Source organism: Streptomyces atratus (assembly GCF_040655115.1).
In the GTDB taxonomy this organism is placed as follows: domain Bacteria; phylum Actinomycetota; class Actinomycetes; order Streptomycetales; family Streptomycetaceae; genus Streptomyces; species Streptomyces atratus_D.
The window spans coordinates 192,335-247,335 of record NZ_JBFAJH010000002.1 but is presented as its reverse complement, the minus strand read 5'-3'; the positions used below and the strand labels follow the sequence as shown (position 1 = coordinate 247,335).

64 protein-coding genes and 3 tRNA genes (2 of these 67 running past the window's edge) are annotated in these 55,001 nt (G+C 67.3%); 8 read left to right on the top strand and 59 right to left on the bottom strand.

Annotation, left to right across the window (positions count from 1 at the left end):
* From glmM to AB0I23_RS04200, 4 genes are all read right to left on the bottom strand, one after another.
* On the bottom strand, positions 1-1,085 hold the 5' portion of the coding sequence (gene glmM / locus AB0I23_RS04215; RefSeq protein ID WP_359106610.1) for a phosphoglucosamine mutase. 274 nt of this gene lie to the left of the window's left edge; only the first 1,085 of its 1,359 coding nucleotides appear in the window; it begins with the start codon at positions 1,083-1,085; its stop codon lies off the left edge, out of view.
* Positions 1,086-1,321: 236 nt separating this feature from the next.
* Complete coding sequence (gene rpsI / locus AB0I23_RS04210) at positions 1,322-1,849, bottom strand: 30S ribosomal protein S9 (RefSeq protein WP_037688031.1); 528 nt, start codon at positions 1,847-1,849, stop codon at positions 1,322-1,324.
* A gap of 44 nt (positions 1,850-1,893) precedes the next feature.
* The gene (rplM, locus tag AB0I23_RS04205; RefSeq protein ID WP_037688030.1) at positions 1,894-2,337 is read right to left on the bottom strand and encodes a 50S ribosomal protein L13; all 444 of its coding nucleotides are present in this window, start codon (positions 2,335-2,337) and stop codon (positions 1,894-1,896) included.
* A 227-nt stretch (positions 2,338-2,564) separates the two neighbouring features.
* Positions 2,565-4,193, bottom strand: coding sequence for an ABC-F family ATP-binding cassette domain-containing protein (locus AB0I23_RS04200; protein WP_359106940.1), 1,629 nt, complete (start codon positions 4,191-4,193; stop codon positions 2,565-2,567).
* Between the two features lie 58 nt (positions 4,194-4,251).
* On the opposite strand from AB0I23_RS04200, the gene AB0I23_RS04195 reads away from it, so the two are divergent.
* Complete coding sequence (locus AB0I23_RS04195; protein WP_359106608.1) at positions 4,252-5,106, top strand: hypothetical protein; 855 nt, start codon at positions 4,252-4,254, stop codon at positions 5,104-5,106.
* Between the two features lie 275 nt (positions 5,107-5,381).
* Here the strand turns inward: AB0I23_RS04195 and truA are convergent, their stop codons facing one another.
* From truA to rpsJ, 32 genes are all read right to left on the bottom strand, one after another.
* Positions 5,382-6,236 (bottom strand): tRNA pseudouridine(38-40) synthase TruA, encoded by an 855-nt coding sequence (gene truA, locus AB0I23_RS04190; RefSeq protein ID WP_359106606.1) that lies wholly within the window; start codon positions 6,234-6,236, stop codon positions 5,382-5,384.
* Between the two features lie 87 nt (positions 6,237-6,323).
* On the bottom strand, positions 6,324-6,848 hold the full coding sequence (rplQ, locus tag AB0I23_RS04185; protein WP_359106604.1) for a 50S ribosomal protein L17: 525 nt from the start codon (positions 6,846-6,848) through the stop codon (positions 6,324-6,326).
* Between the two features lie 218 nt (positions 6,849-7,066).
* Entirely contained in the window at positions 7,067-8,089 is a 1,023-nt protein-coding gene (locus AB0I23_RS04180; protein ID WP_024755423.1) for a DNA-directed RNA polymerase subunit alpha, read from the bottom strand.
* A 109-nt stretch (positions 8,090-8,198) separates the two neighbouring features.
* Entirely contained in the window at positions 8,199-8,825 is a 627-nt protein-coding gene (gene rpsD / locus AB0I23_RS04175; protein WP_359106602.1) for a 30S ribosomal protein S4, read from the bottom strand.
* Positions 8,826-8,854: 29 nt separating this feature from the next.
* Positions 8,855-9,259 carry a 30S ribosomal protein S11 gene (rpsK, locus tag AB0I23_RS04170; RefSeq protein WP_003956432.1) on the bottom strand — a complete coding sequence of 135 codons (405 nt, stop codon included), beginning with the start codon at positions 9,257-9,259 and terminating at the stop codon, positions 8,855-8,857.
* A 105-nt stretch (positions 9,260-9,364) separates the two neighbouring features.
* Positions 9,365-9,745 (bottom strand): 30S ribosomal protein S13, encoded by a 381-nt coding sequence (gene rpsM, locus AB0I23_RS04165; protein WP_018519286.1) that lies wholly within the window; start codon positions 9,743-9,745, stop codon positions 9,365-9,367.
* A gap of 198 nt (positions 9,746-9,943) precedes the next feature.
* The gene (gene rpmJ / locus AB0I23_RS04160) at positions 9,944-10,057 is read right to left on the bottom strand and encodes a 50S ribosomal protein L36 (protein ID WP_003956441.1); all 114 of its coding nucleotides are present in this window, start codon (positions 10,055-10,057) and stop codon (positions 9,944-9,946) included.
* A gap of 60 nt (positions 10,058-10,117) precedes the next feature.
* Positions 10,118-10,339: a translation initiation factor IF-1 gene (gene infA / locus AB0I23_RS04155; protein WP_003956442.1), complete on the bottom strand. Its 222-nt coding sequence runs from the start codon at positions 10,337-10,339 to the stop codon at positions 10,118-10,120.
* A 180-nt stretch (positions 10,340-10,519) separates the two neighbouring features.
* Positions 10,520-11,356, bottom strand: coding sequence for a type I methionyl aminopeptidase (gene map / locus AB0I23_RS04150; RefSeq protein WP_359106600.1), 837 nt, complete (start codon positions 11,354-11,356; stop codon positions 10,520-10,522).
* A 122-nt stretch (positions 11,357-11,478) separates the two neighbouring features.
* Positions 11,479-12,138, bottom strand: a complete 660-nt coding sequence (locus AB0I23_RS04145; protein WP_359106598.1) for an adenylate kinase — start codon at positions 12,136-12,138, stop codon at positions 11,479-11,481.
* Positions 12,138-13,457: a preprotein translocase subunit SecY gene (gene secY / locus AB0I23_RS04140; protein WP_327244840.1), complete on the bottom strand. Its 1,320-nt coding sequence runs from the start codon at positions 13,455-13,457 to the stop codon at positions 12,138-12,140. Before secY ends, AB0I23_RS04145 begins: the two co-directional genes overlap by 1 nt.
* Positions 13,458-13,680: 223 nt before the next feature.
* A complete protein-coding gene (rplO, locus tag AB0I23_RS04135) occupies positions 13,681-14,136 on the bottom strand; it encodes a 50S ribosomal protein L15 (protein WP_037688017.1) in 456 nt (151 codons plus the stop codon).
* A 1-nt stretch (position 14,137) separates the two neighbouring features.
* Positions 14,138-14,320: a 50S ribosomal protein L30 gene (gene rpmD, locus AB0I23_RS04130; RefSeq protein ID WP_030914154.1), complete on the bottom strand. Its 183-nt coding sequence runs from the start codon at positions 14,318-14,320 to the stop codon at positions 14,138-14,140.
* Entirely contained in the window at positions 14,320-14,925 is a 606-nt protein-coding gene (gene rpsE / locus AB0I23_RS04125) for a 30S ribosomal protein S5 (protein WP_030914151.1), read from the bottom strand. The genes rpmD and rpsE overlap by 1 nt, the downstream gene beginning before the upstream one ends.
* A 47-nt stretch (positions 14,926-14,972) precedes the next feature.
* The gene (gene rplR, locus AB0I23_RS04120) at positions 14,973-15,356 is read right to left on the bottom strand and encodes a 50S ribosomal protein L18 (RefSeq protein ID WP_030914149.1); all 384 of its coding nucleotides are present in this window, start codon (positions 15,354-15,356) and stop codon (positions 14,973-14,975) included.
* 2 nt (positions 15,357-15,358) lie between these two features.
* Positions 15,359-15,898, bottom strand: coding sequence for a 50S ribosomal protein L6 (gene rplF / locus AB0I23_RS04115; protein ID WP_037688015.1), 540 nt, complete (start codon positions 15,896-15,898; stop codon positions 15,359-15,361).
* A 21-nt stretch (positions 15,899-15,919) separates the two neighbouring features.
* Positions 15,920-16,318, bottom strand: a complete 399-nt coding sequence (gene rpsH / locus AB0I23_RS04110) for a 30S ribosomal protein S8 (RefSeq protein WP_037688013.1) — start codon at positions 16,316-16,318, stop codon at positions 15,920-15,922.
* 224 nt (positions 16,319-16,542) lie between these two features.
* The gene (locus AB0I23_RS04105; protein WP_003948630.1) at positions 16,543-16,728 is read right to left on the bottom strand and encodes a type Z 30S ribosomal protein S14; all 186 of its coding nucleotides are present in this window, start codon (positions 16,726-16,728) and stop codon (positions 16,543-16,545) included.
* Positions 16,729-16,730: 2 nt separating this feature from the next.
* On the bottom strand, positions 16,731-17,288 hold the full coding sequence (gene rplE, locus AB0I23_RS04100) for a 50S ribosomal protein L5 (protein ID WP_037688009.1): 558 nt from the start codon (positions 17,286-17,288) through the stop codon (positions 16,731-16,733).
* Positions 17,288-17,611: a 50S ribosomal protein L24 gene (rplX, locus tag AB0I23_RS04095; protein ID WP_003966949.1), complete on the bottom strand. Its 324-nt coding sequence runs from the start codon at positions 17,609-17,611 to the stop codon at positions 17,288-17,290. Before rplX ends, rplE begins: the two co-directional genes overlap by 1 nt.
* A 2-nt stretch (positions 17,612-17,613) precedes the next feature.
* A complete protein-coding gene (rplN, locus tag AB0I23_RS04090; protein ID WP_003966950.1) occupies positions 17,614-17,982 on the bottom strand; it encodes a 50S ribosomal protein L14 in 369 nt (122 codons plus the stop codon).
* Between the two features lie 106 nt (positions 17,983-18,088).
* Positions 18,089-18,373, bottom strand: coding sequence for a 30S ribosomal protein S17 (gene rpsQ, locus AB0I23_RS04085; RefSeq protein ID WP_030977953.1), 285 nt, complete (start codon positions 18,371-18,373; stop codon positions 18,089-18,091).
* On the bottom strand, positions 18,373-18,597 hold the full coding sequence (rpmC, locus tag AB0I23_RS04080) for a 50S ribosomal protein L29 (protein ID WP_015035581.1): 225 nt from the start codon (positions 18,595-18,597) through the stop codon (positions 18,373-18,375). The genes rpsQ and rpmC overlap by 1 nt, the downstream gene beginning before the upstream one ends.
* Positions 18,597-19,016 carry a 50S ribosomal protein L16 gene (gene rplP / locus AB0I23_RS04075; protein ID WP_014047785.1) on the bottom strand — a complete coding sequence of 140 codons (420 nt, stop codon included), beginning with the start codon at positions 19,014-19,016 and terminating at the stop codon, positions 18,597-18,599. The genes rpmC and rplP overlap by 1 nt, the downstream gene beginning before the upstream one ends.
* 5 nt (positions 19,017-19,021) lie before the next feature.
* Positions 19,022-19,858, bottom strand: a complete 837-nt coding sequence (gene rpsC, locus AB0I23_RS04070; protein WP_037688007.1) for a 30S ribosomal protein S3 — start codon at positions 19,856-19,858, stop codon at positions 19,022-19,024.
* A complete protein-coding gene (gene rplV / locus AB0I23_RS04065) occupies positions 19,858-20,205 on the bottom strand; it encodes a 50S ribosomal protein L22 (protein ID WP_004571827.1) in 348 nt (115 codons plus the stop codon). The genes rpsC and rplV overlap by 1 nt, the downstream gene beginning before the upstream one ends.
* A gap of 42 nt (positions 20,206-20,247) precedes the next feature.
* Entirely contained in the window at positions 20,248-20,529 is a 282-nt protein-coding gene (rpsS, locus tag AB0I23_RS04060) for a 30S ribosomal protein S19 (RefSeq protein WP_003966956.1), read from the bottom strand.
* Positions 20,530-20,541: 12 nt separating this feature from the next.
* Entirely contained in the window at positions 20,542-21,378 is an 837-nt protein-coding gene (gene rplB / locus AB0I23_RS04055) for a 50S ribosomal protein L2 (RefSeq protein WP_093773282.1), read from the bottom strand.
* 39 nt (positions 21,379-21,417) lie between these two features.
* Positions 21,418-21,741 carry a 50S ribosomal protein L23 gene (rplW, locus tag AB0I23_RS04050; RefSeq protein ID WP_037688005.1) on the bottom strand — a complete coding sequence of 108 codons (324 nt, stop codon included), beginning with the start codon at positions 21,739-21,741 and terminating at the stop codon, positions 21,418-21,420.
* Positions 21,741-22,391, bottom strand: coding sequence for a 50S ribosomal protein L4 (gene rplD, locus AB0I23_RS04045; RefSeq protein ID WP_359106592.1), 651 nt, complete (start codon positions 22,389-22,391; stop codon positions 21,741-21,743). The genes rplW and rplD overlap by 1 nt, the downstream gene beginning before the upstream one ends.
* A gap of 4 nt (positions 22,392-22,395) precedes the next feature.
* Positions 22,396-23,040 carry a 50S ribosomal protein L3 gene (rplC, locus tag AB0I23_RS04040; RefSeq protein WP_030914132.1) on the bottom strand — a complete coding sequence of 215 codons (645 nt, stop codon included), beginning with the start codon at positions 23,038-23,040 and terminating at the stop codon, positions 22,396-22,398.
* Positions 23,041-23,053: 13 nt separating this feature from the next.
* A complete protein-coding gene (gene rpsJ / locus AB0I23_RS04035; protein WP_003948644.1) occupies positions 23,054-23,362 on the bottom strand; it encodes a 30S ribosomal protein S10 in 309 nt (102 codons plus the stop codon).
* A gap of 621 nt (positions 23,363-23,983) precedes the next feature.
* Between rpsJ and AB0I23_RS04030 the strand changes: the two genes are divergently transcribed.
* From AB0I23_RS04030 to AB0I23_RS04020, 3 genes are all read left to right on the top strand, one after another.
* Positions 23,984-24,379 (top strand): GNAT family N-acetyltransferase, encoded by a 396-nt coding sequence (locus AB0I23_RS04030; RefSeq protein ID WP_359106938.1) that lies wholly within the window; start codon positions 23,984-23,986, stop codon positions 24,377-24,379.
* 184 nt (positions 24,380-24,563) lie between these two features.
* Complete coding sequence (locus AB0I23_RS04025) at positions 24,564-26,591, top strand: PIG-L family deacetylase (RefSeq protein ID WP_359106936.1); 2,028 nt, start codon at positions 24,564-24,566, stop codon at positions 26,589-26,591.
* A 49-nt stretch (positions 26,592-26,640) separates the two neighbouring features.
* Positions 26,641-27,009 (top strand): response regulator, encoded by a 369-nt coding sequence (locus AB0I23_RS04020; RefSeq protein ID WP_359106589.1) that lies wholly within the window; start codon positions 26,641-26,643, stop codon positions 27,007-27,009.
* Positions 27,010-27,072: 63 nt separating this feature from the next.
* Here AB0I23_RS04020 and tuf read toward each other — a convergent pair whose 3' ends face one another.
* From tuf to AB0I23_RS03950, 14 genes are all read right to left on the bottom strand, one after another.
* A complete protein-coding gene (gene tuf / locus AB0I23_RS04015) occupies positions 27,073-28,266 on the bottom strand; it encodes an elongation factor Tu (RefSeq protein WP_037688003.1) in 1,194 nt (397 codons plus the stop codon).
* Positions 28,267-28,426: 160 nt separating this feature from the next.
* Positions 28,427-30,556 carry an elongation factor G gene (gene fusA, locus AB0I23_RS04010; protein WP_359106587.1) on the bottom strand — a complete coding sequence of 710 codons (2,130 nt, stop codon included), beginning with the start codon at positions 30,554-30,556 and terminating at the stop codon, positions 28,427-28,429.
* A gap of 38 nt (positions 30,557-30,594) precedes the next feature.
* Entirely contained in the window at positions 30,595-31,065 is a 471-nt protein-coding gene (rpsG, locus tag AB0I23_RS04005; protein ID WP_030977935.1) for a 30S ribosomal protein S7, read from the bottom strand.
* Between the two features lie 2 nt (positions 31,066-31,067).
* Positions 31,068-31,439 carry a 30S ribosomal protein S12 gene (rpsL, locus tag AB0I23_RS04000; protein WP_003948652.1) on the bottom strand — a complete coding sequence of 124 codons (372 nt, stop codon included), beginning with the start codon at positions 31,437-31,439 and terminating at the stop codon, positions 31,068-31,070.
* Positions 31,440-32,323: 884 nt separating this feature from the next.
* Positions 32,324-36,223, bottom strand: coding sequence for a DNA-directed RNA polymerase subunit beta' (locus tag AB0I23_RS03995; protein WP_266982612.1), 3,900 nt, complete (start codon positions 36,221-36,223; stop codon positions 32,324-32,326).
* A 98-nt stretch (positions 36,224-36,321) separates the two neighbouring features.
* A complete protein-coding gene (rpoB, locus tag AB0I23_RS03990) occupies positions 36,322-39,807 on the bottom strand; it encodes a DNA-directed RNA polymerase subunit beta (RefSeq protein ID WP_359106584.1) in 3,486 nt (1,161 codons plus the stop codon).
* A gap of 240 nt (positions 39,808-40,047) precedes the next feature.
* On the bottom strand, positions 40,048-40,266 hold the full coding sequence (locus AB0I23_RS03985; RefSeq protein WP_359106582.1) for a hypothetical protein: 219 nt from the start codon (positions 40,264-40,266) through the stop codon (positions 40,048-40,050).
* 134 nt (positions 40,267-40,400) lie between these two features.
* Positions 40,401-40,784, bottom strand: a complete 384-nt coding sequence (gene rplL, locus AB0I23_RS03980; RefSeq protein WP_267003023.1) for a 50S ribosomal protein L7/L12 — start codon at positions 40,782-40,784, stop codon at positions 40,401-40,403.
* Between the two features lie 85 nt (positions 40,785-40,869).
* Positions 40,870-41,430: a 50S ribosomal protein L10 gene (rplJ, locus tag AB0I23_RS03975; protein WP_037687992.1), complete on the bottom strand. Its 561-nt coding sequence runs from the start codon at positions 41,428-41,430 to the stop codon at positions 40,870-40,872.
* 545 nt (positions 41,431-41,975) lie between these two features.
* Positions 41,976-42,698 (bottom strand): 50S ribosomal protein L1, encoded by a 723-nt coding sequence (rplA, locus tag AB0I23_RS03970; RefSeq protein ID WP_359106580.1) that lies wholly within the window; start codon positions 42,696-42,698, stop codon positions 41,976-41,978.
* Positions 42,699-42,777: 79 nt separating this feature from the next.
* A complete protein-coding gene (gene rplK, locus AB0I23_RS03965) occupies positions 42,778-43,212 on the bottom strand; it encodes a 50S ribosomal protein L11 (protein WP_030914099.1) in 435 nt (144 codons plus the stop codon).
* 175 nt (positions 43,213-43,387) lie between these two features.
* Positions 43,388-44,269 carry a transcription termination/antitermination protein NusG gene (nusG, locus tag AB0I23_RS03960; protein ID WP_359106577.1) on the bottom strand — a complete coding sequence of 294 codons (882 nt, stop codon included), beginning with the start codon at positions 44,267-44,269 and terminating at the stop codon, positions 43,388-43,390.
* 73 nt (positions 44,270-44,342) lie between these two features.
* Entirely contained in the window at positions 44,343-44,630 is a 288-nt protein-coding gene (gene secE, locus AB0I23_RS03955; RefSeq protein ID WP_037687986.1) for a preprotein translocase subunit SecE, read from the bottom strand.
* A 106-nt stretch (positions 44,631-44,736) separates the two neighbouring features.
* Positions 44,737-44,809, bottom strand: a tRNA-Trp gene (locus tag AB0I23_RS03950).
* A gap of 225 nt (positions 44,810-45,034) precedes the next feature.
* Here AB0I23_RS03950 and AB0I23_RS03945 point away from each other — a divergent pair.
* Entirely contained in the window at positions 45,035-46,261 is a 1,227-nt protein-coding gene (locus tag AB0I23_RS03945; protein WP_359106575.1) for a pyridoxal phosphate-dependent aminotransferase, read from the top strand.
* A gap of 240 nt (positions 46,262-46,501) precedes the next feature.
* On the top strand, positions 46,502-47,527 hold the full coding sequence (locus tag AB0I23_RS03940) for an adenosine deaminase (protein WP_359106573.1): 1,026 nt from the start codon (positions 46,502-46,504) through the stop codon (positions 47,525-47,527).
* Positions 47,528-47,575: 48 nt separating this feature from the next.
* Here the strand turns inward: AB0I23_RS03940 and AB0I23_RS03935 are convergent, their stop codons facing one another.
* Positions 47,576-48,181, bottom strand: coding sequence for a TetR/AcrR family transcriptional regulator (locus AB0I23_RS03935; protein ID WP_359106572.1), 606 nt, complete (start codon positions 48,179-48,181; stop codon positions 47,576-47,578).
* A gap of 87 nt (positions 48,182-48,268) precedes the next feature.
* Here AB0I23_RS03935 and AB0I23_RS03930 point away from each other — a divergent pair, with 87 nt between their 5' ends.
* Positions 48,269-48,904, top strand: a complete 636-nt coding sequence (locus tag AB0I23_RS03930) for an NAD(P)-dependent oxidoreductase (protein ID WP_359106569.1) — start codon at positions 48,269-48,271, stop codon at positions 48,902-48,904.
* Positions 48,905-48,916: 12 nt separating this feature from the next.
* On the opposite strand, the gene AB0I23_RS03925 is transcribed toward AB0I23_RS03930, so the two are convergent.
* From AB0I23_RS03925 to AB0I23_RS03890, 8 genes are all read right to left on the bottom strand, one after another.
* A complete protein-coding gene (locus AB0I23_RS03925; protein WP_359106567.1) occupies positions 48,917-49,972 on the bottom strand; it encodes a UDP-N-acetylmuramate dehydrogenase in 1,056 nt (351 codons plus the stop codon).
* Between the two features lie 70 nt (positions 49,973-50,042).
* Positions 50,043-51,464, bottom strand: coding sequence for an MFS transporter (locus tag AB0I23_RS03920; protein WP_359106566.1), 1,422 nt, complete (start codon positions 51,462-51,464; stop codon positions 50,043-50,045).
* 74 nt (positions 51,465-51,538) lie between these two features.
* A complete protein-coding gene (locus AB0I23_RS03915) occupies positions 51,539-52,087 on the bottom strand; it encodes a TetR/AcrR family transcriptional regulator (protein WP_359106934.1) in 549 nt (182 codons plus the stop codon).
* A gap of 119 nt (positions 52,088-52,206) precedes the next feature.
* The gene (locus tag AB0I23_RS03910) at positions 52,207-52,635 is read right to left on the bottom strand and encodes a MaoC family dehydratase (RefSeq protein ID WP_359106564.1); all 429 of its coding nucleotides are present in this window, start codon (positions 52,633-52,635) and stop codon (positions 52,207-52,209) included.
* Positions 52,635-53,087 carry a MaoC family dehydratase N-terminal domain-containing protein gene (locus AB0I23_RS03905; protein WP_359106562.1) on the bottom strand — a complete coding sequence of 151 codons (453 nt, stop codon included), beginning with the start codon at positions 53,085-53,087 and terminating at the stop codon, positions 52,635-52,637. The genes AB0I23_RS03910 and AB0I23_RS03905 overlap by 1 nt, the downstream gene beginning before the upstream one ends.
* Before the next feature lie 117 nt (positions 53,088-53,204).
* Positions 53,205-53,369, bottom strand: a complete 165-nt coding sequence (gene rpmG, locus AB0I23_RS03900; RefSeq protein WP_003956487.1) for a 50S ribosomal protein L33 — start codon at positions 53,367-53,369, stop codon at positions 53,205-53,207.
* A gap of 89 nt (positions 53,370-53,458) precedes the next feature.
* A tRNA-Met gene (locus AB0I23_RS03895) sits at positions 53,459-53,531 on the bottom strand.
* Positions 53,532-53,578: 47 nt separating this feature from the next.
* Positions 53,579-53,651, bottom strand: a tRNA-Thr gene (locus AB0I23_RS03890).
* Positions 53,652-54,010: 359 nt separating this feature from the next.
* Between AB0I23_RS03890 and AB0I23_RS03885 the strand changes: the two genes are divergently transcribed.
* A protein-coding gene (locus tag AB0I23_RS03885; protein WP_359106561.1) for an amidohydrolase family protein crosses the window boundary here: on the top strand, positions 54,011-55,001 show its 5' portion. Its footprint extends 278 nt past the window's final position; only the first 991 of its 1,269 coding nucleotides appear in the window; its start codon is at positions 54,011-54,013; the stop codon falls past the right edge of the window.

The window sequence follows — 55,001 nt, the reverse complement described above, 5'->3', positions numbered from 1 at the left end:
CCGGTGGCGACGACCCTGGCCGCCAGCAGCAGGCCGGTCAGCGTGCCGTCACCGGTCGTGGCGTGGTCGAGGACGATGACATGGCCGGACTGCTCGCCGCCCAGCGCGTAGCCCTCCGCCTTCATCGACTCCAGTACGTAACGGTCGCCGACGGCGGTCTGGACGAGATGGATGCCCTCCCGCTCCATGGCGACCTTGAAGCCGAGGTTGGACATGACCGTGCCGACCACGGTGTCCTTGCGCAGCTGCCCGGCCTCGCGCATGGCGAGAGCCAGCACGGCGAGGATCTGGTCGCCGTCGACCTCCTCGCCCGACGCGTCCACGGCGAGGCAGCGGTCGGCGTCGCCGTCGTGCGCGATGCCGAAGTCGGCGCCGTGCTCGACGACGGCGGCCTTCAGCGGCTCCAGGTGGGTGGAGCCGCAGCCGGCGTTGATGTTCAGGCCGTCCGGATCGGCACCGATCGTGATCACCTCGGCGCCGGCCCGCGCGAAGGCCTCGGGCGAGACCCGGGCGGCCGCGCCGTGCGCCTCGTCGAGGACGACCTTCAGTCCGTCGAGCCGGTTCGGCAGGACCGCGACGAGGTGGGCCACGTACCGGTCGAAGCCCTCGGCGTACTCCGTGACCCTTCCCACGCCGGCGCCGGTCGGACGCGCCCACGGCTCACCGGTGCGGTGCTGCTCGTAGAGCGTCTCGATCCGGTCCTCCAGCTCGTCGGAGAGCTTGTGACCACCGCGGGCGATGAACTTGACCCCGTTGTCCGGCATGGCGTTGTGACTGGCCGAGAGCATCACGCCGAGGTCGGCGCCCAGCGCGCCGGTGAGGTACGCCACCGCGGGGGTGGGCAGCACACCGACGCGCAGGACGTCCACGCCCGCACTCGCCAGACCGGCCACCACGGCGGCCTCCAGGAACTCTCCGGACGCGCGGGGGTCACGGCCCACCACTGCGGTCGGCCGATGTCCCTCATGGGTGCCCGCCTCGGCGAGCACATGCGCCGCAGCGACCGACAGACCGAGCGCGAGCTCGGCCGTCAGATCCGCATTGGCGACGCCGCGCACACCGTCCGTGCCGAAGAGTCGTCCCACTGGTGTCCTCCGAAGATGCTCCGAAACCGAACTGCACAAACAAAGCAAGTCATGACAGACATGACCCGGAACGACGCAAGGCAACATAAAGAGCCATGCCGGATAAAGAGCCATGCCAGCACGGCGGGCCTATGAACGTCTGATGCTGTTATACGCCCGAGGGTGTCAATAGACGAACGCCCCGGGGCACAAGGAGTGCCGCCGGGGCGAACGTGTAAAGCAGGCGAGCAGGCGGATTAGCGCTTGCTGTACTGCGGGGCCTTACGGGCCTTCTTGAGACCGGCCTTCTTGCGCTCGACCGCACGGTCGTCGCGGGAGAGGAAGCCGGCCTTCTTCAGCGGGGCGCGGTTGTTGTCCACGTCCGCCTCGTTCAGCGCACGGGCGACACCGAGGCGCAGCGCACCGGCCTGACCCGAGACGCCGCCACCCGAGATGCGGGCGATGACGTCGTAGCGGTTGTCGAGCTCGAGCACCTTGAAGGGCTCGTTGACTTCCTGCTGGTGCACCTTGTTGGGGAAGTAGTCCTCAAGGGTGCGACCGTTGATCTTCCACTTGCCGGTGCCCGGAACGATCCGGACGCGGGCAATGGCGTTCTTGCGACGGCCAAGGCCGGCGGCAGGCTGCGGCTCGCCGAAGCGGGACGCCAGCGACTCGCTGGTGTACTCGCCCTCGACGGGAACCTCGGACTCGAAGGTGGTCACCTCGGCGAAGACCTCTTCGCCCTCGGTGCCCTCGATGGGGTTCTCAACAGTGGTCTCGGCCACGATTCTCCTCAGATCTTTCTTTACGTCTTAGGGGGAGGCCGGAACTACTGCGCGACCTGGGTGATCTCGAACGGGACCGGCTGCTGCGCAGCGTGCGGGTGCTGGTCGCCCGCGTAGACCTTGAGCTTCGAGAGCATCTGACGGCCCAGGGTGTTCTTGGGGATCATGCCCTTGATGGCCTTCTCGACAGCCTTCTCCGGGTTCTTGGAGAGGAGCTCGTCGTAACGCACGGAGCGCAGACCACCCGGGAACCCGGAGTGGCGGTACGCCATCTTCTGGGTCTTCTTGTTGCCGGAGAGGTGAACCTTCTCGGCGTTGATGATGATGACGAAGTCGCCCATGTCCATGTGGGGGGCGTAAATCGCCTTGTGCTTGCCTCGGAGGAGGTTCGCAGCCGTGGTGGCCAGACGACCCAGGACGATGTCCTGCGCGTCAATGATGTGCCACTGGCGCGTCACATCGCCGGGCTTGGGGCTGTACGTACGCACTTCGTAGCCTTCGCTTCTTCAGTGGATGAGGTCCAGACACATGGCACCCCTGAAGCGATCATGCAGCTGGGGCCCACAATGCCGGGAACGCTGTCCGTATGCGAGCCACTGGTAACTGCTCCAGAGAACCTACGTAAGGGCTCTTCGCGTGAGAACGACGAAGCCGATACGTATAACAACCCCCGACAGTACCCGCCCCGCCCGGGACGGGTCAAAACGCGCCGGCCCTACCGCTCCCGCTCGACCCTGCGCTCGTCCCAGACCGGCTCCACGGTCTCCCGCACCACCCCGTCGGACCCGAACACCAGATAGCGGTCGAACGACTTTGCGAACCACCGGTCGTGCGTGACCGCCATCACGGTCCCGTCGTACGCCTCAAGACCGTCCTGCAGCGCCTCCGCCGACTCCAGGTCCAGGTTGTCCGTCGGCTCGTCCAGCAGCAGCGCCGTGGTTCCCGCCAGCTCCAGCAGCAGGATCTGGAACCGTGCCTGCTGCCCGCCGGACAACTTCTCGAAGGGCAGGTCGCCCTGCCGCTCGAGTTCGTACCGGCGCAGTACGGACATGGCCCCGCCCCGGTCCTTCGCGTGCTCCGTCCACAGGATCTCGACGAGCGTGTGCCCCATCAGCTCCGGATGGGCGTGCGTCTGCGCGAAGTGCCCGGGCACGACCCGTGCGCCGAGCTTCCACTCCCCCGTGTGCGCGACCGGTTCACCGGCCAGCAGCCGCAGGAAGTGCGACTTGCCCGACCCGTTCGAGCCGAGGACGGCGACCCGTTCCCCGTAGAAGATCTCCAGGTCGAACGGTTTCATCAGCCCGGTCAGTTCGAGCCCCTTGCAGGTCACGGCCCGCACCCCGGTCCGGCCGCCGCGCAGCCGCATCCTGATGTCCTGCTCGCGCGGCGGCTCCGGTGGCGGCCCCGCGTCCTCGAACTTCTTGAAGCGGGTCTGCATGGCCCGGTAGCGCGACGCCATGTCGGGGCTGATCGCCGCCTGCTGCCGCAGCCGGTGGACCAGCGCCTTCAGCCGGGCGTGCTCCTCCTCCCAGCGCCGCAGCAGCTCCTCGAACCGGGCGAACCGGTCCTTCCGGGCCTGGTGGTACGTATCGAAGCCGGCGCCGTGCACCCACACGTCGCTGCCCGCCGGGCTGGGCTCCACGCTCACGATCTTCTCGGCGGCCCGGGACAACAGCTCCCGGTCGTGCGAGACGAACAGCACCGTCTTCCGCGTCTCCTTGAGCTTCCCCTCCAGCCACCGCTTGCCGGGGACATCGAGATAGTTGTCCGGCTCGTCGAGCAGCAGCACCTCGTCGGGACCGCGCAGCAGCGCTTCGAGCACGAGCCGCTTCTGCTCACCGCCACTGAGCGTGCGGACCTCGCGCCACTGCGCCTTCTCGTACGGGACACCGAGCGCGGCCATGGTGCACATGTCCCAGACGGTCTCGGCCTCGTACCCGCGGGCCTCCGCCCAGTCGCTGAGGGCCTGCGCGTACGTCATCTGCGCGGCCTCGTCGTCGACGGTGAGGATCAGCTCCTCGGCCTTGTCGACGGCCTGCGCCGCCTCCCGGATCCGCGGCTGGGCGACGGAGACGAGCAGGTCCCGGACCGTACGGTCGTCCCGCACCGAGCCCACGAACTGCGGCATCACCCCGAGTCCGCCGCTCACCGACACCGTGCCGCCGTGCGGCTGGAGCTCCCCGGACAGCAGCCTCAGCAGCGTCGTCTTCCCGGCGCCGTTCGCCCCCACGAGGGCGACGACGGCACCGTCCGCGACCCGGAACGAAGCATCGCCGAGCAGCACCCGCCCGTCCGGTAGGTAGTACTCCAGGTGGCCCGCTTCAAGATGTCCCATGCACAGCATTGTCACGGCCCGCGAAGCCCTGGCCCAACCGGTTTATGCCTCCTCTAGGATTCGCCGCATGAGCTTTGGGCAAGGGGGGCCCTCCTGGGGGCCCGGAGGCAATCACACTCCGGACTGGGCAGCGCTGGCCGATCAATCCGCCGCGCGGAGTCGTCGCAGGAAATGGCTGATGATCGGCGGCGGCGTGCTCGCCACCGCCACGATCGCGGCGATCGTCGCCACAGCCGTCATCTCGGCCAACAACAACGGCGGCTCCACCGGCTCGGACAGGAACGCGAGCCAGTTGCCGGGACCCGCCGATCTGCCGACCGACTCGGCGGAGCCCGAGCCGTCCTTCTCCACGGTGGCTCCTCCGCCCCCGCCGGACCCGAAGGACTACATCTCCGACGTGAAGAAGGACAGGGCGCCGATCTCCATCGACTCCTTCTACCCCGGCAAGAAGCTGGCGGTCGGCGACCGCGTCTACGCCAAGGGCGCCACGCACCGCACGACGAACTGCGCCGCGACCACACAGGGCGCGCTCGGCTCGATCCTCACGAACAACGGCTGCGACCAGGTCATCCGCGCCACGTACAGCAAGGCGGCGGTCGCCGTCACCGTCGGCGTCGCGGTCTTCGAGACGGAGGCGCAGGCCAAGAAGGCGGCGCAGCAGGCGTCCGGCGGTCTGGCGTCGCTGAGCGGCGCGGGCGTGCCGACGTTCTGCCGCGGCGGCTCGATCTGCCGACGCACCGCCAACTCGTACGGCCGCTACGCCTACTTCACCATCGGAGGCTTCACGAACGGCACGAACGTCACCAAGGCCGACAAGGACGTCTTCACGGTCGGCGACGACCTGACGAACTTCACGTTCCGCCAGATCCGCCACCGCGGTGAGGTCCAGGCCTCGGCGGCGGCGACCGCGCCCACCGGCTGACGCGGCCCCGGAGGGTGTCGCACACCTGCCACGACGACAGTGATCGACGGCGTCGCGCTCCCCGACCGGCAGCCGTCCGGTGACCGACGTCACACGCGTCGACATCGACGACCCCGAGGCCGACATGGATGGCGAGCAGTGCCTGCCGTACCGGGGCGCGCCCTTCACCGGCGAGGCCGAAGAACGCCTGGGGGGCTCGTTGTCAGCCTTGACTGCTACGTCGACGGGGCACAGCACGGTCGCTTGCCCAGCAGCTGTGAACCCCTCGCCGCGCCTCAGCAGCAGCCGCCCCCCGGCAGCGTCCGCATGTTGCGTGCCTGCTTGTTGCGCGCGGCGAGCAACTCGTCGGCCGGATAGGCAACCTCCTCCAGCGTCAGTCCGTGCGGCCGCACCACGTGCACCCCCGGGTCCCGCACCCCCGCCGCCAGCACCTGGGCAGGCCACGGATCGGGGCGGCGTCCGTCCCCCACGAACAGCATGGCGCCGACCAGCGCGCGCACCATGTTGTGGCAGAAGGCATCGGCCTGCACGGTCCCCGTGATGACTCCGGACGCCTCGTCCCGTACCCACCTCAGCTTCTGCAGCGTACGGATGGTCGTCGCGCCGTCACGCTTCTTGCAGTACGCGGCAAAGTCGTGCTCCCCGAGCATCCTGGCCGCGGCTGCGTTCATCGCGTCCACGTCCAACGGCCGGTCGTGCCAGAGCACATGCCCGCGGGTCAGGGGATCGGCACCGCCGGGCCGGTCCGAGATCCGGTACGCGTACCGACGCCACAGCGCCGAGAAGCGCGCGTTGAACCCCGCCGGAGCCTCGGCCACCCGCCAGATCCGTACGTCGGGGGCCATACGGCCGGCCATCCGACGCAGCAGCAGCGCGCCGTGCTCGGCCCACACCTCGTCCGGCAGATCGACATGCGCGACCTGGCCGCGGGCGTGCACCCCGGCGTCGGTGCGCCCGGCGACCGTCAGGTCGTACGTCCGGTCGGACCGGGTCACGGTACGCAGCGCGTCCTCGATCTCCCCCTGCACCGTGCGCCGCGCCGTCTGCTTCGCCCAGCCGGAAAAGTCCTTGCCGTCGTACGCCAGGTCCAGTCGCACCCGCACGAAACCGGGCTCTACTTCGTCACTCACCCAACGATCCTCTCAGGCCCGAACGTACGGAACGGGCCCACACCGCCCCGAAGGGTGATGCGGGCCCGTCCAGTGGTCTCAGAACGCTCAGGCGTCCTTGGCTTCCACATCAGCCGCTTCCGCGGCGGGCGCGTCGGCCTCGGCCGGCTTGGCGTCCTCGACGACCTCGGCGGACTCGTCCTTCTTGAGGGAGTCCTCCTTGACCGCACGCTTCGTCGCGGCCTCGGCCTCACCGGTGGCCTGCTGCGCCACGGTCAGCGCCTCGACCAGCTCGATGACGGCCATCGGGGCGTTGTCGCCACGACGGTTGCCGATCTTGGTGATGCGCGTGTAACCACCGGGGCGGTTCTCGTAGCGCGGCGCGATCTCGGTGAAGAGCGTGTGCACGATGCTCTTGTCCGTGATCGTCTGCAGAACGAGGCGACGGTTGTGGATGTCACCCTTCTTCGCCTTGGTGATCAGACGCTCGGCGACCGGACGCAGGCGGCGGGCCTTGGCCTCGGTCGTCGTGATGCGGCCGTGCTCGAACAGCGACTTCGCGAGGTTCGCGAGAAGCAGACGCTCGTGCGCGGCGCTGCCGCCCAGACGGGCACCCTTGGCGGGACGCGGCATGGTGTTTCTCCTTGTGTGCTGCACCGGCCGTATCAGGTACCGGTGTCAGTTCCCGTGAAGCGGCCGCTCCACGGAAGTCCATGGGCCATCCGGACACCATCTCGGCCGATGAGATCAGTCATCGGCCGGGATCAAGCCCGTCCGGCGGTTGAGGCAAAGCCCCCACCCGGTCCGGTCCGGGGCGCCCGGAAACCCCGGGCGCCCCAGCCGGAGGCGTACTAGTACTGCTCGGTCTCGACGAAGCCCGCGTCCGCGTCGTCGTCGGCGCCGAAGGCGTCGGCGGCAGCGGTCGGGTCGAATCCGGGCGGGCTGTCCTTGAGCGCCAGGCCCATACCGGCCAGCTTCGCCTTGACCTCGTCGATCGACTTCGCACCGAAGTTGCGGATGTCGAGCAGGTCGGCCTCGGAACGCGCCACGAGCTCACCCACGGAGTGGATGCCCTCACGCTTGAGGCAGTTGTACGAGCGGACCGTGAGCTCCAGCTCCTCGATCGGCAGCGCCAGGTCGGCAGCGAGCGCGGCGTCCGTCGGCGACGGGCCCATGTCGATGCCCTCGGCGTCGATGTTGAGCTCGCGGGCCAGACCGAACAGCTCGACCAGAGTCTTACCGGCCGACGCCATGGCGTCACGCGGGCGCATGGCCTGCTTGGTCTCGACGTCGACGATCAGCTTGTCGAAGTCGGTGCGCTGCTCGACACGGGTCGCCTCGACCTTGTACGTGACCTTGAGCACCGGCGAGTAGATGGAGTCGACCGGGATACGGCCGATCTCCTGGCCCGCCTGCTTGTTCTGGACGGCGGAGACGTAGCCGCGACCGCGCTCGACGGTCAGCTCCATCTCCAGCTTGCCCTTGCCGTTCAGCGTGGCGAGGACCAGGTCCGGGTTGTGGACCTCGACACCGGCCGGCGGGGCGATGTCAGCAGCGGTGACCAGGCCGGGACCCTGCTTGCGCAGGTACATCACGACCGGCTCGTCGTGCTCCGAGGAGACGACCAGCTGCTTGATGTTGAGGATGAGATCGGTGACGTCCTCCTTGACGCCCGGCACGGTGGTGAACTCGTGCAGGACACCGTCGATCCGGATGCTGGTGACAGCAGCGCCGGGGATCGAGGAGAGGAGCGTGCGGCGGAGAGAGTTACCGAGGGTGTAGCCGAAGCCCGGCTCCAGCGGCTCGATCACGAACCGGGAGCGGAACTCGTCGACGACCTCTTCGGTCAGCGACGGACGCTGAGCGATAAGCATGCTGTGGTCCTTCAGTCGTGGGCGCCCACTATTTGACGCCCCCAGATACTGACAAGGGTACGGGCGGCACGACCCGAAAGAGCCGTACCGCCCGGACCCGCGAGCTCTGCTACTTGGAGTAGAGCTCGACGATCAGCTGCTCCTGCACCTGGGTGTCGATCACCTGGCGCTCGGGCAGGGAGTGCACGAGGATCCGCAGCGTCGACGGCACGGCTTCGAGCCATGCCGGGACAGTGCGTTCGCCGGCCTCGGCCTGAGCCACCTGGAAGGGGGTCAGGGTCTTGGACTTCTGGCGGACCTCGATGACGTCGTTCACGGCGACGCGGGCCGACGGAATGTCGGTCTTCGTGCCGTTCACGGCGATGTGTCCGTGACGCACCAGCTGACGGGCATGGTCGCGGGACTTGGCAAAGCCGGCCCGGTAGACCACGTTGTCGAGGCGGGTCTCAAGGATGCGCAGAAGGTTCTCACCGGTCTTGCCGGTCTTCTGGTTCGCTTCCTTGTAGTAGTTCACGAACTGCTTCTCAAGGACACCGTAGATCCGCGAGCACTTCTGCTTCTCACGAAGCTGAAGAAGGTACTCGCTGTCCTTGGTGCGCCCGCGTCCGTGCTCACCCGGGGGGTAAGGACGGATCTCGATCGGGCACTTCGCGCTCTCGCACTTGCTGCCCTTAAGGAACAGCTTCTGCTTCTCCCGACGGCAACGCTTGCAGTCGGCCCCGGTGTATCGCGCCATTTTCCAGTTGTCTCCGTTGCTTCAGTGCGTCAGACGCGACGGCGCTTGGGCGGCCGGCATCCGTTGTGCGGAGTGGGGGTGACGTCCTGGATCGAACCGACCTCGAGGCCCGTGGCCTGGAGGGAACGGATCGCGGTCTCGCGGCCGGAGCCCGGACCCTTGACGAAGACGTCAACCTTGCGCATGCCGTGCTCCTGCGCGCGGCGGGCGGCCGACTCGGCGGCCATCTGCGCGGCGAAGGGGGTGGACTTGCGCGAGCCCTTGAAGCCGACGTGGCCGGCGGAGGCCCAGGAGATCACGTTGCCCGAGGGGTCCGTGATCGAGACGATCGTGTTGTTGAACGTGCTCTTGATGTGCGCGTGGCCGTGAGCAACGTTCTTCTTTTCCTTGCGACGCACCTTCTTGGCTGCGCCCTGACGTCCCTTGGGGGGCATGTCTTTACTCCAGATGGAGAGGGGAGGTGATCGGTCCTACAGCGAAGACCGCTGGATGCTGCAACGGCCCGGGGATCCGGACTGCCGCAGTGCGTCCGCTGAGGACTACTTCTTGCCCGGCTTCTTCTTACCGGCGATCGCGCGACGCGGACCCTTGCGGGTACGAGCGTTCGTGCTGGTGCGCTGGCCGTGGACCGGCAGGCCGCGGCGGTGACGCAGACCCTGGTAGCAGCCGATCTCGACCTTGCGGCGGATGTCGGCCTGAATCTCGCGGCGGAGGTCACCCTCGGTGCGGAGGTTGGCGTCCACGTACTCGCGGATCTTGACCAGGTCCTCTTCGGCCAGGTCGCGAACGCGCGTGTTCGGGTTCACACCCGTGGTGGCGAGGATCTCCTTGGACCGGGTGCGCCCGATACCGAAGACGTAGGTGAGGGCAACCTCCACGCGCTTTTCGCGCGGGATGTCAACACCTGAAACGCGTGCCATTCAATGGCTCCAGTTGTCATTTCGGGGGTCTTCCGCAATACCACTCCCGGCCGCCGACCGTCCCCGAAAGGGAAGCGGTGGTACGTCCGGGTCCCCGGCCCCCGCCGGAGGTGTCGTCAGCCGAAGCGTGGACGGGCACTGCGTATGTACGTATTACGTGCGTCGCGCGAAGTGCTGCGAGATGCAGGGGGTCGTGCTTCAGCCCTGGCGCTGCTTGTGGCGCAGGTTGTCGCAGATGACCATGACCCGACCGTGACGGCGGATCACCTTGCACTTGTCGCAGATCTTCTTGACGCTCGGCTTGACCTTCATGGGATGTCAGGTTCTCCGGGTCAGTGCCACCACCCCGCCGTAGCAGGGCGTGGGCAAGATCTACTTGTATCGGTAGACGATCCGGCCACGCGTCAGGTCGTACGGAGAGAGCTCCACCACGACCCGGTCATCCGGAAGGATACGGATGTAGTGCATCCGCATCTTGCCGCTGATGTGCGCGAGGACCTTGTGACCGTTCTGGAGCTCCACCTTGAACATGGCGTTCGGGAGGGACTCGATCACGGTGCCCTCAATTTCGATGGCACCTTGCTTCTTGGCCACGCTTCGCCTTTCGAATCGGCTACCTTGATCGACTCTCCGCTCCGTATGCGGACACACGGATGCACGAGAGCCGACGAGTCAGTCTACGTCAGCGGACCCCAAAAGACGAATCCGTCAAGTTTGCCCATCGGAGTAGATCCTTAGACCTGCCCGGGGGCGCGTTCTCAGCCGGTGGGCCCCTCAGCCCAGCGGGTCCGGCGCGGCCTGGATCCCGTACTCCGCCAGCTTCGCGCGGCCGCAGTCGGGGGACGTCAGGACCAGGGGGCCCTGCTCGGTCAGGGCGATCGAGTGCTCCCAGTGGGAGGACCAGGTGCCGTCGGTCGTGATGACCGTCCAGTTGTCCTGCAGCACCTCGGTCTGCGGCGTACCGAGCGAGACCATCGGCTCGATGGCCAGGCAGACACCCGGGACCAGCTTGATGCCCTTGCCGCGCTTGCGCGCGACGTAGTTCAGCAGGTGCGGATCCATGTGCATCTCGGTGCCGATGCCGTGGCCGCCGTAGTCCTCGATGATCCCGTACTTGCCCGTGGCCGGACGCGGCTGGCGGCGGATGTAGGACTCGATCGCCTTCGAGATGTCGACGAGGCGGTTGTTCACCTTCATCGCCGCGATCCCGGCCCACATGGACTCCTCGGTCACCCGGGACAGCTCGACGAGCTCCGGAGCGTGACCGGTGCCGACGAACGCGGTGTACGCCGCGTCGCCGTGCCAGCCGTCCACGATCGCGCCGGCGTCGATGGAGATGATGTCGCCGTCCTTGAGGACGGTCTCCTCGTCCGGGATGCCGTGCACGACGACCTCGTTGACCGAGGTGCAGATGGTCGCGGGGAATCCGCCGTAGCCGAGGAAGTTCGACTTCGCACCGTGGTCGGCGATCACCTTGCGCGCGACCTGGTCCAGGTCGTGGGTGGTGGCGCCGGGCACCGCCGCCTCGCGGGTGGCCGCGTGAATGGCAGCGACCACCAGCCCCGCCTCACGCATCTTCGCGATCTGCTCGGGGGTCTTGATCTGCACCATTGCGCGGCGCCTCTCTGCATCGAACGGTCACGGGTGCGGCGTACTCCACGATACGGCGCAAACAGTCGGCCGCGGCGCCCAAGGACGCCGCGGCCGTCTGTACAGGTATTACGGGGTGTTCCTCAGCCCTCGCGGTCCTTCTTGAGGGCTTCCATCGACCGCTTGGTCACGTCCTCGACCTTGCCGAGCGCCGAGATCGTGACGACCAGGCCCTGGGCCCGGTAGTAGTCGATGATCGGCTCGGTCTGGGTGTGGTACACCTCGAGCCGGGTCCGGACCGTTTCCTCGCTGTCGTCGTCGCGCTGATACAGCTCGCCGCCGCAGGTGTCACAGACGCCCTCGGCCTTCGGCGGGTTGTACGTCACGTGGAAGACGTGCGCACTGTCGTTGCGGCAGATACGCCGCCCCGCGATGCGCTTGACGACCTCGTCCTCGGGGACCTCCAGGTCGAGAACCGCGTCCAGCGTCACGCCCTCGCTCTTGAGCATCTCGTCGAGCGCCTCGGCCTGCCCCACGTTGCGCGGGAAGCCGTCGAGCAGGAAGCCGTTCACGGCGTCCGGCTGGGACATGCGGTCCTTGGCCATCGCGATGGTGACCTCGTCCGGCACCAGCTGCCCCGCGTCCATGTAGGCGCGAGCCTGCTTGCCAAGGTCAGTGCCCTGGCTGATGTTGGCGCGGAAGAGATCGCCCGTGGAGATGTGCGGAATCGACAGGTTCTTGGCAAGGTACGCAGCCTGCGTTCCCTTGCCGGCACCGGGCGGCCCGACGAGGACGATTCGCATCAGCGGAGGAACCCTTCGTAATTGCGCTGCTGGAGCTGACTCTCAATCTGCTTCACGGTCTCCAGGCCCACACCCACGATGATGAGGATGCTCGTCCCGCCGAACGGGAAGTTCTGGTTAGCGCCACCGAAGCCTGCCAACGCCATCGTCGGCACCAGAGCGATCAGACCCAGGTACAGCGAGCCCGGCCAAGTAATCCTGTTGAGCACGTAGCTCAGGTACTCGGCAGTAGGTCGACCAGCCCGGATACCCGGGATGAAGCCACCATACTTCTTCATGTTGTCGGCGACTTCCTCGGGGTTGAACGAAATCGCCACATAGAAGAAGGCGAAGAAGACGATCAACAAGAAGTACGCCGTGATGTAGTACGGGTGGTCACCCTTGACGAAGTGGTCCTTGATCCATGTGGCCCAGCCCGCAGTGGAGTTGGAGAACTGGACGACCAGGGCCGGGATGTAGAGCAGCGAAGAAGCGAAGATGACGGGAATCACACCCGCCTGATTCACCTTCAGCGGGATGTACGTGGACGTACCGCCGTACGACCTGCGGCCGATCATGCGCTTCGCGTACTGCACCGGGATACGGCGCTGGGCCTGCTCGACGAAGACCACGAGGCCCACCATCACGAAGCCGACCAGGATGACGGTGCCGAACTCGATCCAGCCGTCGGCCAGCTTGCCGCTCTGCTTGATGGCCCACAGGGCGCCGGGGAAGCTGGCGGCGATCGAGATGAACATCAGGATCGACATGCCGTTGCCGATGCCGCGGTCGGTGATGAGCTCACCGAGCCACATGACGGCTGCGGTGCCCGCGGTCATGGTGATCACCATGACGATGGTCGTGAAGATCGAGTGGTTCGGAACGATCTGGTCGGCGACCGGACAGCCGCTGAACAGCGCGCCGCTGGTGGCCGTGGCCACCAGGCCGGTGCCCTGGAGGATGGCGAGCGCGACGGTCAGATAACGCGTGTACTGCGTGATCTTGGCCTGGCCGGACTGCCCCTCCTTCTTGAGCGCCTCGAGTCGGGGAATGACCACGGTCAGCAGCTGAAGGATGATGCTGGCCGTGATGTACGGCATGATGCCGAGCGCGAAGATCGTGATCTGCAGCAGTGCACCACCGCTGAACATGTTCACCAGGCCGAAGAGGCTGTTGTTGCCCTTGCTTGCCTGGTCAACACAGGTCTGGACGTTCTCGTAGCTCACTCCCGGTACCGGGATGTGCGCCCCGAGCCGGTAGAGCACGATGATGCCGAGCGTGAAGAGCAGCTTCTTGCGCAGGTCGGGCGTCTTGAACGCCCGGGCGAACGCGGTGAGCACGGTGCCTCCTGCGACCCCCGCGCAGAGCGAGAGGTGACGGTCTTGAGGATCGACGAATACGAAAGAGTCAAAGATTCCCGGGCATGCGCCCAGGGGTTACCACAGCAACAGTGCACGCCACCTTACCGGCGACCATGCCCCCCTAGGAACGACCAACCGGGGATGCCCCAAATAAGAGGCATCCCCGGTCGGATGTTCAGGCCATCGAGTTGTCCGAGTTGTCTCAGACGAGCTCAGTGACGGTGCCGCCGGCGGCGGCAATCTTCTCCTTGGCGGAGCCGGAGACGGCGTCAACCGAAACCTGCAGCGCCACGGAGATCTCGCCCTGTCCGAGGACCTTGACGAGGTGGTTGTTGCGCACCGCACCCTTGGCGACCAGGTCGGCCACGGTGACCTCTCCACCCTCGGGGTAGAGCGTCGCGAGCTTGTCCAGGTTCACCACCTGGTACTCGGTGCGGAACGGGTTCTTGAAGCCCTTGAGCTTCGGGAGACGCATGTGGAGGGGCATCTGGCCACCCTCGAAGCGCTCCGGAACCTGGTAACGGGCCTTCGTGCCCTTGGTACCACGACCAGCGGTCTTACCCTTGGACGCCTCACCACGACCCACACGGGTCTTGGCGGTCTTGGCGCCCGGGGCAGGCCGGAGGTCGTGGGCCTTCAGCGGGTTGTTCTCCGCCATGTCAGTCGACCTCCTCAACCGTCACGAGGTGGCGGACGGTGTGAGCCATGCCGCGGAACTCGGGACGGTCCTCCTTGACAACCACGTCGTTCAGGCGCTTGAGCCCGAGCGAACGCAGGGTGTCGCGGTGGTTCTGCTTGCTGCCGATGTACGACTTCGTCTGCGTGATCTTGAGGCGAGCCATTACGCACCCGCTCCCGCACGTGCACGAAGCAGAGCCGCGGGGGCGACGTCCTCGAGCGGCAGACCACGGCGAGCCGCGATCTCCTCGGGACGCTGCAGGCCCTTGAGGGCCGCCACGGTCGCGTGCACGATGTTGATCGCGTTGTCGGAGCCGAGCGACTTCGACAGGATGTCGTGAACGCCGGCGCACTCCAGAACGGCGCGCACCGGGCCACCGGCGATAACACCGGTACCGGGGGAAGCAGGCTTGAGCAGAACGACGCCCGCAGCCTTCTCGCCCTGGATCGGGTGAGGAATGGTGCCCTGGATACGCGGAACCTTGAAGAAGTTCTTCTTGGCTTCTTCCACGCCCTTGGCAATGGCCGCGGGAACTTCCTTGGCCTTGCCGTAACCGACACCGACGGTGCCGTCACCATCGCCCACCACGACCAGCGCGGTGAAGCTGAAGCGACGACCACCCTTCACAACCTTGGCGACGCGGTTGATCGCGACAACGCGCTCAACGTACGCGGTCTTCTCGGCGGCAGCTGCGCCGCCGTCACGGCCCTTCCGGTCCCGCCGCTCGCCGCCACCGGCACCGCTTCCGCGGCGCTGGGGTCCAGCCATTGGATTTACCTCTCTCTGTTACGTCCGCTGTGCGTAGGAACCGGGGCTTAGAACTTCAGCCCGGCTTCACGGGCGGCGTCAGCCAGAGCGGCAATCCGCCCGGCGTACTGGTTACCACCGCGGTCAAACACGACGGCCTCGACGCCTGCGGCCTTGGCACGCTCAGCGACCAGGGCGCCGACCTGCTTGGCCTGGGCGCTCTTGTCACCCTCGCCACCACGGATGGACACGTCCAGGGTCGACGCCGACGCGAGCGTGTGGCCCGCGATGTCGTCGATGACCTGAGCGACCATGTGGCGGTTGGACCGCGTCACGACCAAGCGCGGACGCTCCGGCGAACCGGAGATGTGCTTGCGGACGCGGATGTGGCGACGCTTGAGGGCGGCACGCTTGTAGGCGTCGCCCTTGGCGATCTTTACACCGTATGCCATGGCTACTTACCAGCCTTTCCGACCTTGCGGCGGATGACCTCGCCGGCGTACTTGACGCCCTTGGCCTTGTACGGGTCAGGCTTCCGCAGCTTGCGGATCTTGGCCGCGGTCTCGCCGACCTTCTGCTTGTCGATGCCCTCGACGGAGAACTTCGTGGGGGACTCCACCTTGAAGGTGATGCCCTCCGGGGCCTCGATCAGGATCGGGTGGCTGTAGCCCAGGGCGAACTCCAGGTTGGAGCCCTTCGCCTGGACGCGGTAACCGACACCACTGATCTCGAGCGCCTTGATGTATCCCTGGGTCACGCCGGTGATCATGTTCGCCACCAGCGTGCGGGACAGGCCGTGAAGGGCCTTGTTCTGACGCTCGTCGTTCGGGCGGACAACGTGCAGGACGCCGTCCTCACCCTTGGTGACCTCGATCGGCGCGGCAACGGTGTGCGTGAGGGTGCCCTTGGGGCCCTTCACTGCGACCGTGCGGCCATCGATGGTGACGTCCACACCGGCGGGAACCTGGATGGGGAGCTTGCCGATTCGCGACATGAGCTATTCCTCCGTTCCCGACTACCAGACGTAGGCGAGGACTTCCCCACCTACGCCCTTCTTGCTGGCCTGCTGGCCGGTCAGGAGACCGTGGGACGTGGAGATGATCGCCACGCCCAGGCCGCCGAGGACCTTCGGCAGGTTGGTGGACTTTGCGTATACACGCAGACCCGGCTTCGAGATTCGCTTGATGCCGGCGATCGATCGCTCGCGGTTCGGGCCGAACTTCAGCTCGAGGACGAGGTTCTTGCCGACCTCGGCGTCCTCGACCTTCCAGCCGGTGATGAAGCCCTCCTGCTGGAGGATCTCCGCGATGTGCGACTTGATCTTGCTGTGCGGCATCACGACGGAGTCGTGGTACGCCGAGTTCGCGTTACGCAGACGCGTGAGCATGTCTGCGATGGGATCAGTCATGGTCATGAATTGGCCTTCGGCCTCTCTCGCCGGGGTTTCCTGTATGCGCCATCCCTCTCCCCACTCACTGGCGGGACGGGTGCGGTGCGGGGACCTACGGCGTAGTAAGTCGGTCTAGGGCGGCAGGCGCCCAACCCTTCAAGCCTACGGCATGAAGAGCCGGACTCCTGCCGACCAGATGCTTACCGAGAGCTTCCGGGTAGTCCCAACGCCCAAAGGGCGAAGAAGATTTACCAGGAACTCTTGGTCACGCCCGGCAGCTCGCCACGGTGCGCCATCTCACGAAGGCACACGCGGCACAGGCCGAACTTGCGGTAGACGGAGTGGGGCCGGCCGCAGCGCTGGCAGCGGGTGTACCCGCGGACGCCGAACTTCGGCTTACGGGCGGCCTTAGCGATCAGAGCCTTCTTCGCCACGGTCAGTTCTCCTTGAACGGGAAGCCGAGGTGACGAAGGAGGGCACGACCCTCGTCGTCATTGGTCGCCGTGGTGACCACGGTGATGTCCATGCCCCGGACCCGGTCGATCTTGTCCTGGTCGATCTCGTGGAACATGACCTGCTCCGTGAGACCGAAGGTGTAGTTGCCACGGCCGTCGAACTGCTTCGGCGACAGGCCACGGAAGTCACGGATACGCGGCAGCGCGAGCGACAGCGTACGGTCCAGGAACTCCCACATCCGGTCACCGCGGAGGGTGACGTGGCAGCCGATCGGCTGACCCTCGCGCAGCTTGAACTGCGCGATGGACTTGCGGGCCTTGGTGACGGCCGGCTTCTGGCCCGTGATCGTGGTGAGGTCGCGCACGGCGCCATCGATCAGCTTGGAGTCGCGGGCGGCGTCGCCCACACCCATGTTGACCACGATCTTGACCAGACCGGGGATCTGCATGACGTTCTCGTACGAGAACTCCTCACGCAGCTTGCCGGCGATTTCCTCGCGGTAGCGCGTCTTGAGACGCGGCGCAGTGGTGGCAGTCATCAGATGTCCTCACCGGTCCGCTTGGCAACGCGGATCTTGTTGCCCTCGTCGTCAAAGCGGTAGCCGACGCGGGTGACGACCTTGTTGCCGTCCTTCTCCACAACCAGCTGAACGTTGCTGACGTGAATCGGGGCCTCAGTGGTGACAATGCCGCCGGTCTGCGAACCGCGAGCCGTCTGACCGGCCTTGGTGTGCTTCTTGACCCGGTTGACACCCTCGACGAGGACGCGGTCCTGAGCAGGGTAGGCAACGATGACCTTGCCCTGCTTGCCCTTGTCCTTACCGGTGATGACCTGAACCAGGTCGCCCTTCTTGATCTTCATGCTTACAGCACCTCCGGCGCGAGCGAGATGATCTTCATGAACTTCTTCTCGCGCAGCTCACGGCCCACCGGGCCGAAGATACGGGTGCCGCGGGGGTCGCCGTCGTTCTTCAGAATGACGGCGGCGTTCTCGTCGAAGCGGATGTACGAGCCATCCTGACGACGACGCTCCTTGACGGTGCGAACGATGACGGCCTTGACGACGTCACCCTTCTTCACGTTGCCACCGGGGATCGCGTCCTTGACGGTGGCGACGATGACGTCACCGATGCCCGCGTAGCGGCGACCCGAACCACCGAGAACACGGATGGTGAGGATTTCCTTCGCACCCGTGTTGTCGGCGACGCGAAGTCGCGACTCCTGCTGGATCACGTCTATCTCCTGATCGTCTGCCGGTTCCCGGCGGGGTTCGAACCCTGAACGGGTCGAACCCCACCGAGCCTGGCGGAACTTGCCTGAGGGGAATGCCCCTCAGGAATTACTTGGCCTTCTCGAGGATCTCGACGACGCGCCAGCGCTTCGTCGCAGACAGCGGCCGGGTCTCCATGAGGAGGACACGGTCGCCGACGCCCGCAGCGTTCTGCTCGTCGTGAGCCTTCAGCTTGTTCGTACGGCGGATGACCTTGCCGTACAGGGCGTGCTTGACACGGTCCTCGACAGCGACGACGACAGTCTTGTCCATCTTGTCGCTGACGACGAGACCCTCACGGGTCTTGCGGAAACCGCGGTCGGTGTTCGTCTCAGTCACAGTCTTCTCGCTCATCAGGCGCTCTCCACCGTCTCGATGCCCAGCTCGCGCTCGCGCATCAGGGTGTAGATCCGGGCGATGTCCTTACGGACGGACTTGAGCCGGCCGTGGTTTTCGAGCTGACCGGTCGCCGCCTGGAAGCGGAGATTGAACAGCTCTTCCTTGGCCTCGCGGAGCTTGTTGAGGAGCTCCTCGTTGCCCAGCTCGCGCAGCTCGGACGCCTTGGTACCGGCCGACATCACGACTCACCTGCCTCGCGCCGAACGATCCGGCACTTCATCGGAAGCTTGTGAGCAGCGCGGGTGAGCGCCTCACGAGCAATCTTCTCGTTCGGGTAGGACAGCTCGAACATCACCCGACCCGGCTTGACGTTCGCGATCCACCACTCGGGAGAACCCTTACCGGAACCCATGCGGGTCTCGGCCGGCTTCTTCGTCAGGGGACGGTCCGGGTAGATGTTGATCCAGACCTTGCCGCCACGCTTGATGTGGCGGGTCATCGCGATACGAGCTGCCTCGATCTGGCGGTTCGTCACGTAGGCCGGGGTCAGCGCCTGGATGCCGTACTCGCCGAACGCAACCTGCGTGCCACCCTTGGACATACCGCTGCGCTTCGGGTGGTGCTGCTTGCGGTGCTTGACCCTACGGGGGATCAGCATTTCGGTCAGGCCTCCGTTCCGGTGCTCTCAGCCGGAGCAGCGGCGGCGGGAGCGTCGGCCTTGGGGGCCTCGGCTGCCGGCGCGGACTGCTGCGGCTTGCGACCGCGACCGCCACGCTCGCCACCGCGGCCACCGCGACCGGCCGGGCGGTCAGCGCCGCCACGGGCCGGGCGGTTGCCTGCGCGGGCAGCAGCGTTCTCGGCGCGGACCTCGGCGATGTTCTTGACGTCGCCCTTGTAGATCCAGACCTTCACACCGATGCGGCCGAAGGTCGTCTTGGCCTCGAAGAAGCCGTAGTCGACGTTCGCACGGAGCGTGTGCAGGGGCACGCGGCCCTCGCGGTAGAACTCCGAGCGGGACATCTCGGCGCCGCCGAGGCGGCCACCGCACTGGATCTTGATGCCCTTGGCGCCGGCCTTCATCGAGCTCTGCATGCTCTTGCGCATCGCACGACGGAAGGAGACGCGGGAGGAGAGCTGCTCGGCGACGGCCTGGGCCACCAGCTGAGCGTCCACCTCGGGGTTCTTGACCTCGAGGATGTTCAGCTGGACCTGCTTGCCGGTCAGCTTCTCCAGCTCGCCACGGATGCGGTCGGCCTCGGCGCCACGGCGACCGATGACGATGCCCGGGCGGGCGGTGTGGATGTCAACGCGGACGCGGTCGCGGGTGCGCTCGATCTCAACCTTCGAGATGCCGGCCCGCTCCATGCCCTTCGTCATCATGCGACGAATGGCGACGTCTTCCTTGACGTAGTCCTTGTACAGCTTGTCGGCGTACCAACGGGACTTGAAGTCCGTGGTAATGCCGAGCCGGAACCCGTGCGGGTTTACCTTCTGGCCCATTACCGGGTTCCTTCCTTGCTGCTGACGACCACGGTGATGTGGCTGGTCCGCTTACGGATCCGGTAGGCACGACCCTGAGCACGCGGACGGAACCGCTTCAGGGTCGGGCCCTCGTCCACGTACGCCTCGCTGATGACCAGCGAAGAGGCGTCGGTGTGGTCGTAGTTGTGTGCAGCGTTGGCAATGGCGCTGTCCAGCACCTTGCCAACCGGCACGCTCGCGGCCTGCGGGGCGAAACGCAGGACCGCCTGAGCCTCCGTGGCATCCATGCCACGGATGAGGTCCACCACGCGGCGGGCCTTCATGGGCGTGACGCGGATGTACCGCGCCTGGGCCCTGGCTTCCATGGTTGTCCCTTCGGTGTAAGTCATAGTCGTTCCACCCCGCGGTTAGCGGCGCTTCGACTTCCGGTCGTCCTTGACGTGGCCGCGGAAGGTGCGAGTCGGCGAGAACTCGCCGAGCTTGTGGCCGACCATCGACTCGGTGACGAACACCGGGACGTGAATCTTGCCGTTGTGCACCGCGATGGTGTGACCCAGCATGGCCGGGACGATCATCGAGCGACGGGACCAGGTCTTGATGACGTTCTTGGTGCCTGCCTCGTTCTGTACGTCCACCTTCTTGATGAGGTGGCCGTCGACGAAGGGCCCCTTCTTGAGACTGCGCGGCATCTAAACCCGCTCCTAGCGCTTCTTGTTCGTCTTGCGGCGGCGGACGATGTACTTGCTCGATGCCTTCTTCGGCGAGCGAGTACGACCCTCCTTCTGACCCCACGGCGAGACCGGGTGGCGACCACCGGAGGTCTTGCCCTCACCACCACCGTGCGGGTGGTCAACCGGGTTCATCGCGACACCGCGGACGGTCGGGCGAACGCCCTTCCAGCGCATACGGCCGGCCTTGCCCCAGTTGATGTTCGACTGCTCGGCGTTGCCGACCTCGCCGATCGTGGCGCGGCAGCGGGCGTCGACCAGGCGGATCTCACCCGACGGCATACGAAGGTGGGCCATGGTGCCCTCCTTCGCCAGCAGCTGCACGGAGGCACCTGCGGAACGGGCGAACTTCGCGCCGCCGCCGGGCCGCAGCTCGATGGCGTGGATGGTCGTACCGACCGGGATGTTGCGCAGTGCCAGGTTGTTACCGGGCTTGATGTCGGCGGCCGGGCCGTTCTCGACACGGTCGCCCTGCGTCAGGCCACGCGGCGCGATGATGTAGCGCTTCTCGCCGTCCGCGTAGTGCAGGAGCGCGATGCGCGCGGTGCGGTTCGGGTCGTACTCGATGTGCGCGACCTTGGCCGGCACGCCGTCCTTGTCGTGACGACGGAAGTCGATCACTCGGTAGGCGCGCTTGTGGCCACCGCCCTGGTGGCGAACGGTCACACGACCGGCGTTGTTACGGCCGCCCTTGCTGTGCAGGGGGCGGACCAGCGACTTCTCCGGCGTGGACCGCGTGATCTCGACAAAGTCGGCGACGCTGGAGCCACGACGGCCCGGGGTCGTCGGCTTGTACTTGCGGATACCCATTTCTCAGTCCTCGTCCGATTCCGGACGACTCGACCTCCGTCAGGAGGTCGGGCCGCCGAAGATGTCGATACGGTCGCCCTCGGCGAGGGTCACGATGGCGCGCTTGGTGTCAGCGCGCTTGCCGAAACCGGTCTTGGTGCGCTTGCGCTTACCCTGCCGGTTGATCGTGTTGACCCCGGTGACCTTGACCGAGAAGACCGCTTCCACGGCCTGCTTGATCTGGGTCTTGTTGGAGCCGGGCGCGACGATGAACGTGTACTTGTTCTCGTCGAGCAGCGCGTAGCTCTTCTCGGAAACGACCGGCTTGACGAGAACGTCGCGCGGGTCCGTGAAGGTCTTGCTGGTTACGGTCGCCTCGCTCATCAGGCGTCGCTCCCTTCGGTCTCATCGGCCTTGGGGCCAGACACGAAGGACTCGAAAGCGGCCTGGGTGAAGACCACGTCGTCGGAGACGATCACGTCGTACGTGTTGAGCTGGCCCGGCTCCAGGATGTGCACCTGGGGCAGGTTGCGGGCGGACAGCCACGCGGCCTCGTCGGCGCGGTCGACGATCAGGAGCAGGTTCTTGCGCTCCGAGATCTTGCCGAGCAGCGTCTTCGCGGCCTTCGTGGAGACTGCACCGTCGACCACGCCGGTGACGACGTGGATACGGGAGTGGCGTGCCCGGTCGGAGAGGGCACCGCGCAGGGCGGCGGCCTTCATCTTCTTCGGGGTGCGCTGCGAGTAGTCACGCGGCTGCGGGCCGTGGACGACGCCACCGCCGACGAACTGCGGTGCGCGGGTCGAACCCTGGCGGGCGCGGCCGGTGCCCTTCTGGCGGTACGGCTTGCGGCCGCCACCACGGACTTCGCCGCGACGCTTGGTCTTGTGCGTGCCCTGACGGGCAGCAGCCAGCTGAGCGACAACGACCTGGTGGATCAGCGGAACGCTGGTCTTCGCGTCGAAGATCTCCGCGGGGAGCTCGACGGTACCGGCCTTGTCGCCTGCCGGCGAAAGGATGTCAATGGTGCTCATTACCTCAAGCCCCCTTGGCCGCGGTACGGACCAGGACGAGGCCGCCGTTCGGACCGGGGACTGCGCCCTTGATGAGGAGCAGACCCTTCTCCGCGTCAACCGCGTGGATGGTCAGGTTCTGGGTGGTGACACGCTCGTTGCCCATGCGACCCGCCATGCGCATGCCCTTGAAGACACGGCCGGGGGTGGCACAGCCACCGATGGAGCCGGGCATACGGTGCACACGGTGGGCACCGTGGGACGCCTTGCCACCCTTGAAGTTGTGACGCTTCATCACACCGGCGAAGCCCTTGCCCTTGCTCTTGCCCGTGACGTCAACCTTGACGCCGGACTCGAACACTGCGGCAGTGACCTCCTGGCCCAGCGTGTACTCGCTGGCGTCAGGGGTGCGGAGCTCCACCAGGTGGCGGCGCGGGGTCACGTCGGCCTTGGCGAAGTGGCCCTTGAGGGGCTTGTTCACCTTGCGCGGGTCGATCTCGCCGAAGGCGATCTGGACCGACTCGTAGCCGTCGCTGTCGTTGGTGCGGACCTGGGTGACGACGCAGGGCCCGGCCTTGACGACGGTCACCGGGACGACCCGGTTGTTCTCGTCCCAGACCTGGGTCATGCCGAGCTTCTCGCCCAGGACGCCCTTAATGTTCTTAGCCATCTCGCGCGTCACCTCAGAGCTTGATCTCGATGTCGACGCCGGCCGGCAGGTCGAGACGCATCAGCGAGTCAACCGTCTTCGGCGTGGGGTCGAGGATGTCGATGAGGCGCTTGTGCGTGCGCATCTCGAAGTGCTCGCGCGAGTCCTTGTACTTGTGCGGCGACTTGATGACGCAGTACACGTTCTTCTCAGTGGGCAGCGGCACCGGGCCCGCGACCGACGCACCAGTGCGGGTCACCGTCTCGACGATCTTCTTCGCCGAGGAGTCGATGACCTCGTGGTCGTAGGCCTTGAGCCGGATGCGGATCTTCTGTCCCGCCATGGCTACTAGTAGTCCTGTCTCTCGTAACGCTCTGGAACCCGGGGGTTCTCGTAACTCCTCCTCCGACCCACGCGGTCGGGCGTGTCGCATCCCCTCTACGCAGATCTCCCGAAGGATTTCCCAACCAAGGGGGTGCGGGCCGTGGACCGCGCTGTGCTCAATCAAGAGCGTCGGGGGTGGAACACCCACCGGGTGCCTGGTCGGCGCCCCACTTACGCTTCCCGAAAGATTCCCGTACGTCCGGCCCACATGGGGCCGACGAGTACTGTGGGACTCGCTTCCGGTCCTCCCGGCGGGAGGCGCGCAGCATTGACACTCAACCGAGCAACCTGGTCAGTGTGCCATAGCGGGTATGGCGCTGGCCAATCGGGCGGAGGATCTTACCCCCCGTGCTCGGGTGGTCAAACGCGGGCGAGCGCCGGCAGGGAGCTGCGGCGATGCCGATCCACTCGGACTCCGGCGTTCCGGCCCGGCCGCCCGCCGTGACCGACACCACATCGCCCGTCCGGGGGCAGCACTGCTCCGGTCGGGTGCACGCGGGGTTCTGGAATACTCCGTGCGGTGACGAGCACCACGCCCACCTGGACCCTGCGCCCCGCGGACCCCGCCGACGTCGAGCAGATGGCCGAACTCCGGGCCGTCGTCATGCGCCCCGACCTGGAGCGCCTGGGCCGCTACGACGAGCATCGCGTGCGACAGCGGCTGCGGGACGTCTTCGCGCCGGAGCACACCTCCGTCGTGGTCGCCGACGGCGTGTTCGCCGGCTGCGTCACCCTGCGCCCGGTCGAGAGCGGCTGGTGGCTGGAGAACTTCTATCTCTCCCCCGCGCTCCAGGGCCGCGGGATCGGCGCCGCCGTCCTGCGCGGCCTGCTGGAACGCGCCGACGCCGCAGGGGTGGACGTCCGCCTGGACGTCGTCCAGGGCAGCGCCGCCCGTCGGCTGTACGAGCGCCACGGGTTCACCCGGGAGCGCGAGGACCCGATCGATGTCTTTATGGTGCGCCGGCCCCGCGTGTAGCCGCGACAAGGAACGCGACCGCTCCGATCCCCGTCTAATCTGCCGCGGGAAGCGGCACTGACCGGCTGCTTCGACGGAGTGAGCGGACGGAGCACGGGGCGTGAAGGATCGAATCGGCCTGGAACCGGGCCGTGCCGGGGTGCGGCGGCGCAGCGTCGTGGCGGCCGCCGCAGCAGCCGCCCTGATGGGCGTCGGCGCCTGTTCCGTACCGGCCCCCCGGCGCAGTGACCCCATGGCCGACCCGACGCCCGGAATGGTGATCGGCGACGCCCGGAAGTCCCTGCTGATGCAGATCCTCGCCCACCCGGACGACGACCTGTACTTCATGAACCCGGACACCCAGCAGGCTCTGGACGCCGGGACCCCGGTGGTCTGTGTGTACCTCACCGCCGGTGAGGCCATCGGCATCAACCGGATTCCCGGCGCGCCGCGGCCCGCCGCCGACAAGGCGGCGTACTCCTCCGCCCGGCACCAGGGGCTGCGCCAGTCGTACGCGATCCAGCTCGGGCTGCCGATGTTCACCGCCTGGCAGAAGTCCGTCATCGCGCCGGCGGACGGGCTCCGGGCCGAGATCAACACCCTGACGCACGGCGGGCGCCGGGTCGAGCTGATCTTCCTCAATACGGCGATGCACACCGGCCGCGGCCGCCTGGGGCTGCCCAGCCTCTGGCACGACCGGGAGCTCGGCCTGCCCACCGTCGTCGCCGAGGGCTCACCGCTGAAGCGAGTGTGCTCGTACACGTACGACAAGATGATCGACGTCCTCGTCGGACTCCTCGACCACTACCGGCCGACCCTCGTCCACACCATGGATCCGGACCCGGACATCCAGCACAGCACCGAGGCCGTCCGCCGCCGGGACAGCGAGCAGCCCGGCTACTCCGACCACCCCGACCACACCGCGACCGCCTCGTTCACCTGGGCGGCGCTGATCCGGTGGGTGGCCCGCGCCACCGGGGACGGTGGGCCCGTGCCGCGGTTCGTCACCGCGGCGTACCGCGGCTACTACAACCGCCACTGGCCGAAGAACCTGACGTACCGCGTGCTGAAGGAGAAGGCGGCGCACCTCGTCCCGTACGGGGGCGAAGCCGACTGGCGGTGCGGGAACGTGGCGGGCTGCGGGGACTACAACGTGGGCGGCGACAGGCCGCTGACCAACCGCAAGGGCTGGGTCCGCTCCACCCGTTACCGCTACCCGGGCCCCCGCCCCGCCCTCGCCGCCGGAACGGACGGGCGGCTCACCGCGTACGGAGTTCTCGGACTGCGGGCGGTGCGGTGGCGCGAGAGCGCACCCGGCAGCGGGGTCTGGGACGATCCCGACGATCTCGGCGGCGGACCGCTGGCACCGGTGCTCGGCGGGGCGACGACGGCGGACGGCAGGCAGCTGCTGTTCGGGCTGCGCTTCGCGGCGCTCGGCGGGCACGGGGCGGCCGACGAGCGGGAGATCGTGCTCCTCGAACAGAGCTCCCCCGGCGGCGGGTTCCGTGCCTGGGAGGGGCTGGGCAATCCAGAGCGGGGACAGGACGCCGGCCGTCGGATCGGCGTCCCGGTCGCGGTCACCACCCCCGTCGGGCGGGTCCATCTCTTCGTACGGAACGCGGAGAAAGGTCTCAGCACCCGGGTACGGGACACGTCCGGCCGGTGGAGCGGGTGGCGGGACATGAGCGGGGGCGAGATCCAGGACGGGCTGTCCGCCGTGGTGGACGACGCGGGGTGTGTCCATGTCTTCGCGGCGGGCCGTTTCGCGGTGCATCACTGGACGCAGGACGCGCCCGGGGACGCACTGACCGCGCGCACCCGGATCAGCGGGGTGCCGGTTCCGGGGGACGGTCCAGGAGCGCTTCCGGCATCGGGCGGGTCCGCCGACCTGTTCTACCGTGCGGCGGCGAAGGCCGCGATGACGACCGTACGGACCGGGGAGACGGCGCAGGGGACGGGCGTCGACGGGCGCGGGCGGATCATCGAGGACCGCATCGGCTTCGACGGGTACGGGCCGGTCACCGCAGGCGGGTCGCCACGCGGCCCGGTGCTGCTCGGCCGCACCGAGAAGGGCCTGATCCAGCTCCGTACCGCCCGAGGGATCTTCGTACGCAAGCGCGGGCCGGTGGCGCTGGACGGGCCCGCGCTGCACGTCGCGAAAGACGGCCGGCCGACAGCGGTGGCACTGGGGGTCGACGCCCGCCCGTGGCTCTGGCGCCCCCAGCAGACCTGACGACGCGGGTGGGCACCTGCCAGAGGGCAGCGGCTGTCACCCTCTGATCATGATCAAGGTGCTGATCGCCGAGGACATGACGGTCGTACGGGAGGGACTGGTCTCCGTGCTGGCGCGCGAACCCGGTATCGAGGTCGTGGCCCAGGCCGCCCGCGGGGACGAGGTCCTCGCCACCGTGCTGGCCGCCCGGCCCGACGTGGCGGTGCCGGAAGTCGCCGTGCCCGGCCAGGACGGCATCACCACAGCACGTCAACTCGCCGACCGACTGCCGTCATCCCGCAGCCTCATCCTGACCGTCCTCGACCGGCCGGGCCATCTGCGGGCGGCCAGGGAAGCGGGCGCCGCCGCGCGACACCGTGGGCTGACTCGGGACCCGCATGACGTCGGTCAACGCCGAAGGGCCCCGGTCCACCGCTAGCGCGGCGGGCCGGGGCCCTTCTTGGTGCTCTGTGCGGAGCTACCAGGTCAGACCGTCAAGTAATTACTTGAGGATCTTGGTGACCTGGCCGGCGCCCACGGTCCGGCCACCCTCACGGATGGCGAACTTCAGGCCCTCTTCCATGGCGACCGGCTGGATCAGCACGACGTTCATGACGGTGTTGTCGCCCGGCATGACCATCTCGGTGCCCTCGGGAAGGGTCACAACGCCCGTTACGTCCGTGGTACGGAAGTAGAACTGCGGGCGGTAGTTGTTGAAGAACGGGGTGTGACGGCCACCCTCGTCCTTCGACAGGATGTAGGACTGGGCCTCGAACTCGGTGTGCGGCGTGACCGAACCGGGCTTGATGATGACCTGGCCGCGCTCGACGTCCTCGCGCTTGATGCCACGGAGGAGCAGACCGACGTTCTCACCGGCCTGGCCCTCGTCGAGCAGCTTGCGGAACATCTCGATGCCCGTGACCGTGGTGGTGGTCTTCTCCTGCTTGATACCGACGATGTCGACGGTCTCGTTGACCTTCAGGACACCGCGCTCGATACGACCGGTGACGACGGTGCCACGACCGGTGATCGTGAAGACGTCCTCGATCGGCATCAGGAACGGCTTGTCGACGTCGCGCTCGGGCTGCGGGATCGACTCGTCGACGGCCTTCATCAGGTCGAGGACGGTCTGGCCCCACTCCTTGTCGCCCTCAAGAGCCTTGAGCGCCGAGACCTTGACGACCGGCAGGTCGTCGCCCGGGAACTCGTACTCGGAGAGGAGCTCGCGGACCTCGAGCTCGACGAGCTCCAGGATCTCCTCGTCGTCCACCATGTCGGCCTTGTTCAGGGCGACGACGATGTACGGAACGCCGACCTGGCGGGCCAGGAGCACGTGCTCCTTGGTCTGCGGCATCGGGCCGTCGGTGGCGGCGACCACGAGGATGGCGCCGTCCATCTGCGCGGCACCCGTGATCATGTTCTTGATGTAGTCGGCGTGACCCGGGCAGTCGACGTGCGCGTAGTGACGCGACTCCGTCTGGTACTCGACGTGCGCGATCGAGATCGTGATACCGCGCTGGCGCTCCTCGGGAGCCTTGTCGATCTGGTCGAAGGCCGAGGCCTCGTTCAGGTCCGGGTACGCGTCGTGCAGCACCTTGGTAATGGCGGCCGTGAGGGTCGTCTTACCGTGGTCGATGTGACCGATGGTGCCGATGTTGACGTGCGGCTTAGTCCGCTCGAACTTCGCCTTCGCCACTGGGTCCTCCTGTGGAGTGGTTCTGTACGCCTTGCTTCATCGGCGCCAGGTGATCTTTGCTGGGATGCCGGGGCCAGGGGCATTCACCGCATTGCTTGCGCTCTGCGACGAATGCCCCATCAGGCTCCGGTGACAAGCCTAAAGCGTGAGCTCGGGAGAGTTACTCGCCCTTGGCCTTCGCGATGATCTCCTCGGCGACGTTCCGCGGAACCTCGGCGTAGGAGTCGAACTGCATCGAGTAGCTTGCGCGACCCGAGGTCTTGCTGCGGAGGTCTCCGACGTAGCCGAACATCTCCGAGAGGGGCACGAGGCCCTTCACGACGCGAGCGCCGCTGCGCTCCTCCATGGCCTGGATCTGGCCACGGCGGGAGTTGAGGTCGCCGATCACATCGCCCATGTAGTCCTCGGGCGTGGTGACCTCGACGGCCATCATCGGCTCGAGGAGCACGGGGGACGCCTTGCGGGCACCCTCCTTGAACGCCTGCGAACCGGCGATCTTGAAGGCGAGCTCGGAGGAGTCGACCTCGTGGTAACCACCGTCGAGAAGGGTGACGCGGACGCCGACCATCTCGTAACCGGCCAGGATGCCGAACTGCATGGCTTCCTGAGCACCCGCGTCCACCGAGGGGATGTACTCACGGGGGATGCGGCCACCGGTGACCTTGTTGACGAACTCGTAGGACGCGTCGCCACCCTCGATGGGCTCAAGGGCGATCTGCACCTTCGCGAACTGGCCGGTACCACCAGTCTGCTTCTTGTGCGTGTAGTCGATGCGCTCGACGGCCTTGCGGATCGTCTCGCGGTACGCGACCTGCGGCTTGCCGACGTTCGCCTCGACGCGGAACTCGCGCTTCATGCGGTCGACGAGCACCTCGAGGTGAAGCTCGCCCATACCACCGATGATGGTCTGGCCGGTCTCCTCGTCGGAGTGCACCTGGAAGGACGGGTCCTCCTCGGAGAGGCGCTGGATGGCGACACCCAGCTTCTCCTGGTCACCCTTGGACTTGGGCTCGATGGCGACCTGAATGACCGGCGCCGGGAAGTCCATGGACTCCAGGATCACCGGGTTCTTGTCGTCACACAGCGTCTCACCGGTGGTGGTCTGCTTCAGGCCCATGACGGCGATGATGTCACCGGCGCCCACCGACGCGATCTCCTCACGCTTGTTCGCGTGCATACGGTAGATCTTGCCGATGCGCTCCTTCTTGCCCTTGACCGAGTTCAGCACCGCGGTGCCGGCCTCGAGGCGACCGGAGTAGATCCGGACGAAGGTGAGCTTGCCGAGGTGCGGGTCGCTCGCGATCTTGAACGCCAGGCCGGAGAACGGCTCGTCGTCCGAGGGCCTGCGCTTGACGACAACCTCGGGGTCCTTGACGTCGTGGCCCTCGATGGCCTCGACGTCCAGGGGGGAAGGCAGGTAGCGGACGACCGCGTCGAGCAGGGGCTGGACGCCCTTGTTCTTGAACGCCGTGCCACAGAACACCGGGGTGACGGTGACGGAGCCCGCGCCGCCCTTCGATGCGAGGGTGATCCGACGGATCGCCTCGTGCAGCTGCTCCTCGGTGGGCTCGACGCCCTCCAGGTACAGCTCCATCATCTGGTCGTCGTTCTCGGAGACGGCCTCGAGCAGCTTGCCGCGCCACTCCTGAGCTGCCTCGATGTGGGTGTCCGGGATGTCGACGGTGTCGTACATCTCACCCTTGGCGGCCTCTTCCGGCCACACAAAGGCCTTCATCGACACGAGGTCGACGACGCCCTTGAAGTCGGCCTCGGCGCCGATGGGGAGCTGCATGACGAGCGGGACCGCACCGAGGCGGTCGACGATCATGTCGACACAGCGGTGGAACTCGGCACCCGTGCGGTCGAGCTTGTTGACGAAGCAGATACGCGGAACGCCGTAGCGGTCCGCCTGACGCCAGACAGTCTCGGACTGGGGCTCGACGCCCGCCACACCGTCGAACACGGTGACAGCGCCGTCGAGGACGCGGAGCGAACGCTCCACCTCGACGGTGAAGTCGACGTGACCCGGGGTGTCGATGATGTTGATGGTGTGGTCAACATCATTGAGCGGCCAGTGACAGGTCGTCGCGGCGGACGTGATCGTGATGCCGCGCTCCTGCTCCTGCTCCATCCAGTCCATCGTGGCTGCGCCGTCGTGGACTTCACCGATCTTGTAGGAAACACCGGTGTAGAAGAGGATCCGCTCAGTGGTGGTCGTCTTGCCCGCGTCGATGTGGGCCATGATCCCAATGTTGCGGACCTTGGCCAGGTCAAGCGAAGTGGTGGCCATAAGGCTCAATCTTCTCTCGGTCTCGATGTGGGTAGCGACTACCAGCGGTAGTGCGCGAAGGCCTTGTTGGACTCGGCCATCTTGTGGGTGTCCTCGCGCTTCTTGACGGCAGCGCCAAGACCGTTGGAGGCGTCGAGCAGCTCGTTCATGAGCCGCTCGGTCATCGTCTTCTCGCGGCGGGCGCGGGAGTAACCCACGACCCAGCGCAGCGCGAGGGTGGCGGCGCGACCGGGCTTGACCTCGATCGGCACCTGGTAGGTGGCGCCACCGACACGGCGGGACTTGACCTCGAGCGAGGGCTTGACGTTCTCAAGCGCGCGCTTCAGCGTGATGACCGGGTCGTTGCCGGTCTTCTCGCGGAGGCCTTCCATGGCGCCGTACACGATCCGCTCGGCAGTGGAACGCTTGCCGTTGAGCAGGATCTTGTTGATCAGCGAGGTGACAAGAGGAGAACCGTAGACCGGGTCGATGATGACCGGGCGCTTCGGGGCGGGGCCCTTACGAGGCATTCTTACTTCTCCTTCTTGGCGCCGTAGCGGCTGCGGGCCTGCTTGCGGTTCTTGACACCCTGGGTGTCAAGGGAGCCGCGGATGATCTTGTAACGAACACCCGGCAGGTCCTTCACACGGCCACCACGCACGAGCACGATGGAGTGCTCCTGCAGGTTGTGTCCCTCACCCGGGATGTAGGCCGTGACCTCGATACCGGAGGTCAGACGCACACGCGCGACCTTACGGAGGGCCGAGTTCGGCTTCTTCGGGGTGGTCGTGAACACACGCGTGCAGACGCCGCGGCGCTGGGGCGAACCCTCAAGCGCGGGCGTCTTGTTCTTCTCGACCTTGTCCTGCCGGCCCTTCCGGACCAGCTGCTGGATCGTAGGCACTACTTCTCCGGTTTCTGTGTGCCGTTCGTGAAACTAACCTGGAACGTCACCGACCCACGCGGTCGGGTGTGTCGAATGCTGCGGACTCCTGCCCGGGGGCAGGAGGGGCACAGATCGCGGTGGCCACTGACAGACTCGCTGTGCGGTTGAGGACACGCACACGAGCCCAGGCACACCCCAGGCACAAGGTCTGAGCGTACCTACCTCACGGACTCCGGTCAAAACAAATGCTGTCCGCCGGGACACGCAGGACAGAGCGTCGCGTCCCGTTCACCACCTGGTACAAACCAGTCGTTCCGCGCACATGCCCCAGTCACTTTCAGCATCCTCGCGTCCCACCGGCAGGCGGGGCGCGCCGAGGGGCACTCCCCCTCGCTGACCACCCAAAAACTCCCGGCTCGCCCCGAACAGCATGCGCGAGAACCAACTCCGCATGATCCAGGCCCTACGGCCCGCTCGGCCAGTTGCCCGGCAAGGACGGAGAGCTACGAGCGGGAGGGGCCGGAGAAGCTCGCCCTGCGGGCGCTGAGCGACGTTCTGAACCAGCGGTTTCCCGGGTTGGTCCAGCAGGACCCCGCGACGCCACAGCTGCCGCTGGGTGCCCGGGCGGGACCGCACACGGGACCGGCGGTACGGGACACACTGCCCCGCCGCCGTCCGGCGAGCCGCGGCATTCCGGGCCGCAGCCCGCCCGGCCGACGGCGCGGGGTGCCGTACCCGCCGAGCCGGGCACACCGGCCCGGCTGTTCCCCAGCCACCCCGACCACCCGACCCGGCTGCACCGCCTGCAGCCCGGACGCCGACCCCACGCACGCCGAAGGGCGGTCACCCCGTACGCAACGGGGTGACCGCCCTTCAGTCGTTCAGACCTTCGAACGACTCGCTTACTGGTTGTACGGACCGTAGTCGTAGTCCTCCAGCGGAACGGCCTGGCCGGAGCCCGTGCCGAACGGCGAGTAGTCGATGTCGTCGTAGCCGACGGCCGAGTACATCGCGGCCTTGGCCTCCTCGGTCGGCTCGACCCGGATGTTGCGGTAACGGGCCAGACCCGTACCGGCCGGGATGAGCTTACCGATGATGACGTTCTCCTTGAGGCCGATCAGGGAGTCCGACTTGGCGTTGATCGCCGCGTCGGTCAGAACCCTGGTCGTCTCCTGGAAGGACGCCGCCGAGAGCCACGACTCGGTGGCGAGCGAGGCCTTGGTGATACCCATCAGCTGCGGACGGCCGGAGGCGGGGTGACCGCCCTCGGTGACCACACGACGGTTCTCGGTCTCGAACTTCGACCGCTCGACCAGCTCGCCCGGCAGCAGCTCCGCGTCGCCGGACTCGATGATCGTCACCCGGCGCAGCATCTGCCGGATGATGATCTCGATGTGCTTGTCGTGGATCGACACGCCCTGCGAGTTGTACACCTTCTGGACTTCGCCGACCAGGTGGACCTGGACCGCGCGCTGACCGAGGATGCGCAGCACGTCGTGCGGGTTGGTGGCACCCACGGTGAGCTTCTGGCCCACCTCGACGTGGTCGCCCTCGCCCACGAGCAGACGGGCACGCTTCGAGATCGGGAACGGCGTCTCGTCGCTGCCGTCGTCCGGGGTGACGACGATCTTCTTGGTCTTCTCGGTCTCCTCGATACGGATGCGGCCGGCCGCCTCCGAGATCGGGGCGACACCCTTGGGCGTACGGGCTTCGAAGAGCTCGACGACACGGGGCAGACCCTGGGTGATGTCGTCACCGGCCACACCACCGGTGTGGAAGGTACGCATCGTCAGCTGGGTACCGGGCTCACCGATGGACTGGGCGGCGATGATGCCGACCGCCTCACCGATGTCGACCAGTTTGCCGGTGGCGAGCGAGCGTCCGTAGCAGAAGGCACAGGTGCCGACCGCGGACTCACAGGTCAGGACCGAACGGGTCTTGACCTCCTCGACGCCGGCGCCCACCAGGGCGTCGATCAGGACGTCACCGAGGTCGACGTTGGCAGGCGCGATGACCTTGCCGTCGACGACGACGTCCTCGGCGAGCATGCGGGCGTAGACCGAGGTCTCGACGTCCTCCGTCTTGCGGAGCACACCGTCCGCACCCTTGACGGCGATCTTCAGCTTGAGGCCACGGTCGGTGCCGCAGTCCTCCTCGCGAATGATCACGTCCTGCGAGACGTCCACCAGACGACGGGTCAGGTAACCCGAGTCGGCGGTACGCAGGGCGGTGTCCGCCAGACCCTTACGGGCACCGTGCGTGGAGATGAAGTACTCCAGAACGGTGAGGCCCTCACGGAAGGACGCCTTGATCGGACGCGGGATGGTCTCGTTCTTGGCGTTGGACACCAGACCACGCATACCGGCGATCTGACGCATCTGCATCATGTTTCCTCGGGCACCCGAGTCGACCATCATGAAGATGGGGTTCGTCCGCGGGAAGTTCGCGTTCATCGCCTCGGCAACCTCGTTGGTCGCCTTGGTCCAGATCGCGATGAGCTCCTGCGTGCGCTCGTCCTTGGTGATCAGACCGCGCTCGTACTGCTTCTGGACCTTTTCGTCCTGAGCCTCGTAACCCGCGACGATGGCCTTCTTGGCCTCGGGCACGACGACGTCGGAGATGGCCACGGTGACACCCGAGCGGGTCGCCCAGTGGAAACCGGCCGCCTTCAGGTTGTCGAGCGTCGCCGCCACGATGACCTTGGGGTAGCGCTCGGCCAGGTCGTTGACGATCTCGGAGAGCTGCTTCTTGCCCACCGAGTAGTCGACGAACGGGTAGTCCTCGGGCAGCAGCTCGTTGAAGAGCGCGCGGCCCAGGGACGTACGCAGCCGGAACGTGTCGCCCTGCTGGTACTCCTGCTCGCCCTCCTCGGCGACCGGCGGCACCCAGCCACGCGGCGGGATGGTGCCCACCGGGAAGCGGATGTCGACCTGCGCCTGGAGCGACAGCTCGCCGGCGTCGAAGGCCATGATCGCCTCGGCCGTGGAACCGAAGGAACGGCCCTGGCCGATGACCTTGCGCTCCTCCTCGTCCGTGGTGAGGAAGAACAGGCCCAGCACCATGTCCTGGGTCGGCATGGTGACGGGACGACCGTCGGCCGGCTTCAGGATGTTGTTCGAGGACAGCATCAGGATGCGGGCCTCGGCCTGCGCCTCCGCGGAGAGCGGCAGGTGCACGGCCATCTGGTCACCGTCGAAGTCCGCGTTGAACGCGGTGCAGACGAGCGGGTGGATCTGGATGGCCTTGCCCTCGACCAGCTGCGGCTCGAAGGCCTGGATGCCGAGGCGGTGCAGGGTCGGTGCACGGTTCAGCAGCACCGGGTGCTCGGCGATGACCTCTTCGAGGACGTCGTACACCACGGTGCGGCCGCGCTCGACCATGCGCTTGGCCGACTTGATGTTCTGCGCGTGGTTCAGGTCGACCAGGCGCTTCATCACGAACGGCTTGAAGAGCTCCAGCGCCATCGCCTTCGGCAGACCGCACTGGTGCAGCTTCAGCTGCGGACCGACGACGATCACGGAACGCGCGGAGTAGTCCACACGCTTACCGAGAAGGTTCTGACGGAAACGACCCTGCTTGCCCTTGAGCATGTCGCTCAGGGACTTCAGCGGGCGGTTGCCCGGACCGGTGACCGGGCGACCACGGCGGCCGTTGTCGAACAGCGCGTCGACGGCCTCCTGCAGCATCCGCTTCTCGTTGTTCACGATGATCTCGGGAGCACCGAGGTCAAGGAGACGCTTGAGGCGGTTGTTGCGGTTGATCACACGGCGGTACAGGTCGTTCAGGTCGGAGGTCGCGAAGCGGCCACCGTCCAGCTGCACCATCGGACGCAGGTCCGGCGGGATGACCGGCACGCAGTCGAGCACCATGCCCTTGGGGCTGTTGCTGGTCTGCAGGAACGCGGAGACGACCTTGAGGCGCTTGAGCGCACGGGTCTTCTTCTGGCCCTTGCCGGTACGGATGATCTCGCGGAGGCGCTCGGCCTCCTCGTCGAGGTCGAAGGACTCCAGGCGCTTCTGCAGGGCAGCGGCACCCATGGAGCCGTCGAAGTACGTGCCGAAGCGGTCACGCAGCTCGCGGTAGAGCAGCTCGTCGCCCTCGAGGTCCTGGACCTTGAGGTTCTTGAAGCGGTTCCACACCTCGTCGAGACGGTCGATCTCGCGCTGCGCACGGTCGCGCAGCTGCTTCATCTCACGCTCGGCACCTTCGCGCACCTTGCGGCGCACGTCAGCCTTGGCGCCCTCGGCCTCGAGCTCGGCCAGGTCGGTCTCGAGCTTCTTGGCGCGGGCCTCCAGGTCGGAGTCGCGACGGTTCTCGACCTGCTGACGCTCGACGGAGACGTGCGCCTCCAGCGAGGGCAGGTCACGCGTGCGGCGCTCCTCGTCCACGAACGTGATCATGTACGCGGCGAAGTAGATGACCTTCTCGAGGTCCTTCGGCGCGAGATCAAGCAGGTAGCCGAGGCGCGACGGGACGCCCTTGAAGTACCAGATGTGGGTGACGGGAGCAGCAAGCTCGATGTGGCCCATGCGCTCACGACGCACCTTGGCGCGCGTGACCTCCACGCCACAACGCTCACAGATGATGCCCTTGAAGCGGACACGCTTGTACTTGCCGCAGTAGCACTCCCAGTCCCGGGTCGGACCGAAGATCTTCTCGCAGAAGAGTCCGTCCTTCTCGGGCTTGAGCGTGCGGTAGTTGATGGTCTCCGGCTTCTTCACTTCGCCGTGCGACCAGGTCCGGATGTCGTCCGCGGTGGCAAGGCCGATCCGCAGCTCGTCGAAGAAGTTGACGTCGAGCACTTGTCGTCAATCCCTCTTTCGGGGTCGAGTCTCAATCAATGGTCTGAACGGGTCCGGGGAGAGCCGGCCGCCCCTGAGCGGGGCGACCGACCAGCCCGTCAGACCTCTTCGACGCTGCTCGGCTCGCGCCGGGACAGGTCGATACCGAGCTCCTCCGCCGCGCGGAAGACGTCCTCGTCCGTGTCGCGCATCTCGATGGACATGCCGTCCGAGGAGAGCACCTCCACGTTGAGGCAGAGCGACTGCATTTCCTTGATGAGCACCTTGAAGGACTCGGGGATGCCCGGCTCGGGGATGTTCTCGCCCTTGACGATGGCCTCGTAGACCTTCACGCGGCCGGTCACGTCGTCGGACTTGATCGTCAGCAGCTCCTGGAGGGCGTAAGCGGCGCCGTAAGCCTCCAGCGCCCACACCTCCATCTCACCGAAGCGCTGTCCACCGAACTGAGCCTTACCACCCAGCGGCTGCTGGGTGATCATGGAGTACGGACCCGTCGAACGAGCGTGCAGCTTGTCGTCGACGAGGTGGTGGAGCTTGAGGATGTACATGTACCCGACCGAAACCGGGTCCGGGAACGGCTCACCGGAGCGGCCGTCGAACAGCTTGGCCTTGCCGGAGGGCTGGACCAGGCGGTCGCCGTCGCGGTTCGGGATCGTGGCCTCGAAGAGACCGGAGATCTCGTCCTCGCGCGCACCGTCGAAGACGGGCGTGGCGACGTTGGTGCCGGGGGCGACCTGGTCGGCGCCGATGGCCTGCAGGCGCTTGGCCCACTCGTCACCGAGGCCGGAGACGTCCCAGCCGCGGCTGGCGAGCCAGCCGAGGTGGATCTCCAGGACCTGTCCCGGGTTCATTCGGGACGGGACACCCAGCGGGTTGAGGATGATGTCGACCGGGGTGCCGTCCTCCAGGAACGGCATGTCCTCGATCGGGAGGATCTTCGAGATGACGCCCTTGTTGCCGTGACGGCCGGCGAGCTTGTCACCATCGGTGATCTTGCGCTTCTGCGCGACGTAGACGCGAACCAGCTGGTTCACGCCCGGCGGCAGCTCGTCGCCCTCTTCGCGGTCGAAGACGCGGACGCCGATGACCTTGCCGATCTCACCGTGCGGCACCTTCAGCGAGGTGTCGCGCACCTCGCGCGCCTTCTCACCGAAGATCGCGCGGAGCAGGCGCTCCTCGGGGGTCAGCTCGGTCTCACCCTTGGGCGTGACCTTGCCGACGAGGATGTCACCGGCGACGACCTCGGCACCGATACGGATGATGCCGCGCTCGTCGAGGTCGGCGAGGACCTCTTCGGAGACGTTCGGGATGTCCCGGGTGATCTCCTCCGGGCCGAGCTTGGTGTCACGGGCGTCGACCTCGTGCTCCTCGATGTGGATCGAGGAGAGGACGTCGTCCTGCACGAGGCGCTGCGACAGGATGATCGCGTCCTCGTAGTTGTGACCCTCCCACGGCATGAACGCCACGAGCAGGTTCTTGCCGAGCGCCATCTCACCGTTCTCGGTGGCCGGCCCGTCGGCGAGGACCTGGCCCTCGATGACCCGGTCGCCCTCGGAGACGACGACCTTCTGGTTGACCGAGGTGCCCTGGTTGGAGCGCGAGAACTTGGCGATGCGGTACGTGGTGTACGTGCCGTCGTCGTTGGTGACGGTGATGTAGTCCGCGGAGACCTCCTGGACGACACCGTCCTTCTCGGCCTTCAGGACGTCACCGGCGTCGGTGGCGCAGCGGTACTCCATGCCCGTGCCGACGAGCGGAGCCTCCGACTTGATCAGCGGCACCGCCTGACGCATCATGTTCGCGCCCATGAGGGCACGGTTGGCGTCGTCGTGCTCCAGGAAGGGGATCATCGCGGTGGCGACGGACACCATCTGGCGCGGCGAGACGTCCATGTAGTCGACGTCGTCGCCCGGGATGTAGTCGACCTCTCCGCCACGACGGCGGACCAGGACACGGGGCTCGGTGAACCGCATGTCCTCGGAGAGCGTCGCGTTCGCCTGGGCGATCACGAAGCGGTCTTCCTCGTCGGCGGTGATGTAGTCGACCTCGTCGGTGACCCGACCGTCGACGACCTTGCGGTACGGCGTCTCGATGAAGCCGAACGCGTTGACACGTCCGTACGAGGCGAGCGAACCGATCAGACCGATGTTCGGGCCTTCAGGGGTCTCGATCGGGCACATGCGTCCGTAGTGGGACGGGTGCACGTCACGGACCTCGAAGCCGGCCCGCTCACGGGAGAGACCACCCGGGCCGAGTGCCGACAGACGGCGCTTGTGGGTGAGACCCGACAGCGGGTTGTTCTGGTCCATGAACTGCGACAGCTGGCTGGTGCCGAAGAACTCCTTGATGGAGGCGACGACCGGCCGGATGTTGATCAGGGTCTGCGGCGTGATCGCCTCGACGTCCTGGGTCGTCATGCGCTCACGCACGACGCGCTCCATACGGGCGAGACCCGTACGGACCTGGTTCTGGATGAGCTCGCCGACGTTGCGCAGACGACGGTTGCCGAAGTGGTCGATGTCGTCGGTCTCGACGACGATCGTCCGGCCGGACTCGCCGACCGTCTCGGTCTCCCCGGCGTGCAGCTTGACCAGGTACTTGATGGTCGCGATGACGTCGTCGGTGGTGAGCACCCCGGCGTCCAGCGGCTCATCGGCGCCGAGCTTCTTGTTCACCTTGTAGCGGCCGACCTTCGCGAGGTCGTAGCGCTTCGGGTTGAAGTAGAGGTTCTCGAGCAGCGTCTGGGCAGCCTCGCGGGTGGGCGGCTCGCCCGGGCGCAGCTTGCGGTAGATGTCGAGCAGCGCGTCGTCCTGGCCCTGGGTGTGGTCCTTCTCCAGGGTGGCGCGCATGGACTCGTACTCGCCGAACTCCTCGAGGATCTGCTCGGTGGTCCAACCGAGAGCCTTCAGGAGAACGGTCACGGACTGCTTGCGCTTGCGGTCGATGCGGACACCGACCATGTCGCGCTTGTCGATCTCCATCTCCAGCCAGGCACCCCGGGACGGGATGATCTTGGCGGAGAAGATGTCCTTGTCGGACGTCTTGTCGATGGAGGAGTCGAAGTAGACACCCGGCGAGCGGACGAGCTGCGACACGACGACACGCTCGGTGCCGTTGATGACGAAGGTGCCCTTGTTGGTCATGAGCGGGAAGTCGCCCATGAAGACCGTCTGGGACTTGATCTCGCCGGTCTCGTTGTTGGTGAACTCGGCCGTGACGAAGAGCGGGGCGGCGAACGTGAAGTCGCGCTCCTTGCACTCGTCGATCGAGTTCTTCGGGGGCTCGAAGCGGTGGTCGCGGAACGTAAGCGACATCGACCCGGAGAAGTCCTCGATCGGTGAAATCTCCTCGAAGATTTCCTCCAGGCCGGACTTGGTGGGGACGTCCTGTCCACTGTCCAGAGCAGCCTCGACGCGAGCCTTCCAGGCGGCATTGCCGAGGAGCCAGTCAAAGCTCTCGGTCTGCAGCGCGAGGAGGTTCGGAACCTCGAGGGGCTCCTTGATCTTTGCAAAAGAGATGCGCAGCGGGGCGGTGCTGGCACCGTTGTTCGTATTCGCGGTCGAGGCGTTGCGCGAGGCGGCCAAGAGGGGGTCCTTCCGAGGGCTCGGACTCACTACGCGCGTACCGGTCCCAAGTTGGACACGGAGACAGAAATCCCAGGTCAGGGAGGATCGGCCATCGGTGCTCAAGCGTGGGCATGCCCCTGGTGACGGGCAGGAGGCAGCTAACAGGCAGCGCAAAGGGTCAGTGTAGCCAAACGGCACACTGATGTCCAGTCCGGGTTCTCAGAGACCCTTGTAGCTCGCAACAGCTGTTCTCAACACCTATGAATCGCCCTCGCGCGGGATGCGCTCTTCTTTACTGCCCTCTTCGTCATCGATCCATGCCTCGGATTCGGATCGATGTGACGACGCGTCCTGAGAATTGCGCGCCGCGTGCGGTTCGTCAAGGCCCCCCTGCCAGGACAGAGCCCCCGAGACCGTCACCCGCCGCCCCTCGGCATCGGCCGGCGGCCCCGAGAGGCGTACGGCGAAGATCACCATACTCGTCAACCACGGAAGAGCAAGGCAACCGCCTCGGGTACGCCGAAGGGCGACCACCCGTACGGGTGGTCGCCCTTCGCGACGTCCGTGCCGTGCGGCACGAGCAGTCCGGACGAGTCAGAGGACTCGCAGGGTCACTTGACCTCGACCGAGGCGCCAGCGGCCTTGAGGGAGTCGGCAGCCTTCTCGGCGGCCTCCTTCGCGACCTTCTCGAGGACCGGCTTCGGGGTGCCGTCGACGAGGTCCTTGGCCTCCTTCAGACCCAGGGAGGTCAGCTCACGCACGACCTTGATGACCTGGATCTTCTTCTCGCCGGCGCCGGTGAGGATGACGTCGAACTCGTCCTGCTCCTCGACGGCCTCGGCGGCGGCAGCGGCGCCACCGGCGGCGGCAACGGCGACCGGAGCGGCAGCCTTGACGTCGAACTTCTCCTCGAACGCCTTGACGAACTCGGAGAGCTCGATGAGGGTCAGGGTCTCGAACTGCTCGAGCAGCTCGTCCTGGGACAGCTTCGCCATGATGGCGTCCTTCCACTAAGTCGGCAGGTGCCGGGTGTATATGAAGGCGGGCGTACGGGCCCGCTGCGAGCCGTGGGGCGGAGTGTTACTCCGCCACCTCGGCGTCGGCGGGAGCCGGCGTACCGGCACCGCCCTGCTCGACCTTGGCGCGAAGAGCGTCCGCGGTGCGGACGAACTCCGACAGCGGGGCCTGGAACGTCGCCGCGGCCTTGGCCATCGACGCCTTGATTCCACCGGCCACCTTGGCGAGCAGAACCTCGCGGGACTCGAGGTCCGCAAGCTTCTTGATCTCATCGGCGGACAGCGCCTTACCGTCAAGGACACCGCCCTTGATGATGAGGTTCGGGTTGTCCTTGGCGAAGTCACGAAGACCCTTCGCCGACTCCACCGGGTCACCGGTGACGAAGGCAACCGCCGTCGGGCCTGCGAACAGGTCGTCCAGCGTGTCGATCCCGGCCTCGTTGGCCGCAATCTTGGTCAGCGTGTTCTTCACCACGGCGTACTGGGCGTTCTCACCGAGCGAACGGCGCAGCTCCTTGAGCTGTGCCACGGTGAGACCCCGGTACTCGGTCAGCACGGCGGCGTTCGAGCTGCGGAACTGGTCCGCGAGCTCGGCTACCGCGGCAGCCTTGTCGGGCCTTGCCATGAGCGTCGGCCTCCTTCCGGGTGATGAGGACCGCTCAGAAGGGGCCGGGAAAGACGAACGCCCCGGCACAAGTGCCAGGGCGTAGCTCCACCGGACAGAGTCCGGGAGCTTTCCACAGTCACCTGCGCAGGTCGTCCGCACTCAACGGATCCTTCGGTCACTGCCCCCTCTTGCGAGAGTGCAGCAACGACCAGCGGTCTTTGGCTTCTGGAGGAGAATACGCGACCGGGGTCGCGCCGAGCAAATCCGTCCCGGTTCGGGCGGTGCGGGAGGTTTAGGACGCGCCCGCGGTGCTGTTCCTCTGCTGCTCCACGAGCCTCTGGAGGACGACCACGTCAGCACCGCTGCCACCGCGACCGACAGTCCCACGCGTCGCGCGGTACTGGTCCTCCTGTCCGCTCCACACCTCGTTGGACCGTCGCCCCGCGCCGGCGCGGGGCGACGGCTGCTCGTGCGCACGGATACGGGGACGGACCCCGCACCTCGAAAGGTTGCGGGGCCCGTCAATGTCACACGTGACACGGCTGCCGTACGAGCACGGAGGCTCAGACGGCGGCCGGGTCCTCCTCGACGAGGAGGTTACGGGTGCGGTTGGCGTCCAGCGGGATGCCGGGGCCCATCGTGGTGGCCAGGGTGGCCTTCTTGATGTAGCGGCCCTTGGCGGCGGACGGCTTCAGACGGAGGATCTCCTCCAGCGCCGCGGCGTAGTTCTCGACCAGCTTCGTGTCATCGAAAGAGACCTTGCCGATGATGAAGTGCAGGTTCGAGTGCTTGTCGACGCGGAACTCGATCTTGCCGCCCTTGATGTCGTTGACAGCCTTCGCGACATCGGGGGTGACCGTACCGGTCTTCGGGTTCGGCATCAGACCACGCGGACCGAGCACGCGGCCGAGACGGCCGACCTTGCCCATGAGGTCCGGAGTGGCGACGACGGCGTCGAAGTCCAGACGGCCCTTCGCCACCTCGTCGATGAGCTCGTCGGCGCCGACGATGTCGGCGCCCGCGGCTTCCGCGGCCGCAGCACGGTCACCGGTCGCGAAGACCAGGACCCGGGCGGTCTTGCCGGTGCCGTGCGGGAGGTTCACGGTGCCACGGACCATCTGGTCGGCCTTGCGCGGGTCTACACCCAGGCAGAACGCGACCTCGACGGTGCCGTCGAACTTGGTGGTGGCGGTGTCCTTGGCGAGACGGACGGCCTCGAGGGGGGCGTAGTTCCGCTCCCGGTCGATCTTGGCGTCCGCAGCGCGGAGGTTCTTGCTGCGCTTCACTTCTGCTCCTGTGGTTTCAGGTGTGGAGGCGTGGTGCGGGCCAGCGCTTGGCCCTGCCACTGAAGGACTACGGGGCTGATCAGCCCTCGACCGTGATGCCCATCGAACGGGCGGTGCCGGCGATGATCTTCGACGCGGCGTCCAGGTCGTTGGCGTTCAGGTCGGGCAGCTTGACCGTGGCGATCTCGCGGACCTGGGCGCTCGTGAGCTTCGCGACCTTGGTCTTGTGCGGCTCGCCGGAGCCCTTGTCCACACCCGCGGCCTTGAGGATGAGCTTGGCGGCCGGCGGGGTCTTCGTCACGAAGGTGAAGGAGCGGTCCTCGTAGACCGTGATCTCCACCGGCACGACCATGCCACGCTGCGACTCGGTCGCGGCGTTGTAGGCCTTGCAGAACTCCATGATGTTGACGCCGTGCTGGCCGAGCGCGGGGCCGACCGGCGGGGCCGGGTTGGCCGCACCGGCGTTGATCTGGAGCTTGATAAGCCCCGTGACCTTCTTCTTCTTGGGAGGCATTGCTCTCTCCGGGTCCTAGTGAGAGTTTTTCGCCGTCATCCGGTCATCCGGATGCAGGCATACCGCACAACGATAACGGGTATAGCTGCGCGACCAAAAACCGAGCAGGTCAGAGAAGCTGTGAAGCCTCTCTGACCTGCTCGGTAGGCATGTGTCCAGAAGTCGGCGGAAACCGCTAGTTCTTCTGGATCTGGTCGAAGCTGAGCTCGACCGGGGTCTCGCGGCCGAAGATCTCGACGAGGCCCTTGACCTTCTTCGAGTCGGCGTTGATCTCGTTGATCGTCGCCTGCAGCGTCGCGAACGGGCCGTCGGTGACGGTGACCGAGTCGCCCACCTCGAAGTCCAGTACCTGGACCTCGACCTTGCGGGACGGGACGGGCTTGCCCTCGGCCTCCGCGGCCTCGCGGGCGGCCTTCTCCTCGGCCTCAGGGGCGAGCATCTTGACGATCTCGTCCAGCGTCAGCGGGTACGGGTCGTAGGCGTTGCCCACGAAACCGGTGACGCCGGGCGTGTTGCGGACGACGCCCCAGGACTCGTTCGTCAGGTCCATGCGCACCAGGACGTACCCCGGGAGCTTGTTCTGACGGACGTTCTTCCGCTCGCCGTTCTTGATCTGGACGATCTCTTCCTCGGGCACTTCGGCCTGGTAGATGAAGTCCTCGACGTTGAGCGAGACAGCGCGCTGCTCCAGGTTGGCCTTCACACGCTTCTCGTAACCGGCGTACGTGTGGATGACGTACCACTCGCCGGGGAGACCGCGGAGCTCGTCACGGAGCGCGGTGACGGCGTCGACGGGAGCGGCCGGCTCAGCCTCTTCCTCGACCTCCTCGGACGCGCTGTCCTCGTCCTCGGAGTCGGTAGTCTCATCCTCGGAGTCGGTCTCGTCCTCGACGTGCATGGCGGCCTGCTCGGCGGGCTCGCCCGCGGCGGCGTCGCCGGCTTCGGCCTGGTCCGGCTCCACAGCGTCCGCCGCCTCGACGATCTCGACCTCGTCCTCGGCGGACTCGACGGCGCCCGCCGTCGAGTCGACGGTGTCGTTCAGGTTCGGGTCAGACACGGTGGCTGCTTCTTCCTGGATACAAATGGGTGGAACATGCGAAAGAGGCGCCCTGGGGGCGCCCTCCGCGGGATCAGCCGAAGACGTACTTGATGACCCGCTGGAATCCGAAGTCAATCACGGTAACGAGACCGATCATGACGACGACGAAGACAATCACCACGGACGTGTACGTCGTCAGCTGGTTGCGAGTCGGCCAGACAACCTTGCGCAACTCGGCGATGATCTGGCGGTAGAACAGCGCGAGACGGCCCAGAGGACCCTTCTTGCCGCGCTTGCCGCCCTTCCGAGTCTTCTTCTTCGACTCGGGCACTTCATCCTCAGCATCAGGCATGTCGATGGAGCCCACGGCGTCCGTCACGCTTCTCACCTGATTCCGGGTCATGGCCGTGCCGCGCCCGGTGGAGCCGCACGGCGATGCATTGAAGTACGTACATGCGCACACATCCTGGCGAAGGAGTGTGTAGCAGGGCCGGAGGGACTTGAACCCCCAACCGCTGGTTTTGGAGACCAGTGCTCTACCAATTGAGCTACGACCCTTTGTGGTTTCCACCAACCTACCGCATCTTTCCCCGTACCCCGGGTGCAGCAACGGTGTGGCTGGTGAAGGCCAACGACAGGTGAGTGTACGTGCTCAGCGGCCCGGCGTCGAACAGATAGCTCCCGACAACTCGTGGCCGCATCGTGTCCGCATGCTGTCCGAGTCCTGTCCGGTCCCTGAAACCCATGCGCCGACCGGGATCGAGGTCTGGGACCATGGGGCCCATGAGCGCTGCAACTTCTCCCTCCGAGCGCCGGGTCTCCGCCCGCATCGGTGCGATCTCCGAGTCCGCCACCCTCGCCGTCGACGCCAAGGCCAAGGCTCTCAAGGCCGCCGGCCGTCCGGTGATCGGCTTCGGTGCCGGCGAGCCCGACTTCCCGACCCCCAGCTACATCGTCGACGCCGCGGTCGAGGCCTGCCGCAACCCGAAGTACCACCGCTACACCCCCGCCGGCGGCCTCCCCGAGCTCAAGGCCGCCATTGCAGAGAAGACGCAGCGCGACTCCGGTTACGAGGTCGACGCCTCCCAGATCCTGGTGACCAACGGTGGCAAGCAGGCCATCTACCAGGCGTTCGCCGCGATCCTCGACCCGGGCGACGAGGTCATCGTCCCGGCGCCGTACTGGACCACCTACCCCGAGTCGATCCGTCTCGCCGGCGGTGTCCCGGTGGACGTCGTGGCCGACGAGACCACCGGTTACCGGGTCTCGGTCGAGCAGCTGGAGGCGGCGCGCACCGAGCGCACGAAGGTCGTCCTGTTCGTCTCCCCGTCGAACCCGACCGGTGCGGTGTACAGCGAGGCCGACGCCAAGGCGATCGGCGAGTGGGCCGTCGAGCACGGCCTGTGGGTGCTGACCGACGAGATCTACGAGCACCTGGTCTACGGCACCGCGAAGTTCACCTCGCTGCCGACGCTCGTGCCCGCCCTGCGCGACAAGTGCATCGTGGTCAACGGTGTCGCCAAGACGTACGCGATGACCGGCTGGCGCGTGGGCTGGCTCATCGGCCCGAAGGACGTCGTCAAGGCCGCGACCAACCTGCAGTCGCACGCCACGTCCAACGTCTCCAACATCGCGCAGGTCGCCGCGCTGGCCGCCGTCTCCGGGAACCTGGACGCGGTCGCCGAGATGCGGACCGCCTTCGACCGCCGCCGGCAGACCATCGTGCGGATGCTGAACGAGATCGACGGCGTGCTGTGCCCGGAGCCCGAGGGCGCGTTCTACGCCTACCCGTCGGTGAAGGCGCTGCTCGGCAAGGAGATCCGCGGCAGGCGCCCGGCCACCTCGGTCGAGCTGGCGGCCCTGATCCTGGACGAGGCCGAGGTCGCGGTCGTTCCGGGCGAGGCCTTCGGCACCCCGGGCTACCTGCGGCTGTCGTACGCGCTGGGCGACGAGGACCTCGTCGCGGGCGTGTCGCGGATCCAGAAGCTGCTGGGCGAGGCGAAGGCCTGATCGGCTTCGGACACGCGAACGGGTCTCCGGTGAAATCCGGAGACCCGTTTATGCGTTCAGGCAACACTCGTTCGGTGACTCGGGCTGCCTGATCCGAGAACTTTACGGCAGGATCTTCGAGTGACTCCTCCCCCTTCAGCAGGGGGCTTCTCACTTGGCCTACTGTGCGGCCTCATGACGTACGAGCCCTGCCCGGCGCCCTAGCGGCACAGGTCGGAGCGTAACAGTTACGGAGGGTAATTGGACGCCGTTCGCAACCTTCACCTGCTGCCCAAGGCCCATCTGCATTTGCATTTCACCGGGTCGATGCGGCCCACGACACTGCTCGAACTCGCCGACAAGTACGGCGTACGCCTGCCGGAGGCACTGACCGGCGGCAAACCGCCCCAGCTGCGGGCCACCGACGAGCGCGGCTGGTTCCGCTTCCAGCGGCTCTACGACATCGCCCGGTCCTGTCTGCGGGCGCCCGAGGACATCCAGCGGCTGGTGCGCGAGGCGGCCCAGGAGGACGTCGCCGACGGCTCCGGCTGGCTGGAGATCCAGGTCGACCCCACCTCGTACGCCCCGCTGCTCGGCGGGCTGATCCCGGCGATCGAGATCATTCTGGACGCGGTGGACGCCGCCGCCCGCGAGACCGGGCTCGGGATGCGGGTGGTGATCGCCGCGAACCGGATGAAGCACCCGCTGGACGCGCGGACGCTGGCCCGGCTCGCAGTGCGCTACGCGGACCGGGGCGTCGTCGGCTTCGGGCTCTCCAACGACGAGCGGCGCGGGATGGCGCGCGACTTCGACCGGGCCTTCGCCATCGCCAGGGAGGGCGGCCTGCTGGCGGCCCCGCACGGCGGCGAGCTGGCCGGTCCGTCGAGCGTGCGGGACTGCGTGGACGACCTCGACGCGGCCAGGATCGGCCACGGCGTACGGGCCGCCGAGGACCCGCGGCTGCTGCGCAGGCTGGCGGAGCGCGGGGTGACCTGCGAGGTGTGCCCTGCGTCGAACGTGGCACTGGGCGTCTACGAGAAGCCGTCGGACGTACCCTTGCGCACTCTGTTCGAGGCCGGGGTGCCGATGGCGCTCGGCGCGGACGACCCGCTGCTCTTCGGGTCCCGTCTCGCCGCGCAGTACGACCTCGTACGGCGCCACCACGCGTTCACGGACGAGGAGCTGGCGGAACTGGCGCGGCAGTCGGTACGGGGGTCGGCGGCGCCGCCCGACGTACGGGAGCGGCTCCTCTCCGGGATCGACGACTGGCTGGCGAAGCCGGCCTGACAGCGCAAGGGCCGGGAGACGGGCCCACGCGAGCCCGCACCGGCCCGGCTACACCCCGATTCCGTACAGCACCGTCCGCGCCACGGACGCGGCAAACTCGTCGAGTGACTGCGGCGGCCGGCCCTCCTCCGTCGCGTCGTACGCGAACGCGCGCTGGACGCAGGCGCCGAGGAGCAGCGACGCCGCGGCATAGGTGTCGGCGCCGGACCGGACGCGGCCGGCGGACTGTTCGCTGCGGAGGTAGCCGGCGACGCCCTGGATCGGCAGGTGCGGGCCGGTGCCGAGCTCGCGCATGACCGCGTCGTGACGGTGCTTGAGCCGCGGCTCGGCGTACAGCGAGGCGGCGATCGGGAAGCTCTGGGCATAGAACAGTGCCGCCTCGCGAGCGATCTCGGTGAGGTTCTCCTCGACCGTCCGCTCCCCCGCCGCCGGGTCGGCGGTCAGCCGTCGCAGCAGCGGGTTGAGCTTGGGCAGCCGCTCCTTGAGCACGGCCACGAACAGCTCCTCCTTGCTCGAGAAGTGCTTGTAGAGCGCCGCCTCCGAGCAGCCCGCGGCCCTGGCGATCTCCTTGGTGGTGGCCCGGACCAGGCCGATGGTGAGCATCAGCTGGTGGGCGGCGTCGACGATGCGGACGCGGGCCGGCTTCTGCTCCATGTGCACTCCAATGAAGCTTGACGAGGTGGTGAGTATCCACTCACTGTAGGGGTGAGTGAATACTTACCCACCCCGGGAGGGTGCGCAATGAGGATCACAGTGTTCGGTGCGACGGGCGGTGTCGGCCAGGAGATCGTCCGCCAGGCGGTGGCGGCGGGCCATGAGGTGACGGCGGTGGTCCGTGATCCGGCGCGGCTGCCCGTCCCGCTCTCCGGTGTACAGGTCCACGCAGCGGCGCGCGTCGACGATCCGGAGGCGCTGCGCGAGGCGGTCGCGGGCCGGGACGCGGTGCTCTCCGGGCTCGGCTCGCGCGGCCGGAAGGCCGACGGTGTCACCGAGCGGCTGACCCGGTCGGTGCTGGCGGCGATGGAGACCGAGGGGACGCGGCGGCTGCTCGTGGTCAGCGCGGCCCCGGTCGGCCCCCGGCCGGCCGACGACCCGCTGGTGGACCGGATGCTCCACAGGGCGGTCGGGGCGATCCTCAAGGAGGTCTACGCGGACCTGACGCGGATGGAGGCCGCGCTGGCCCGGAGTGCGACGGACTGGACGTCCGTACGGCCGCCGAAGCTCACCAACGGGCCGCTGACGGGGAAGTACCGGACAGCCTTCGGCAGCAGCCCCCGCGGCGGCCGGACGATTTCACGGGCCGATGTGGCACACGCGATGCTGGCACTGATCGACGATCCGGCCGCGGTGAAGCAGGGCGTGGGCGTGGCGTACTGAGCCACGCGTCTTCTACAGGCTCACGCCGACCGTCACGGGTTCGTTGACGAGCGTGACGCCGAATGCCTCGTGCACCCCGGCGACGACCTCACGGGCGAGCGCGAGGAGGTCCTCGGTGGTCGCGCCGCCGCGGTTGGTGAGCGCGAGGGTGTGCTTGGTGGAAATGCGGGCCGGACCCGTGCCGTAGCCCTTGGTGAAACCGGCCTTGTCGATGAGCCAGGCCGCGGAGGTCTTGGTGCGTCCCCCGTCCACGGGGAAGGCGGGGGGCGTCACTTCGGGGCCGAGCCGGTTCCTGGCGCGGGCGAGGAACGCCTCGTACTCCGCCTCCTCCAGGATCGGATTGGTGAAGAAGGAGCCGGCCGACCAGGAGTCGTGGTCCTCCGGGTCAAGCACCATACCCTTGCCGGCGCGGAGCCTGAGCACCGTTTCGCGGGCGGCCGCGGCGGGCACGCGCTCGCCCTGCCCGACACCCATGGCGCGGGCCGTTTCGGGGTACTTCAGGGGGGCGGACAGACCGCCCGCTTCTTCCAGCTCGAAGCGGACACGCAGCACCACGAAGCGGTCGGGTTCGGCCTTGAAGCGACTGTGCCGGTACGAGAATGCGCACGCGGCGTTCGGGATGGTGACCGTTTCGCGCATGTACCGGTCGTAGGCGACGACCTCCGTGATGGTGGAGGAGACTTCCTGGCCGTAGGCGCCGACGTTCTGGATCGGTGTCGCACCGGCCGAGCCCGGGATTCCGGCCAGGCACTCGATGCCCGCGAGCCCGGCGTCGACGGTGCGGGCGACGGCGTCCGTCCAGACCTCTCCGGCGGCCAGTTCCAGCGTCGCACCGTCCAGGGCGAAGCCCTCGGTCGCGATGCGCAGGGCGGTGCCGTCGAAGCCCTTGTCGCCGATGACGAGGTTGCTGCCGCCGCCGATGACGAGGAGTGGAGTGCCGCTCTCGTCGGCCTCGCGCACGGCTTCGATCACCTCGGCATCGGTCGTCGCCGTGAGGAGGCGGGCGGCGGGGCCGCCGAGCCGGAAGGTGGTCAGGGGGGCGAGGGGCGCGTCGTGGAGTTCCTGCACGGGGACAAGAGTACGGTCCGTACTCCCGCCGCTCGGGCGGGACCACGGACCGTACGCACGGGGCCGCGGATCAGGCGGCGACGGACATGCGCTCCCCCGCCGTCCCGTCCGCCGTCTCCGGCGCCGGGGCCGAGGCGTGGCGGCGGCCCGGGATGAGCAGGGCGACCAGGGCGGCCAGCGCCACCACGCCGGCGCCTATCCACACCGCCGGGACGGTCCCGTCCGTGAAGGACCGCGCGGATTCGTACCCGCCCTGCGAGGAGAAGACCGTGGCGAGCACGGAGACCCCGAGGGCTCCGCCCACCTCGCGCAGGGCGTTGTTGGCGCCGGAGGCGATGCCCTGCTCGGCGGGACGGACGCTGGACATCACAAGGCTGGCGGCGGGCGCGAAGTACATGGCCATGCCGACGCCTCCGACGATCAGACCGGGCAGCTGCGAGGCGTACGAGGCGTCGGGGGCGATGACCAGCGCGAAGAGGGCGAGCCCGGCCACGACCACCGGGCGGCCGCCGAAGCGGTCGGAGAGCACCCCCGCGACGGGTGCGACCAGCATCGGCATACCGGTCCAGGGCAGCATCCGCAGGCCGGCCTCGGTGGGCGAGTAGCCCAGCACGCCCTGGAGGTACTGGCTGAGCAGGAAGATCGACCCGAACATCCCGAGGAACATCAGCAGGCCGGCCATGTTGATCCCGAAGAAGGCGCGGCTGCGGAAGAGCCGCATGGGCAGCATCGGGTTCTTCGCGTGGAAGCCGTGGTGGATGAACCCGCCGATGAGCGCGGCACCGGCGACCAGGGCCGTGAGGACGGAAGGGCTGGTCCAGCCGTCGGAGTTGGCGTTGACCAGGCCGTAGACGATGCCGAAGAGTCCGCCGCTGACCAGGAGTGTGCCGGGGATGTCGAGCCGCGAGTCCGGCGCGTACGACTCCGCCAGACGCAGTCGCGCCAGGGGGAGCAGCGCCAGGCCGATCGGGACGTTCAGCCAGAAGATCCACTGCCAGGACAGGTGCTCGGTGAGGCTGCCGCCGATCAGGGGGCCACTGGCCACGGCCAGTCCGGTGACGGCGCTGAAGACGCCGAGCGCGGTACCGCGACGGGCGGGTGGCACGGCGGCCGTGAGCAGGGTGAGCGTCAGCGGCATCATGATCGCCGCGCCCACGCCCTGGACGGCCCGGAAGGCGATCAGCTCGTTGATCCCGGGAGAGAGTGCGGCCGCGGCGGAGGCCCCGGTGAAGACGGTGAGCCCCGTGAGGAAGAGCCGGCGGCGGCCGAACCGGTCACCGAGGGCGGCCCCGAGCATCAGCAGGACGGCGAAGGTGAGGGTGTAGGCGTTCACCGTCCATTCGAGCTCCGCCAGTTCGCCGCCGAGACTCTTGCGGATGGAGGGCAGGGCGGTGGTGACGACGAGGTTGTCGAGGGCCGCCATGAATCCGGCGACGCTGGTGATGACGAGGGCCCAGACCGCTCCTGAGCGGCCTGTCGTGTGTTGGTCCACTGCTCCCCTGGGGGTTAGTTATCAATGACTAACTTCTCTCGGCAGAAAACCGGGCGGAACCCGGGTCGCACTGTTCAGGCGATCGGCCTGGCCGATTCATAGAACCCCGACCAGATCCGGTGACCGGCCGGGAAGCCGAGCGAGGTCAGCGTGTTGACGAGCATGCCGTACGCGAGGAACGTCGTCGTCTCACTGACATCGGCGCCGAGCGCGAGATGGATCTCGTCCCACATCTGCAGCCAGCCGGCGCGTGTCGACTCGCCGAACTCATGATCCCCCGAGGCCTCGGCCGCCGCGACGGCCGCGTACATCTGCATCTGCATGAGCAGCTTGTCCGGGTCGTCGACGATCAGACGCTGATACGCGACGGCCATGGCGTGCAGCGCCTCTTCGCCCTCAAGTCCTTCGGCCGCATCGGAGAAGACCTTCCGGGTGTCCGCGAGACAGCGCTCGGTGGCGGCGAGGAACATGGCCTGCTTGTTGGGGAAGAGGCGGAACAGGTACGGCTGCGAGACACCGACCCGCTTGGCGATCGCCTGGGTGGAGGTGGCGGCGTAACCGCCCCGGGCGAACTCGGTGATCGCCGCACGAATGACGCTCTCGCGCCGCTCTTCCGCACTCATCCTTGCCATGCCGATGAAGTTAGTACTCAATCACTAACTTCGTCAACCGGTGCGCCGGGAGGGCATGCGCAAGGGGCACCGCCCCACGGACAGCGCCCCTTACGCCACACTCAACGGCTTCAGCCGAGCCGCACCACGGCGCGGGACATCCCCAGCACCTTCTTGCCCTCACTCATCGCCGTCAGGTCCACCCGCACCTGCTTGTCGTCCAGCAGGGCCGCCACCTTGGCGCTGACCTCGATCACCGCACCCTTGTCGTCGTTCGGCACGACGACCGGCTTGGTGAACCGCACCCCGTACTCGACGACCGCACCCGGGTCACCGACCCAGTCCGTGACCACCCGGATCGCCTCGGCCATGGTGAACATGCCGTGCGCGATCACATCCGGCAGCCCGACCTCGAGGGCGAACTTCTCGTTCCAGTGGATCGGATTGAAATCACCGGAGGCGCCCGCGTACTGCACCAGCGTCGCGCGGGTCACCCGGAAGGACTGCGCCGGCAGCTCCGCACCGACCTCGACCGACTCGTAACTCACCTTCGCCGTCATCACGCCTCCTCGGCGGCGCGCGCCACCAGCTTCGTCCACGCGGTCACGACATGCTCGCCGGCCTCGTCATGGACCTCGCCACGGATGTCGAGGATGTCGTTGCCCGCCATGGACTTGACGCCCTCGATCGTCGAAGTGACCGTCAGCCGGTCCCCCGCCCGCACCGGACGCACATACGCGAACTTCTGGTCACCATGCACCACACGGCTGTAGTCCAGGCCCAGCTGCGGATCCTGCACCACCTGCCCCGCAGCCTTGAAAGTGATCGAGAAGACAAAAGTGGGCGGCGCGATCACATCGGAATGCCCGAGTGCCCGGGCCGCGGCCGGATCGACGTACGCGGGATTGGCGTCTCCCACCGCCTCGGCGAACTCACGGATCTTCTCCCGGCCGACCTCGTACGGCGCGGTGGGCGGATAGGTCCGCCCGACGAAGGACTGGTCGAGCGCCATGGGCTCGCTACCTCCTGATGAAAGACGAAAAGGCCGATGAACAATCCTGCAAGGGACAGTCCCATACAACGACACGAGGCCGCCCCCAGTGGGGACGGCCTCGTGTACGAGCCTGATTCAGCGGGTTTCGCGGTGCGCAGTGTGCGAGTTGCAGCGCGGGCAGTGCTTCTTCATCTCAAGACGGTCCGGGTTGTTACGCCGGTTCTTCTTGGTGATGTAGTTCCGCTCCTTGCACTCCACGCAGGCCAGCGTGATCTTCGGGCGGACGTCGGTGGCAGCCACGTGAGTGCTCCTTGGACGGACGGATGGACGGGTGAACGCAAAAAAGAGTAGCCGATCGAAGGACCGACCCCACAATCGGCTACCGTAAGTAGCGGTGACCGGACTTGAACCGGTGACACAGCGATTATGAGCCGCTTGCTCTACCGACTGAGCTACACCGCTTTGATGACGGATCCCCCCGCCGTGAGGCGGGGTTCTCCGATCACCAGAGCCCCAATACGGAATCGAACCGTAGACCTTCTCCTTACCATGGAGACGCTCTACCGACTGAGCTATTGGGGCGAGCGATGAAGACATTACACGGTCCTCCGCCGATCGCCCAAATCCGTTTCGGAGCCCCCCGCCGAAGCGATGACCGGCCCCGCCCCGATCCTCTGACCGGCCACCGATCCACGGCCTTCGGACGGCCCGGCCAGGAGCCCGACCGGCGGCCGGAACAGGCGCCTGATCAGCAGCTCGACCGGCGACGTGATCCACGCGCGGCCGGTCCCGGAACGACCACCGCGCCGGACCCTCCCAACCACCCCGCACACCTCACGAGGCCACGCCGGTACGACTATTTCCCTCCTGCTCGAACCGGGACGAACACACCCCTAGGCTCGACTCACTCTGCGTGATCTTGTCACCCTCCCAGGAGCGCGATGCCCGACAGACGGCCGCGGCAGCCCGACGACCACGCCGACGCCACCACCGAAGCCAACGCCCTGATCCTGTGCGGCGCCCGGCTCACCGACGGCCGCATCGTCGACGTACGGCTCGGCGGCGGCCGCATCGAGGCCGTCGGCACCACGGGCAGCCTGACCGCCCCCGGCGCCCGCGTCGACCTGCGTGGCTATCTCCTGCTTCCCGCCCCCGCAGAACCCCACGCCCACAGCGACACCGCATTCACCGCGGACAGCACCGGACCCGACAGCTCCGGACCCGCCTCGCACCACCCCGAGGACATCCAGCGCCGCGCCACCGAAGCCGCCCTGCTGCAACTCGGCCTCGGCGCCACCGCCCTGCGCTCACACGTACGGATCGGGGACGTCACCGGACTCTCCGGCCTCGAAGCAGTACTCCAGGCGCGCCGCTCCCTGCACGGCCTCACGGAACTGACCCCGGTCGCCGTACCCCGCCTGCTCACCGGAGTCGCGGGCGCCGACAGTCTCTCCATGCTGCGCGACGCGGTGAAGACAGGAGCCGGCGTGATCGGCGGCTGCCCCGAACTCGACCCCGACCCGGCCGGATACACCGAAGCCGTCCTGGAGATCGCCGCCGAACACCACTGCCCCGTCGACCTGCACATGGACGGTGCCGACCCAGCCCGCCTCGCCCGGCTCGCCGCCATGGCCGCCGGACACCGGCCCGGCGTCTCCATAGGCCCGTGCGCCGGCCTCGACCGGCTCCCCCCGGAAACCGCGACCCGCACCGCCGATCAACTCGCCGCCGCCGAAGTGACCGTGATCTGCCTCCCCCAGGGCGGCTGCTGCGGCGCAGAACGCAGGGGCACCGCCCCCGTACGGCTGCTGCGCGCCGCCGGAGTGCGCGTAGCAGCAGGCAGCGGGGCACTGCGCGACGTGGCGAACCCGGTGGGCCGCGGAGACCCGCTGGAGGCCGCCTACCTGCTCGCCTCACAGAGCGGCCTGCGCC

What these genes read in the sequence shown, in the direction of transcription:
- AB0I23_RS04200 (WP_359106940.1), bottom strand. Translation starts at nt 4,193, where the DNA reads ATGCTGTGCATGGGACATCTTGAAGCGGGCCACCTGGAGTACTACCTA.
- AB0I23_RS04195 (WP_359106608.1), top strand. Translation starts at nt 4,252, where the DNA reads ATGAGCTTTGGGCAAGGGGGGCCCTCCTGGGGGCCCGGAGGCAATCAC.
- rplQ (WP_359106604.1), bottom strand. Translation starts at nt 6,848, where the DNA reads ATGCCGCGTCCCGCCAAGGGTGCCCGTCTGGGCGGCAGCGCCGCGCAC.
- AB0I23_RS04180 (WP_024755423.1), bottom strand. Translation starts at nt 8,089, where the DNA reads ATGCTTATCGCTCAGCGTCCGTCGCTGACCGAAGAGGTCGTCGACGAG.
- rpsD (WP_359106602.1), bottom strand. Translation starts at nt 8,825, where the DNA reads ATGGCGCGATACACCGGGGCCGACTGCAAGCGTTGCCGTCGGGAGAAG.
- rpsK (WP_003956432.1), bottom strand. Translation starts at nt 9,259, where the DNA reads ATGCCCCCCAAGGGACGTCAGGGCGCAGCCAAGAAGGTGCGTCGCAAG.
- rpsM (WP_018519286.1), bottom strand. Translation starts at nt 9,745, where the DNA reads ATGGCACGCGTTTCAGGTGTTGACATCCCGCGCGAAAAGCGCGTGGAG.
- rpmJ (WP_003956441.1), bottom strand. Translation starts at nt 10,057, where the DNA reads ATGAAGGTCAAGCCGAGCGTCAAGAAGATCTGCGACAAGTGCAAGGTG.
- map (WP_359106600.1), bottom strand. Translation starts at nt 11,356, where the DNA reads ATGGTGCAGATCAAGACCCCCGAGCAGATCGCGAAGATGCGTGAGGCG.
- AB0I23_RS04145 (WP_359106598.1), bottom strand. Translation starts at nt 12,138, where the DNA reads ATGCGAATCGTCCTCGTCGGGCCGCCCGGTGCCGGCAAGGGAACGCAG.
- rplO (WP_037688017.1), bottom strand. Translation starts at nt 14,136, where the DNA reads ATGGCGGAGAACAACCCGCTGAAGGCCCACGACCTCCGGCCTGCCCCG.
- rpmD (WP_030914154.1), bottom strand. Translation starts at nt 14,320, where the DNA reads ATGGCTCGCCTCAAGATCACGCAGACGAAGTCGTACATCGGCAGCAAG.
- rpsE (WP_030914151.1), bottom strand. Translation starts at nt 14,925, where the DNA reads ATGGCTGGACCCCAGCGCCGCGGAAGCGGTGCCGGTGGCGGCGAGCGG.
- rplR (WP_030914149.1), bottom strand. Translation starts at nt 15,356, where the DNA reads ATGGCATACGGTGTAAAGATCGCCAAGGGCGACGCCTACAAGCGTGCC.
- rplF (WP_037688015.1), bottom strand. Translation starts at nt 15,898, where the DNA reads ATGTCGCGAATCGGCAAGCTCCCCATCCAGGTTCCCGCCGGTGTGGAC.
- rpsH (WP_037688013.1), bottom strand. Translation starts at nt 16,318, where the DNA reads ATGACCATGACTGATCCCATCGCAGACATGCTCACGCGTCTGCGTAAC.
- rplE (WP_037688009.1), bottom strand. Translation starts at nt 17,288, where the DNA reads ATGACTGCCACCACTGCGCCGCGTCTCAAGACGCGCTACCGCGAGGAA.
- rplX (WP_003966949.1), bottom strand. Translation starts at nt 17,611, where the DNA reads ATGAAGATCAAGAAGGGCGACCTGGTTCAGGTCATCACCGGTAAGGAC.
- rpsQ (WP_030977953.1), bottom strand. Translation starts at nt 18,373, where the DNA reads ATGAGCGAGAAGACTGTGACTGAGACGAACACCGACCGCGGTTTCCGC.
- rpmC (WP_015035581.1), bottom strand. Translation starts at nt 18,597, where the DNA reads ATGTCGGCCGGTACCAAGGCGTCCGAGCTGCGCGAGCTGGGCAACGAG.
- rplP (WP_014047785.1), bottom strand. Translation starts at nt 19,016, where the DNA reads ATGCTGATCCCCCGTAGGGTCAAGCACCGCAAGCAGCACCACCCGAAG.
- rpsC (WP_037688007.1), bottom strand. Translation starts at nt 19,858, where the DNA reads ATGGGCCAGAAGGTAAACCCGCACGGGTTCCGGCTCGGCATTACCACG.
- rplV (WP_004571827.1), bottom strand. Translation starts at nt 20,205, where the DNA reads ATGGAAGCCAGGGCCCAGGCGCGGTACATCCGCGTCACGCCCATGAAG.
- rpsS (WP_003966956.1), bottom strand. Translation starts at nt 20,529, where the DNA reads ATGCCGCGCAGTCTCAAGAAGGGGCCCTTCGTCGACGGCCACCTCATC.
- rplB (WP_093773282.1), bottom strand. Translation starts at nt 21,378, where the DNA reads ATGGGTATCCGCAAGTACAAGCCGACGACCCCGGGCCGTCGTGGCTCC.
- rplW (WP_037688005.1), bottom strand. Translation starts at nt 21,741, where the DNA reads ATGAGCGAGGCGACCGTAACCAGCAAGACCTTCACGGACCCGCGCGAC.
- rplD (WP_359106592.1), bottom strand. Translation starts at nt 22,391, where the DNA reads ATGAGCACCATTGACATCCTTTCGCCGGCAGGCGACAAGGCCGGTACC.
- rplC (WP_030914132.1), bottom strand. Translation starts at nt 23,040, where the DNA reads ATGGCTAAGAACATTAAGGGCGTCCTGGGCGAGAAGCTCGGCATGACC.
- rpsJ (WP_003948644.1), bottom strand. Translation starts at nt 23,362, where the DNA reads ATGGCGGGACAGAAGATCCGCATCCGGCTCAAGGCCTACGACCACGAG.
- AB0I23_RS04030 (WP_359106938.1), top strand. Translation starts at nt 23,984, where the DNA reads ATGGCCGAACTCCGGGCCGTCGTCATGCGCCCCGACCTGGAGCGCCTG.
- AB0I23_RS04025 (WP_359106936.1), top strand. Translation starts at nt 24,564, where the DNA reads ATGGGCGTCGGCGCCTGTTCCGTACCGGCCCCCCGGCGCAGTGACCCC.
- AB0I23_RS04020 (WP_359106589.1), top strand. Translation starts at nt 26,641, where the DNA reads ATGATCAAGGTGCTGATCGCCGAGGACATGACGGTCGTACGGGAGGGA.
- fusA (WP_359106587.1), bottom strand. Translation starts at nt 30,556, where the DNA reads ATGGCCACCACTTCGCTTGACCTGGCCAAGGTCCGCAACATTGGGATC.
- rpsG (WP_030977935.1), bottom strand. Translation starts at nt 31,065, where the DNA reads ATGCCTCGTAAGGGCCCCGCCCCGAAGCGCCCGGTCATCATCGACCCG.
- AB0I23_RS03985 (WP_359106582.1), bottom strand. Translation starts at nt 40,266, where the DNA reads ATGGTGATCTTCGCCGTACGCCTCTCGGGGCCGCCGGCCGATGCCGAG.
- rplL (WP_267003023.1), bottom strand. Translation starts at nt 40,784, where the DNA reads ATGGCGAAGCTGTCCCAGGACGAGCTGCTCGAGCAGTTCGAGACCCTG.
- rplJ (WP_037687992.1), bottom strand. Translation starts at nt 41,430, where the DNA reads ATGGCAAGGCCCGACAAGGCTGCCGCGGTAGCCGAGCTCGCGGACCAG.
- rplK (WP_030914099.1), bottom strand. Translation starts at nt 43,212, where the DNA reads ATGCCTCCCAAGAAGAAGAAGGTCACGGGGCTTATCAAGCTCCAGATC.
- AB0I23_RS03945 (WP_359106575.1), top strand. Translation starts at nt 45,035, where the DNA reads ATGAGCGCTGCAACTTCTCCCTCCGAGCGCCGGGTCTCCGCCCGCATC.
- AB0I23_RS03935 (WP_359106572.1), bottom strand. Translation starts at nt 48,181, where the DNA reads ATGGAGCAGAAGCCGGCCCGCGTCCGCATCGTCGACGCCGCCCACCAG.
- AB0I23_RS03930 (WP_359106569.1), top strand. Translation starts at nt 48,269, where the DNA reads ATGAGGATCACAGTGTTCGGTGCGACGGGCGGTGTCGGCCAGGAGATC.
- AB0I23_RS03915 (WP_359106934.1), bottom strand. Translation starts at nt 52,087, where the DNA reads ATGAGTGCGGAAGAGCGGCGCGAGAGCGTCATTCGTGCGGCGATCACC.
- AB0I23_RS03910 (WP_359106564.1), bottom strand. Translation starts at nt 52,635, where the DNA reads ATGACGGCGAAGGTGAGTTACGAGTCGGTCGAGGTCGGTGCGGAGCTG.
- AB0I23_RS03905 (WP_359106562.1), bottom strand. Translation starts at nt 53,087, where the DNA reads ATGGCGCTCGACCAGTCCTTCGTCGGGCGGACCTATCCGCCCACCGCG.